Origin of the sequence: Streptosporangium sp. NPDC000396, assembly GCF_042898655.1 — a bacterium.
In the GTDB taxonomy this organism is placed as follows: Bacteria; Actinomycetota; Actinomycetes; order Streptosporangiales; family Streptosporangiaceae; genus Streptosporangium.
In genome coordinates this window covers 1-57671 of sequence record NZ_JBIAZA010000002.1, presented here as the reverse complement: position 1 = coordinate 57671, position 57671 = coordinate 1, and the positions used below count along the sequence as shown (strand labels likewise).

The 57671-nt window shown below is 70.3% G+C and carries 38 protein-coding genes and 1 pseudogene (1 of these 39 running past the window's edge); 22 read left to right on the top strand and 17 right to left on the bottom strand.

The window, feature by feature from the left end:
* The 4 genes and pseudogenes from ACFY2X_RS02650 to ACFY2X_RS02635 form a co-directional block, all read left to right on the top strand.
* Positions 1 to 271, top strand: partial view of a response regulator transcription factor gene (locus ACFY2X_RS02650; RefSeq protein ID WP_389931376.1) — the final stretch only. The gene continues 386 nt to the left of window position 1, outside the view; only the last 271 of its 657 coding nucleotides appear in the window; its start codon lies beyond the left edge, outside the window; its stop codon occupies positions 269 to 271.
* A gap of 49 nt (positions 272 to 320) precedes the next feature.
* Positions 321 to 1499 (top strand): sensor histidine kinase, encoded by a 1179-nt coding sequence (locus tag ACFY2X_RS02645; protein WP_389931374.1) that lies wholly within the window; start codon positions 321 to 323, stop codon positions 1497 to 1499.
* Between the two features lie 163 nt (positions 1500 to 1662).
* Positions 1663 to 1780 (top strand): annotated as a pseudogene (locus ACFY2X_RS02640) (response regulator transcription factor); the annotation flags it as partial.
* 13 nt (positions 1781 to 1793) lie between these two features.
* Positions 1794 to 3071: a sensor histidine kinase gene (locus ACFY2X_RS02635; protein WP_389931372.1), complete on the top strand. Its 1278-nt coding sequence runs from the start codon at positions 1794 to 1796 to the stop codon at positions 3069 to 3071.
* Positions 3072 to 3134: 63 nt separating this feature from the next.
* Here the strand turns inward: ACFY2X_RS02635 and ACFY2X_RS02630 are convergent, their stop codons facing one another.
* A complete protein-coding gene (locus ACFY2X_RS02630; RefSeq protein ID WP_389931370.1) occupies positions 3135 to 3296 on the bottom strand; it encodes a hypothetical protein in 162 nt (53 codons plus the stop codon).
* A gap of 492 nt (positions 3297 to 3788) precedes the next feature.
* Positions 3789 to 3977 (bottom strand): hypothetical protein, encoded by a 189-nt coding sequence (locus ACFY2X_RS02625; RefSeq protein ID WP_389931367.1) that lies wholly within the window; start codon positions 3975 to 3977, stop codon positions 3789 to 3791.
* A gap of 72 nt (positions 3978 to 4049) precedes the next feature.
* Between ACFY2X_RS02625 and ACFY2X_RS02620 the strand changes: the two genes are divergently transcribed.
* On the top strand, positions 4050 to 4754 hold the full coding sequence (locus tag ACFY2X_RS02620; protein ID WP_389931363.1) for a peptidoglycan-binding domain-containing protein: 705 nt from the start codon (positions 4050 to 4052) through the stop codon (positions 4752 to 4754).
* Between the two features lie 28 nt (positions 4755 to 4782).
* On the opposite strand, the gene thrS is transcribed toward ACFY2X_RS02620, so the two are convergent.
* Positions 4783 to 6114, bottom strand: coding sequence for a threonine--tRNA ligase (gene thrS, locus ACFY2X_RS02615; RefSeq protein ID WP_389931360.1), 1332 nt, complete (start codon positions 6112 to 6114; stop codon positions 4783 to 4785).
* 100 nt (positions 6115 to 6214) lie between these two features.
* Positions 6215 to 6622, bottom strand: a complete 408-nt coding sequence (locus ACFY2X_RS02610; protein WP_389931358.1) for a winged helix-turn-helix transcriptional regulator — start codon at positions 6620 to 6622, stop codon at positions 6215 to 6217.
* A gap of 160 nt (positions 6623 to 6782) precedes the next feature.
* Here ACFY2X_RS02610 and ACFY2X_RS02605 point away from each other — a divergent pair, with 160 nt between their 5' ends.
* The gene (locus ACFY2X_RS02605) at positions 6783 to 7268 is read left to right on the top strand and encodes a luciferase family protein (RefSeq protein WP_389931355.1); all 486 of its coding nucleotides are present in this window, start codon (positions 6783 to 6785) and stop codon (positions 7266 to 7268) included.
* Between the two features lie 6 nt (positions 7269 to 7274).
* Here ACFY2X_RS02605 and ACFY2X_RS02600 read toward each other — a convergent pair whose 3' ends face one another.
* The 3 genes from ACFY2X_RS02600 to ACFY2X_RS02590 are packed head-to-tail and all read right to left on the bottom strand — an operon-like array spanning position 7275 to position 9990.
* On the bottom strand, positions 7275 to 7919 hold the full coding sequence (locus tag ACFY2X_RS02600) for a LuxR C-terminal-related transcriptional regulator (RefSeq protein WP_389931353.1): 645 nt from the start codon (positions 7917 to 7919) through the stop codon (positions 7275 to 7277).
* Complete coding sequence (locus ACFY2X_RS02595; RefSeq protein ID WP_389931351.1) at positions 7883 to 9142, bottom strand: sensor histidine kinase; 1260 nt, start codon at positions 9140 to 9142, stop codon at positions 7883 to 7885. Before ACFY2X_RS02595 ends, ACFY2X_RS02600 begins: the two co-directional genes overlap by 37 nt.
* Before the next feature lie 14 nt (positions 9143 to 9156).
* Positions 9157 to 9990 carry a CPBP family intramembrane glutamic endopeptidase gene (locus ACFY2X_RS02590; RefSeq protein ID WP_389931348.1) on the bottom strand — a complete coding sequence of 278 codons (834 nt, stop codon included), beginning with the start codon at positions 9988 to 9990 and terminating at the stop codon, positions 9157 to 9159.
* A 637-nt stretch (positions 9991 to 10627) separates the two neighbouring features.
* Here ACFY2X_RS02590 and ACFY2X_RS02585 point away from each other — a divergent pair.
* Both ACFY2X_RS02585 and ACFY2X_RS02580 read left to right on the top strand, forming a co-directional pair.
* Positions 10628 to 12058: a hypothetical protein gene (locus tag ACFY2X_RS02585; RefSeq protein ID WP_389931345.1), complete on the top strand. Its 1431-nt coding sequence runs from the start codon at positions 10628 to 10630 to the stop codon at positions 12056 to 12058.
* A gap of 120 nt (positions 12059 to 12178) precedes the next feature.
* Positions 12179 to 12724 carry a plasmid pRiA4b ORF-3 family protein gene (locus ACFY2X_RS02580; RefSeq protein ID WP_389931343.1) on the top strand — a complete coding sequence of 182 codons (546 nt, stop codon included), beginning with the start codon at positions 12179 to 12181 and terminating at the stop codon, positions 12722 to 12724.
* On the opposite strand, the gene ACFY2X_RS02575 is transcribed toward ACFY2X_RS02580, so the two are convergent.
* The 3 genes from ACFY2X_RS02575 to ACFY2X_RS02565 all read right to left on the bottom strand — a co-directional run bounded on the left by ACFY2X_RS02575 (position 12715) and on the right by ACFY2X_RS02565 (position 14754).
* Positions 12715 to 13182: a peroxiredoxin family protein gene (locus ACFY2X_RS02575; RefSeq protein ID WP_389931339.1), complete on the bottom strand. Its 468-nt coding sequence runs from the start codon at positions 13180 to 13182 to the stop codon at positions 12715 to 12717. The genes ACFY2X_RS02580 and ACFY2X_RS02575 overlap by 10 nt on opposite strands.
* 49 nt (positions 13183 to 13231) lie before the next feature.
* Positions 13232 to 13804, bottom strand: a complete 573-nt coding sequence (locus ACFY2X_RS02570) for an RNA polymerase sigma factor (RefSeq protein WP_389931338.1) — start codon at positions 13802 to 13804, stop codon at positions 13232 to 13234.
* A gap of 284 nt (positions 13805 to 14088) precedes the next feature.
* The gene (locus ACFY2X_RS02565) at positions 14089 to 14754 is read right to left on the bottom strand and encodes a DUF4097 family beta strand repeat-containing protein (protein ID WP_389931336.1); all 666 of its coding nucleotides are present in this window, start codon (positions 14752 to 14754) and stop codon (positions 14089 to 14091) included.
* Positions 14755 to 15576: 822 nt separating this feature from the next.
* Here ACFY2X_RS02565 and ACFY2X_RS02560 point away from each other — a divergent pair.
* On the top strand, positions 15577 to 16515 hold the full coding sequence (locus ACFY2X_RS02560) for a hypothetical protein (protein ID WP_389931333.1): 939 nt from the start codon (positions 15577 to 15579) through the stop codon (positions 16513 to 16515).
* Positions 16516 to 16847: 332 nt separating this feature from the next.
* Here the strand turns inward: ACFY2X_RS02560 and ACFY2X_RS02555 are convergent, their stop codons facing one another.
* A complete protein-coding gene (locus ACFY2X_RS02555; RefSeq protein ID WP_389931331.1) occupies positions 16848 to 17237 on the bottom strand; it encodes a PPOX class F420-dependent oxidoreductase in 390 nt (129 codons plus the stop codon).
* A 451-nt stretch (positions 17238 to 17688) separates the two neighbouring features.
* Between ACFY2X_RS02555 and ACFY2X_RS02550 the strand changes: the two genes are divergently transcribed.
* Positions 17689 to 18612: a hypothetical protein gene (locus tag ACFY2X_RS02550; RefSeq protein WP_389931329.1), complete on the top strand. Its 924-nt coding sequence runs from the start codon at positions 17689 to 17691 to the stop codon at positions 18610 to 18612.
* Between the two features lie 436 nt (positions 18613 to 19048).
* Here ACFY2X_RS02550 and ACFY2X_RS02545 read toward each other — a convergent pair whose 3' ends face one another.
* The 5 genes from ACFY2X_RS02545 to ACFY2X_RS02525 form a co-directional block, all read right to left on the bottom strand.
* Positions 19049 to 20326, bottom strand: a complete 1278-nt coding sequence (locus ACFY2X_RS02545) for a glycosyltransferase family 4 protein (RefSeq protein ID WP_389931326.1) — start codon at positions 20324 to 20326, stop codon at positions 19049 to 19051.
* Between the two features lie 224 nt (positions 20327 to 20550).
* Entirely contained in the window at positions 20551 to 21489 is a 939-nt protein-coding gene (locus ACFY2X_RS02540) for a CDP-alcohol phosphatidyltransferase family protein (RefSeq protein ID WP_389931324.1), read from the bottom strand.
* Positions 21490 to 21648: 159 nt separating this feature from the next.
* Positions 21649 to 21843 carry a hypothetical protein gene (locus ACFY2X_RS02535; RefSeq protein WP_389931322.1) on the bottom strand — a complete coding sequence of 65 codons (195 nt, stop codon included), beginning with the start codon at positions 21841 to 21843 and terminating at the stop codon, positions 21649 to 21651.
* A 324-nt stretch (positions 21844 to 22167) separates the two neighbouring features.
* A complete protein-coding gene (locus ACFY2X_RS02530; RefSeq protein WP_389931320.1) occupies positions 22168 to 23661 on the bottom strand; it encodes a CU044_5270 family protein in 1494 nt (497 codons plus the stop codon).
* Complete coding sequence (locus tag ACFY2X_RS02525; protein ID WP_389931317.1) at positions 23654 to 24250, bottom strand: RNA polymerase sigma factor; 597 nt, start codon at positions 24248 to 24250, stop codon at positions 23654 to 23656. Before ACFY2X_RS02525 ends, ACFY2X_RS02530 begins: the two co-directional genes overlap by 8 nt.
* 319 nt (positions 24251 to 24569) lie before the next feature.
* Here ACFY2X_RS02525 and ACFY2X_RS02520 point away from each other — a divergent pair, with 319 nt between their 5' ends.
* On the top strand, positions 24570 to 25616 hold the full coding sequence (locus ACFY2X_RS02520; protein WP_389932313.1) for a magnesium transporter CorA family protein: 1047 nt from the start codon (positions 24570 to 24572) through the stop codon (positions 25614 to 25616).
* Positions 25617 to 25643: 27 nt separating this feature from the next.
* Here ACFY2X_RS02520 and ACFY2X_RS02515 read toward each other — a convergent pair whose 3' ends face one another.
* On the bottom strand, positions 25644 to 27413 hold the full coding sequence (locus ACFY2X_RS02515) for a BTAD domain-containing putative transcriptional regulator (protein ID WP_389931314.1): 1770 nt from the start codon (positions 27411 to 27413) through the stop codon (positions 25644 to 25646).
* Between the two features lie 305 nt (positions 27414 to 27718).
* On the opposite strand from ACFY2X_RS02515, the gene ACFY2X_RS02510 reads away from it, so the two are divergent.
* From ACFY2X_RS02510 to ACFY2X_RS02460, 11 genes are read left to right on the top strand one after another with little or no spacing between them, the layout of a single operon-like run.
* A complete protein-coding gene (locus ACFY2X_RS02510) occupies positions 27719 to 31213 on the top strand; it encodes an amino acid adenylation domain-containing protein (RefSeq protein ID WP_389931312.1) in 3495 nt (1164 codons plus the stop codon).
* Complete coding sequence (locus tag ACFY2X_RS02505) at positions 31210 to 31974, top strand: thioesterase II family protein (RefSeq protein WP_389931309.1); 765 nt, start codon at positions 31210 to 31212, stop codon at positions 31972 to 31974. The genes ACFY2X_RS02510 and ACFY2X_RS02505 overlap by 4 nt, the downstream gene beginning before the upstream one ends.
* On the top strand, positions 31971 to 34247 hold the full coding sequence (locus tag ACFY2X_RS02500; protein ID WP_389931307.1) for a lantibiotic dehydratase: 2277 nt from the start codon (positions 31971 to 31973) through the stop codon (positions 34245 to 34247). Before ACFY2X_RS02505 ends, ACFY2X_RS02500 begins: the two co-directional genes overlap by 4 nt.
* Positions 34244 to 36529 (top strand): lantibiotic dehydratase, encoded by a 2286-nt coding sequence (locus tag ACFY2X_RS02495; protein WP_389931306.1) that lies wholly within the window; start codon positions 34244 to 34246, stop codon positions 36527 to 36529. The genes ACFY2X_RS02500 and ACFY2X_RS02495 overlap by 4 nt, the downstream gene beginning before the upstream one ends.
* Positions 36526 to 38802, top strand: coding sequence for a lantibiotic dehydratase (locus ACFY2X_RS02490; protein WP_389931303.1), 2277 nt, complete (start codon positions 36526 to 36528; stop codon positions 38800 to 38802). Before ACFY2X_RS02495 ends, ACFY2X_RS02490 begins: the two co-directional genes overlap by 4 nt.
* Positions 38799 to 42311, top strand: a complete 3513-nt coding sequence (locus ACFY2X_RS02485) for an amino acid adenylation domain-containing protein (RefSeq protein ID WP_389931301.1) — start codon at positions 38799 to 38801, stop codon at positions 42309 to 42311. Before ACFY2X_RS02490 ends, ACFY2X_RS02485 begins: the two co-directional genes overlap by 4 nt.
* Positions 42301 to 47706, top strand: coding sequence for an SDR family NAD(P)-dependent oxidoreductase (locus ACFY2X_RS02480; RefSeq protein WP_389931298.1), 5406 nt, complete (start codon positions 42301 to 42303; stop codon positions 47704 to 47706). Before ACFY2X_RS02485 ends, ACFY2X_RS02480 begins: the two co-directional genes overlap by 11 nt.
* A gap of 14 nt (positions 47707 to 47720) precedes the next feature.
* Complete coding sequence (locus tag ACFY2X_RS02475; protein ID WP_389931295.1) at positions 47721 to 47906, top strand: MbtH family protein; 186 nt, start codon at positions 47721 to 47723, stop codon at positions 47904 to 47906.
* A 5-nt stretch (positions 47907 to 47911) separates the two neighbouring features.
* Entirely contained in the window at positions 47912 to 51046 is a 3135-nt protein-coding gene (locus ACFY2X_RS02470) for an amino acid adenylation domain-containing protein (RefSeq protein ID WP_389931292.1), read from the top strand.
* Entirely contained in the window at positions 51043 to 56568 is a 5526-nt protein-coding gene (locus ACFY2X_RS02465; RefSeq protein ID WP_389931290.1) for an amino acid adenylation domain-containing protein, read from the top strand. Before ACFY2X_RS02470 ends, ACFY2X_RS02465 begins: the two co-directional genes overlap by 4 nt.
* Complete coding sequence (locus ACFY2X_RS02460) at positions 56565 to 57539, top strand: TauD/TfdA family dioxygenase (RefSeq protein ID WP_389931288.1); 975 nt, start codon at positions 56565 to 56567, stop codon at positions 57537 to 57539. Before ACFY2X_RS02465 ends, ACFY2X_RS02460 begins: the two co-directional genes overlap by 4 nt.
* Positions 57540 to 57671 lie beyond the last annotated feature (132 nt).

Here is a 57671-nt window from a genome sequence, read left to right as displayed (position 1 = left end):
CTCCGGGATCCGGCTCGACCAGGCCCGCCGCGAGGTCTACCGCGACGGGCATTACGTCGCACTGGCCCGCAAGGAGTTCGCCGTGCTCGCCGAGCTGCTGAAGGCCGGCGGCGCCGTCGTCTCCGCCGAGGAACTGCTGGAGAAGGCCTGGGACGAGAACGCCGACCCCTTCACCAACACCGTGCGGGTGACGATGATGCGCCTGCGCCGCAAGCTGGGCGAGCCGCAGGTCATCGAGACCGTTCAGGGAGTGGGGTACCGGATCCCTTGACTTCCTTCCCACGGCTGAAGCCCGGGGTCTCCACGCTCAAGGAGTTTCGATGAAGCTGTCCATCCGCCTGCGGCTCACGCTGCTCTACGGCGGGGTCTTCTTCGTCGCAGGCCTGCTGCTGCTGGGCATCAGCTACGTGATCGTCCGCGGCATTCTGGACGACACCCGCCTCAGGATGCAGGCCGCCCCCGAGTTCGTGCCCAACCACGCCATCCTGGAGCCGAGCGGGAGGATGGTGCTGGTCAACGTCTCCATGCGGGACATGCTCAACGCCCAGCAGAACTACGAGCAGGCGACGATGACTCGCTTCCTCCTCCAGGCCGGGCTGGTCGTCGCCCTGCTGGGGGCGCTCGCCATGACCGCGGGCTGGGTGCTGAGCGGGCGCGTCCTCAAGCCCCTTTACCAGGTCACCGACACCGCGCGGCGGGTCGCCGGCGGCCACAACCTCAATGAGCGCATCGCCTACACCGGCTCCAACCACGATGTGAAGGACCTGGCCGACGCTTTCGACGTGATGCTCGCCCGTCTGGCCCACGCCTTCGACGTGCAGAAGCGGTTCGTCGCCAACGCCTCCCACGAGCTGCGCACACCCCTGACGATCAACCGGACGCTGGTGGACGTGGCCCTGCGCAGGTCCGACGCCACCCCTGACACCCAGCGGCTCGGCGAATCGCTGCTGGTCGTCAACACCCGGCACGAGCGTCTCATCGACGGCCTGCTCGCGCTGGCCGAGAGCGACAGACCCGTCCTGGACCGTCATCAGCCCGTGGACCTCGCCGAGGTCGCCTCCTACGTCGTCGACCACGCCGGGGAGGAGGCCGACGCCAAGACCGTCGTCCTGCACCAGGCGCTGGCGCCCGCGCCGACCAAGGGCGACCCCATCCTGCTGGAACGGCTGGCGCAGAACCTCGTGGAGAACGCCGTCAGGCACAACGTCCAGGGTGGAGAGGTCTGGGTGACCACCAGGCTCAGCGGCGGTGAAGCGGAGCTGTCCGTGGCCAACACCGGCCCGGTCGTGCCCACCTACGACATGGAAACGATCTTCGAGCCGTTCCGCCGCCTGCGAACCGACCGGGTGCGCTCCGATCGCGGCGCCGGGCTGGGCCTGTCCATCGTGCGCGCCACGGCCCGAGCACACGGAGGTACGGTGGTGGCCGAACCGCGCGAGGAAGGCGGGCTGACAGTGACCGTGCGCCTGCCCTCATCGGCCTCGTCGCCCCTGCTGTGACAGCCTTCGCCCGCGTGATCTCTGGTTGCGCGGAGGACCTCATCGCGCTGTGCGGTGGTTGCCTCGCAGCGGTGGTTGCCTCGCAACGGCGTGGCGCGCTTTACCGCCCTCTTATCCGGGCTCCGGCCACAATGAAGGCTCGGATTGAGGCGTTGCTGTGCGAGTGCTGAACAAGGCGTGGGATGAGAACATTGACCCGTTCACGACTGTTGTGCGAGTCGCGACGATGACGCTGTGGCAAGAAGGCCGGCGGATCCCGGGTGATCGAGACGGCGCCGGGCGGGGACACAAGTTTTGAGCGAGCCGCCCCCTCCGGTGATCGGTCCCCATTCGCAGCGGTCCCAGCCTCCGGCGCCGACCGGGGCGCCGGTCTGGGACGGGCCGCCGCCGTCGTATTCCGCGTCGCTCCAGCGTTCTCCCCTGAAACGGATCAAGGGGCTACCGGGCAAGCTGAGCATCCGCTGGCGTCTCACGCTGACCTACGGGACGATGTTCTTCGTCGCGGGTTCGCTGCTCCTCACGGTGATGTACCTGTTGCTGCGCTCGGTGCTGAGTGACGTGCGGTTCTCGCTGGAGGTGCCCGCGGGCACTCCCGACACCCTGGTGGAGATCTGGCAGCATCAGATAGAGATCCAGGTCACCAAGCTGGATGAGCAGATCCTCCGCCTCATGGTCCAGCAATCGGCCCTGGTCCTGCTGGGCGTCGGCATCTTCGCGCTCCTGTTCGGCTATCTGGTCGCCGAACGGGCGCTGCGACCCGTCGCCAAGATGACCACCACGGCACGCAAGCTGTCGGAAAGCACCCTGGCCCACCAGCGCATCGATCTGCAGGGCCCCGACGACGAGCTGAAGGAACTGGCCGACACGTTCGACTCGATGCTGACCCGCCTCAACCTCGGCTTCGACTCCCAGCGCAGGTTCGTCGCCAACGCCTCCCACGAGCTCCGTACACCTCTGACGATCAACCGGACGGTTCTCGAAATCGCCCTGTCCGATCCGGAGGCCTCGGCGGACCTGCAGGCCCTTGGCCGTACCCTTCTGGAGGTCAACGCCCGCAACGAGAAGCTCATCGAAGGCCTGCTGCTGCTCGCCAGGAGCGAGCGAGAGCTGGCCGTACGAAAGCCGGTCGACGTCAACGACGTGGCGAAGACGGCGGTGGAGCAGCTCACCCCCATGGCCGAGCGGCACGGTGTGACCATCGTCACCGACCTCGCCGGCGCTCCGGCGCAGGGCGACCCGGTTCTCCTTGAACGCTCGGTCAGCAACCTGGTCGAAAACGCCATTAAGTACAACCTTCCTGAAAGCGGAAAAGTCTGGATCAGGACGGGGATTTTGGAGAATTCCCTCATTGTTCAGGTAGCCAACACCGGGCAGCACGTCCCGGCGTACGAGGTGAACAGCCTGTTCGAGCCGTTCAGGAGGCTTCATGCGGATCGCGTGGATTCAGCCAACGGATCAGGTCTGGGGCTGTCCATTGTCCGTGCGGTGGTACGGGCCCACGGCGGGGACGTGACCGCGGTGCCGCGTGACGGCGGCGGGCTGGTGGTGACCATAAGGCTCCCCGAACGCTGAGCTGGGCGATCGTCCGTGGTGAGACACGGCGATTCGGCTGATGCCGGGGGTGCAGGACACTCGTCAGTGGAAGTAGGCGCCAGCCGCCGGGGTCATCAGCAGGATGATGACGAGGATCGATCCCAGGGTCGCGAGCGGGAAGCGCACCAGGACCAGCGGGCGCAGCCAGGAGGGGAAGCCTGAACTCGCGGCGGCGATCACGGCGCGTGCGTCGATTTTCCGCACGGTGATGTCGCCGGACTTCTCGAAGGCGGCCCGGGTGTATCGGGTGGCCCAGACACGCGCTGACCGGCCGTCACGGTGCCGGGTCGTGACGGCGGCCGGAGGTCGTCAGGGATCGGCCTTGATCGATTCCACGCGATCGGCAAGGCTGGTCGGTGATAACGAACGTCCGTAACTGCTCACCGCCGGTAGCTGTTCACGGCCGGTATCCGTTCGTGCCGCAGGCCTGCGGCCCCGTAAGGAAGGGCGCTTGTTGACTTTCTCCCCAGAGCTGAAGTCCGGGGTCTCCACGCTCAAGGAGTTTCGATGACAGGTGAGGACTCTTTTCCCGACCCCACGGGCACCGTGACCACCGAAGAGCTCCAAATCCAGCTGCGGCGGCTCAAAGCATGGTCGGAACTGTCCTTCCGGGAGCTTGAACGCCGAGCGCACGCCGCCGGTGACGTCCTGCCCTGCAGTACCAGCTGGGAGATGCTCAACTCGCACCGGAATCGGCTACCTCGTGCCGAACTCGTCGCCGCGTTCACCCGGGCATGCGGGTGCACACCGGACCAGGTGGCCGCCTGGGTCGCGGCCCGCCGCCGGATCGCGGCGGCGGGTGTCACCGGAGACGACCAGGGTGGGGCGGGTGTCACCGGAGACGACCAGGGTGAGAAGCCGGTCGACCCCGTGGTGACACAGCACCCGAGCCCATCCGCTGACGCGGCGGGTTCGCTCGTCCCGCCCCTGCCCCCGCCCCCGTCTCCGCCCGCGAAAGTGGAGCGGGAGCGTCTTGGCGCCGCAGGGAGGATCAGGCATGGCCGGCGCTGGCTTGTGGTCGCCGGGCTGGTCATGCTGCTGGCCGGTACGGACATCGCGGTGAGCGGAGTTCGTACCGGTGAAGCCGATGAACAGATGCTGTTGTCGGACCGGTGTCCCGATCTGATGATGATCGGCACCTATGGGATCTGTGCCCAGGAACTTCAGCGGCAGCTTCAGAGAAAAGGCCTCAACCTGCCGGACGACGCATGGTTCGGACCGTTCACCAAGCAGCGGGTCATGGCCTTCCAAGCCTTCGCGAGGCTCCCCACGATGGGGGTGGCCGATCGCCAGACCAAACGCGCTCTGCTCGGGGAAAAGCGGATCTCACCTTCGCAATGGACCGCCGCGCAGACCGAACGGCGATTGCGAGAGGTCTTCTCCGAGGATCCGGATCGAGCGGTCGAACTGACTCGATGCCTGTCCTTCCTCGATCCGTTGTGGGTCGTGGCAGATAATCGCGGCGTGCGGCGGTGGGGGCTTTTCCAGTTTTCCGACCTGGAGCTTCTGGAACTGCGCGCTGACCCGGTGACGGCTTTCAACCCTGAGTGGAACATCCAGACGGCCCACAGGATCTGGCGCCGTGCCAAGAACTTCCGCCACTGGTCGTGTCGTCTGCCCGCCGGTGAGGCCGCTTTGCGGGCCGCTCTCCCTGACCGGTGATTCCGAAGCCGCCCCCGAAGGCGATCTGTTACGGGCAGGCGGCGCCGTCCCACAGGTCGGTGCTGTGGGCGTCGACGAGAGCGCCGATGCGGGTGAGGGCGTCGCCGATGGGCTGCGGGTCGAGGCGGCGTCCGTCACGCAGGCGCAGGGCGACGTGATCGGCGGCGGCTTCCTTGGCGCCGATGACGGCCTGGTAGGGCACGAGACGGGCCTCCCGGATGCGGGCGCCCAGGCTGCCGTGCTCCAGCCCGGAGACCTCGGCCCGCAGTCCGAGGCGGGCGCATCGCCGGGCGAGCACCTCGGCGTTCGGCAGTTCGGCCTCGGAGACCGGGAGGATCACCAGCTGGGTGGGGGCGAGCCAGGCGGGGAAGGCGCCGCCGTGCTGCTCGATGAGGTGGGCGACGGCTCGCTCGACGCTGCCGATGATGCTGCGATGGACCATGACCGGCCGGTGTTTCGCGCCGTCCGCACCGATGTAGTGCAGGTCGAACTGCTCGGGCTGGTGGAAGTCGACCTGGACGGTGGACAGGGTGGACTCCCGGCCGGCGCTGTCGGTGACCTGGATATCGATCTTGGGACCGTAGAACGCGGCTTCCCCCTCGGCCGCCTCGTAAGGCAGGCCGGAGCGGTCGAGGACATCGGTCAGCAGGGCGGTGGACCGCCGCCACATCTCGGGGGCGGCGACGTACTTCCCGCCGGGGCCGGGCAGGGAGAGCCGGTAGCGGGCCGAGGTGATGCCGAGCGCCTCGTACGCCCGGCGGATCATCTCCAGGGCCGCGCGCACCTCGTCGCTGACCTGGTCCAGGGTGCAGAAGATGTGCGCGTCGTTGAGCTGGATGGCCCGGACGCGGGTCAACCCGCCGAGCACGCCCGACAGCTCGGAGCGGTACATGCCACCCAGCTCGGCCATGCGCAGAGGCAGCTCGCGGTAGCTGTGCGAGCGGGAACGGTAGATCAGCGCGTGGTGGGGACACAGGCTCGGCCGCAGAACGATCTGTTCCGCCCCCAGGTCCATCGGGGGGAACATGTCGTCGCTGTAGTGCGACCAGTGCCCGGAGATCTCGTACAGCTCCCGCTTGCCCAGCACCGGCGAGTACACATGCCGGTAACCCGCCCGCCGCTCGGCGGTGCGGATGTACTCCTCAAGGGCATGCCGTACGGCCGCGCCGTCGGGCAGCCAGTACGGCAGGCCCGCGCCGATCAGGGGGTCGGTGTCGAACAGGTTCAGCTCGCGGCCGAGCTTGCGATGGTCATGCATGGCGGTCTCCTCGTGAACATCGGGCGAGTGACCGCAAGACGAAGCCCCGGGGCACTCGCCCCGGGGCTTCGGACTAAGACATCTGTCAGCGCGCCGGGACACTCTCCGGCGTCGTCGTCATAGCGGCGCGCATCATGCGGGGAACGGTAGCAGAGATCCATCGATCTTGAGGGGCCGCGAGAGCGGGGCGGTCGGGAATGATTCACGCCTGCTCGGGCTCCTTGAGCCCGAACTGCTCCAAGCAGGGCTCCAGCCCGCTGTCGGCGTCGTATCGGTGCCTGGCGTCCTCCACCGCCGAGAGGTGGGTGTCCGACCAGCTCACCAGGGTCGCGAAGACCGTGCTGAGCGTGAGTCCCAGCTCGCTGATCTCGTACTCGACCCGAGGCGGGATCTCCGCGTGGTAGGTGCGGGTGAGCAACCCGTCACGCTCCAGCTGCCGCAGGCGCTGCGTGAGAACTTTGGAGGTGATCGGGGACAGCCGTCCTTGAAGCTCGTTGAAACGCTGGCGGCCGTGATGTCTCAGCACCCACAGGATCGGCGTGGTCCAGCGGCTGAAGACCAGATCCACCACCGGGCTGATCGGGCACGCCTCAACCGTCCGCTCGGACATCGCTCCCCTTTCCACCGTTCTTGATGCGTAAAAGAGAGTAACTATCCTCTAGGAACCTACTATACGAAGGAAGCTAGCTTTCTTTTACCGGGCCGATCGGGCGGCCACACCGGTCGCCGGCGATGTCGAACGTAGGGCCCGGCAGTGGAGGAGCACGGCCATGACCATGCCAGTACTTCCGATGCGTGAGGGAGACCGCCCCGAGACCGGTCCATCGGTCCCGCACGTTCAACTCACCCAGAACAGCCCGGATGAGATCAGAGAGGAGCTGAAGCATTGGATGGCGGCCGAGCTGCCCGGTACCGTCATCCGCCCCAGCGAGATTTCCGAGCCCGGATCGCTGGCCTTCTTCCTCGACGGCACCCTTCCGCCGAAGGGCGCGGTACTGCTGCCGCCCCGGCTGAACGCGGAGTTCGCCCACGTGCACGCCGACGGCAGCCTGCACCTGTCACTGTCGATCGAGGACCAGCGAGAACTGCTGGCCAAAGGGTGGGGAGAGCGGCACCCGCTGTACTCCGCCCAGATCAACGTGGTGATGCTCTACGGCCCGCGCACCGCCGGGGAACTCGACGTGGCACGGACCGTGATCGAGGCCTCGTACCGGTACGCGACCGGACGCGATCGAGTGGTCGCCCAGCCCCGGTGAGGCGCTCTAACGTTTGAGATAGGCCAGTACGGCGAGGACGCGGCGGTTGTCGTCCGCGGACGGGGCGATACGGAGCTTGGTGAAGATGCTCGCGGTGTGTTTGGCCACGGCGCTCTCGCTGATGTACAGGCCGCTCGCGATGGCGGCGTTCGATCTGCCTTCGGCCATCAGCTCAAGGACATCGCGTTCGCGCGGGGTCAGGCTGCCGATCATGCCTCGGGCGTCGCTGCGTGACAGCAGCTTTGCGATGACCTGCGGGTCCATCACCGTACCGCCGGCGGCGACCCGGCGGACCGCGTCGATGAACTGGTCGGTGTTGGTGACCCGGTCCTTGAGCAGGTAGCCGATGGCGCCGTCGCCGCCGGCCAGCAGCTCGTTGGCGTAGAGCTGCTCGACGTACTGGGACAGCACGAGGATGGGCAGGCCGGGCCGCTTGCGGCGGGCCTCCAGCGAGGCTTGCAGGCCCTCGTCGGTGAAGGTCGGCGGCAGCCGTACGTCGACCACCGCGACGTCCGGTTTCTCGTCGAGCAGCGCGCGTAACAGGGACGGGCCGTTGTCCACCGCGGCGACGACGTCGCAGCCGTGCTCCTGGAGCGTGCGGATCAGCCCTTCTCTCAGAAGGAAGAGGTCTTCGGCGAGGACAACGCGCACGGGATCTCCATCGTCACGGTGGTCGGGCCGCCCTGCGGGCTGTGCAGGGCGAGGGTGCCGTCGAAGGTACCCAACCGGCGCTGGACGCCGCGCAGTCCGGTTCCTCGGGAGATGTCCGCGCCGCCACGGCCGTTGTCGGTGGCGGTGATCCGCAGCAGCGTGCCCTCATGTTCCAGGACGACCCGGACATCGCTGGCGCCGGAGTGCTTCGCCGCGTTGGCCAGTGTCTCGCTGACCGCGAAGTAAGCGGCGGATTCGACCGGTGACGGAAGACGTCCGGGCAGCCGGGCCTCGACGTGAACGTCGAGGAAACTGTCGAGTGCCAGCGATCGGACGGCGTCGCCGAGGCCGCGGTCGGCGAGTATCGGAGGATGGATACCGCGGACCAGGTCACGCAGATCCTCAAGCGCTCGCGCGGATGTCTCGCGCACGTCCAGCAGCAGTTTGTGAGCGGAGGCCGGGTCGGTCTCCAGCAGGCGGAGGGCACTGTCCAAGGTCATGCCCAGGGCGACGAGCCGAGCCTGCGCGCCGTCGTGCAGGTCCCGCTCGATACGCCTCAGCTCGGCGGCCTGGGTGTCCAGCGCCTCGGCACGAGTGTCGGTGAGCCGTTCGATCCGCCGGACGAGCGTACGGCGCGGCGCGGACAGCAACAGCCGGCCCCATCGGGAATGCAGCCGGAGTGTCGCGGGCGCGATGAGCGCGCCGGTGACCATGAACACGAGGCCGAGCACCAGTGCGGCGAGCATCATTCCGGTGCTGTGCACCGAAATGAACGCGTACCAGTTGCCGTCGTCGATGAGCCGCCATATGAACGGCTGCACCAGCGCGCCGAACGCCCCGTACCCGACGAGGCAGAGGGGAACGGCGACCAGGAGCCCGCCGACCACCGGCTCCAGCCAGGCCCACGCCAGGTCGCGCCAGAACCCCTCGTCGGCGAGGATCGCGCTTGCCCTCCTGCGCCGGCTCAGGGTGCGGTCGACGACCAGGGGCTCCGGCCGGCTGATGTGCACTTCCGCCCACTGGGCGGACCACGAGCGAGACCGGTCCGACAACGCGCGCAGAGCCGTCGCGGCGGGCGGGAGAAGCCAGAAACCGATACCGATCGGCAGCAGCAGCAAGGCGAGCACCACCAGCGACCCGGCGGCGGACACCGCTATGGCGAACAGGCTCGCCAGCTGGCACCGTCCGACGGCGATCCAGGTGCGGGGAACAACCGATGCCATCGCCGCCTGTCATCTCATCGAACGTGGTCCGGGATCCTGTGGATCCTAGTCGGCGCCTTCCAGGCCCACAGCAGCGCCACCGCCAGGCACGCCGTCCCGAACAACGCCATCGGGAGAACCGCGCCGGACTCCTCGTCCATGAACAGCAGCAGGCCGAGATTGATCAGGGTGTGAAAGCCGCCGGAGAGCAGCAGCCGGGACGAACGAATCCGATCCAGGGCCAGTCCCATCACGACCGACATGGATACGGTTGCCAGCAGGAACGCACCCGCGTATGCCGGAGCCTGCGCGAAGACCGGAACATGCCAGACGCCCCACAGCACCCCTACTGCGATCGACGACGCGAGCGGACCGAAACGGGTGCGCAGCAGCGGTTGCAGGAAGCAGCGCCAGCCGATCTCCTCGCCGCACGCACCGATCAGCTGCGCCACCACGATCATCGCGAACGGGTTGTGCAGCGCACTCGGGTGGGTGAACCGGACGTCTCCGGTGAGGACGCCGTACGCGGTGACGCAGAGCGCGATGATCAGTGGTGCCGTGGCGGGCAGCAGCAGGCCGCGGCCACCGTGGCGGCCCCTGCCCCGGAAGGCTTCGGCGAGCGCCGGCCGTACCCGCGCGGGCCAGAGCAACGCGACCACACCTACCCCGAGGGCCGGTCCGAACTGAGTCAGCTGGATGACCTCAGCGGGGATCCCGGTCACCGGCTGCATCGCGCCCAGCGCTCCGGCCGCCACGAACGCGACCGCGAGGAACACGCCCGCCTTCGTCAGCACCTGACCGAGCGGGACGCCCGGCGCCCGGCCTCCGCCATCCGGTATCGCGATGATCTCGTCGCCGGCCTTCCACATGTCACCTGGCTCCCGTCGGGTCGGATGGGTTCGCCACCGACGATGCCGGACGGCGGGGCCGCGGTCATTGCACCTGGCAACCGAGCAGGGGTGTATCTAGTGCCCCCCTGTCCAGGCGTCCTCCTCCCGAACGTGTCCCCGGCCGCCGACTAGCGACGCGGTCCTAGTCTCGGAAGTGCCGAGCTGGGGTTTCGCCTCTCAGCCGTGCGTGTTCTCGGAAGTCGTGGTCGTCTCCGCTTCCGAAAACATGATCCTCTCGGAAGTCCCGTGACCTGCGCAGATCGGCTCACCTTGGGGCTGAGGACATGTTCGGGAAGAGGACGCCCTGCCGCCGGGGCTCGTCGTAGGGAGCGAGGGTTTTGATGGGAAGGGCGGGCGTTCATGGACGGTCAGTGACGCATGGCCTCGATGCGTGTCAAGACGCTGATGATATTGCCGGACCGCCCTGTTATGGCCGCCTTGAGTGATCTTGTCACGCTCCAACGCCGGGCGATTGGATCCAGAGATGAACTTCCGCGGCGCGTCACAGCCGGTTTTCGGATGCGCCACCCCTATCGCCGCCTGTCCTGCCCGGCCCGGTCCTCGTGCCGCGGGCGGGCCATCGGCCCGCGCCGTCCTCCAAAAAGGAGTCGTGACCATGACCATGCTGACCTACACCGTCCTCACCGACCCGGCGCCCCTGGAGGCGTCAGCGGCCGGGCGGCCGTCCACGGGAACGGTGTACCTGCTCGTCACCAACACCGGGCAGCAGGCGGCGTACTGGTCCACGACCACGGTGACGGTGCCCATCGGCAACGGCACCGGCGACCTCACCCTCACCTCGAACTTCAACAAGATCAAGACCAAGGGCGAGTACGTCCCGCGGCCGGGCACCCCGCCGGGCACCCGGCCATCGGTGAACGTCCAGCGGCAGGGCTCCAACGCCGTCCAGGCCACCGCCCCTGGCGGCCCAATACATTTCCGCCCCGGCGACTACATGGTGCTGACGCTGGAGAACGTCACCGTCGCCGCCAAACCCGGGCTGGCCGTGCTGACGGTGACCGAGAACGCCGGCAGAACCAAGCCCGAGCCCGGGAGCCTGCCCCCCAGCTCCATGGCGGCGGTGGCGCTGGTGAAGACCACGCCCAAGGAGCTCCCGACGCCGCGCGACTTCCGCCCGGACAAGGCCATGGTGGACGCCGGTGACAAGCTCACGCTGCACTGGGAGGAGATCGCCGGCTTCGGCTACGAGATCACCTACCCGGGCGCGCCGCAGCCCGTCCCCGTCTCCGGGGGCAGCTGGTCACCGCCCGCCCCGAAGCGGGCTACCACCTACATCCTCACCGCCACCGGCCCCAACAAGCAGCAGCACTTCCTCACCACGACCGTTCAGGTGCGCAATCCCGAACTCGAAACCCTCACCGCCACCACCGAGATCAAGACACCCCGGGTCCAGGGGACCGCGACCAACTGGGGCCTCACCATCACCGGCACAGGGGCGGAGATCTCCAACGGCTCCGGCGGGAAGGGGCCGTTGACGGCCGGCAGGGCCGTGTTCAACGGCGTGCTCACCGAGTATGTGGAGGGGCCCAATAGCGGCGAGGGAGTCATCACCTTCCCCCAGGGCGGGGTGAAGATCTGGCGCACAGGCGGCTCCGATGACCTGGGCACCCTGTACGCCGGCAAGGCCGACCTCACCGGCGTCAACACCGAATGGGTGCAGGGAAGAAGCACCGACGACGGATGGATCAGCTTCCCCAAGGAAGGGGTGAACGTCCGCCAGGGAAGCGGAGCATGGGGAACCGTGTTCGCCGGCAAGGCCGACCTCACCGGCGTCAACACCGAATGGGTGCAGGGAAGAAACAACGACGACGGATGGATCAGCTTCCCCAGGTATGGGGTGCAGGTATACCAGGGCGGGACGAACACCCATGGTGCTGTGTACGCCGACTCCATACGCGCGAAGGACGCCCCCTACGGGCAGGGTGGCGGGTGGATCAACCTCCACGACGAAGGGATAACCGTTTACCTGTCAAAGGACGGGAGTAATGGTCTTGGGAACGTGACGGCCCGCGCCTACAAGCAATGAACGAGTTGTAACGGGCGATCCGACCCCAACCCCACGATCACATCCGGGCTGCACCGGAACCGATCGGCCAGGAACGCCCCGGCGTCGCGCGACGCCGGGGCGATGTGCACGGTGCGCAGGGTGTCGATCAGGCCGGGGAAGCGGCCGTCGCGCCGGGCGCGGGCCAGGCGGGACGACAGGCGGCGGTACGCCGGCCCGGCGATCGGCTCAGTGGTCCCGAAACCGTCCCGTATCGGTGATCGGTGCCGCTACCGTGACGCCGTCGTCGTCAGGAGAGGCCGGGTCGCCGTGGGCGCCGTCCACCAGTTGAAGGTCACCCTGCGGGAGGCTCGCCCGCCGGTGTGGCGGCGGGTTCACGTGCCGTCGGAGGCGAGTCTGGCCGAGCTGCACGAGGTGATCCAGGTCGCGATGGGCTGGGAGCAGCACTACCTGCACCTGTTCGGCACAGGGGACCGCGAGTACGGCGACAACGCCCGGGGCGGGACGGCGGTGACGCCGGCCGGCCTGATCCCGCAGGCCGGGGAGTGGCTCGGCTACCGCTATGACCTCGGTGTCGTGATCCCGGCAGTCACCGAGGTGGAGGACGGTGCCGAAGGCCGGCCGGATAGACCGTCGGCCAGGACCACGCCCTGCCCCCGATGCGAGCCGTGTCTAGATCATGCGTGAGCGCGGAGACCCTGGACAGCGGCAATGATCCCTTTCTTGTCGTAGCCGCTGGTGGGCATGGTGGCGCCGTGAGCATGGCGGATGATGCCCTGGGAATCGATGAGGATGTCGCCCGACTGCTGCATCGAGCCGAAGACCTTTTTGCTCAGGCCGATCATCTCGTGCGGGGTGCAGTGGCGCCCTATGAGGACGGGGAACGGGATCTGGCGCTTGGTCTTCCACGCGGCCGCTTCTTGACGGTCCTCAGGAACCGCGACGAACACCTGGACGTTGTCAGCCGCGAGCTCGTCGCGGCACCGGATGAGGTCTTGGACGTGCCTGTTGCAGACCGGGCACGACGTCGACCGCATGAAATAGATCAGAACGGCATGACTGCCCCGGTGGTCGGACAGGCGGACGGTCTGGCCGTCGGTGTTTTCCAGCACTATGTCGGGTGCGGGCGATCCGGTTTCGAGCATGGCGGAACTTCCTCTTCGAACTCGGGTTGTGGAATGCGGTCGGCTCAGGTCAGGCGGTGGTTCCGGGGTCATGCGGGCCCTCGGTGGGGCCGGTCATGCCGCCCAGGCTGAGCCGGAGCCTGTTGCGGGCCCGGTGCAGCTGGGACTTCATCGCGGCGTTGCTCAAGCCGAGTGCCTCCGCGACCCTCCGACCCGGGTAGCCCAGCACATCCCGCATGATCAATACTCTGCGCTGAACATCTGGCAACTCCCTGATCGCCTGCGCGACGAACTCGGCTTCCAGGCGCCGGATGACCTCGTCCTCGGCTGACGTCACCAGACCGGCGCCGGCCTCCTCATTGCGGTCGAACAGCAGTCGCGTGCGGCGCAGGCACTCGTTCCGGACGATGCGGAACATCCACGATGCCAGCGCCCCGGTGGCGCGTAGCGTGCCGATCTTCCGGTAGAGGGTGATCAACGCTTCCTGTGCAGCGTCTTCGGCATCCTGCGGGGACGCACAAAGATGCTCGGCGAAGCGCCGCACGTGAGAATGAGCACCATAGATCACCGCAGTGATCGACTCGCGATCACCAGCCTGCGCGGCCTCAATGAGTTGCGCGCTCGCCCAAGAGCGGTCAGCCACGTCCACACCCCTGCTGCCGGAACAAGGTCGTGAAAAGTGCCCGCTGCACAGCCGGCATCACAACGCCACCCATACCCATCTCCCTCCCAGTGCGGCCATCACCCCATAAGAGGCCACCACACCGCAAAAGGATTCACTGTCATCAGAGCCAACTTCGCCCGCCCCCTGGACGGCCTGGTCGCTCGGGACGGACGGCCGGGTCCTCGGCGGAGATCGGCAGGATCTCGATCGCGGTGGGCCCGGCCGGATGGTCCTGGTCGTGTTCCTTTAGAGGTTTGGTCCGTTCAGAGGCTGCGGGCGGTGATGTCGCCGTTGGAGGTGGTGGCGCGGATGTCGAGTTCGGCGGTGCCGTCGTTCTTGAGGGCGTTGCTGACGCGGCCGTAGCTGGTGCCGGCGTCCAGGGCGGCCGAGACGCCGGCGGCGGCGGCGATCGAGATGTTGCCGGACTGGGTGCGGAGCACGACCGTGCCGCGCGCGGCCTCGGTGATCCGGATGTCGCCCCGTGCGGTGCTGATCTCCGCGGGGCCGTTGAGTCGGCCGACCTCGACGTCGCCGTCGGTCGCGGTGAGACGGACGCTCGCGGCCTCGTCGATCTTGATCTGGCGGTAGGCGCCTTCGAAGGCGACGTCACCCAGGCGTCCGACGGCCCGGAGTTCGGTGCTGGCGGTCTTGGCCTCGATGTGGGAGCCGGCGGGCAGCTGGATGGTGATCTCCAGGGATCCGGAGGGGCCGAGGAACTGGTTGCCGGGGGTCGGGGTGATGATGCGCAGGATGCCGTCGGTGTAGGCGACGGTGGTCTGCTCGGCGGCCTTGGTGTCGCGGCTCTTGGCGGGGTTGGCGGGCCGGATCTCGACGGTGGTGTCGGTGCGGTCGGCGGCGATGACCTGGACGCGTCCGGCGGGGATGTCCAGGACGGCGGTGATCGGGGCGGGGGTGGGGAAGGTCTGCATGGTGTTCTCCGGTGCTCGCTCGTTGTTTCTGATATCGGAAACGCTACGTTGCTTTCCAAATTACCGCAACACGCCCGTTGCTTAGAATCAGTGTTTATACAGGTAGATGCCAGGAAATTGTTGCAACGGTCTTGATGGTAACGCAACGACAGTCGCTCTGGTCATTGCAATGGATGAGAAGTGAACGCTATGGCGAGAGGATCAGGGACCACCATGAAGGACCACCGAGGAGACCACGATGCCGGGGCAGGCTCACCCGGTCCGAATGCCGGCAGATCGCGCTGGGACTGGCCTGGTCGTGGACGGCCGGGTCGCCGGCGGCGGACCTCCTCGCCTAACGTGCCTTAACGGCCATCAAGCAGCTGACCGGCTAGATCGCTTGACAAGCCTAGATAACCAGGGTTGAGGAACAACGGAACAGCCAACGGCGCGACCTCCCGGGGAGCGACGGCCGAGAACCAGTCGTGCCCAAGAGCCGGTCGTGCCTGAGAGCCGGTCGTGCCTGAGAGCCGGTCGTGCCTGAGAGCCGGTCGCGCCTGGGGCCGTCGATGAAGAGTCGGTTCTCGGGTCCTGAAGTGAGAGCCGTCCAAAGTCGCAGTCACCGTAGACCATCGACTGACGACAGGGGCTTACCGCTTCTTCCAAACTCACCACCGGCAGCGTTCTGCGGCTGGAACGACGTCGTGGAACTCCATCGTGACGGCAGCCAGCAGGTGAAGCAGAGGACCAGAAAGCGTGGGAATGGGTGTGCAACCCGATCTACCAACCGCCATCGGCCGCACTCAGCTCAGCACGGGTGACCGCCGACGTCGAGTGGCGCCGGTGCTGACGCTGTTTCTCATGGCTCCCCTGCTGGGGGAGGTGGTGGGCGCGGCCTTGCGCATGAGCAACTTCGTGGAACCCCTGCGCGTGACCTCGATCCTGTGCTTCTACGGCGCCGGTGTCGTCCTGATACGCGAGATCGCGCAACGCCTGCGGCTCAACGGGTGGGGGACAGTCCTGCTCGGTGTCGCCTACGCGCTGATCGAGGAGGGCCTCGCCCTGCAGACGATCTTCAATCCGGATTGGGCGGGCGGCGATACGATATACGGCCGCGCCGCCGGGGTGAACTGGTTCTGGGCCGTGCTCGTGTGCGGGTACCACGTCGTCTGGAGCGTGCTCATTCCCATAGGTGTGGTGCACATTCTGTTCCCCCGGGAGAGCCGGTCCCCGTGGTTGTCGCGACGGATGCTGCCGGTCTTCGGCGGGGTGTTCGCCCTCGGGGCGGCGCTCTTCGCGCTGATCTCCCTCTTGCGGTCGGATTTCCGCCTCTCCGTGGTCGAGATCGGCGCTGTGCTCGCGATCGTGGGATTGCTGACCTGGGCCGCGTCGCGCTGCCGGGTCCGAGGCACAGCGCGTGTATCGGAGCGGCCGCCCGGGACGATGCGCGCCGGGTGGACCGGGTTGGGCTTCGGACTGGTCTGGTTCGCCTTCCACCTGATGGCGTTCATCGGCAGCGGCATACCGTTCGTGTGGTGGGTGCTGGCAGCCGTGCTGGTCGCCGTCGCCGCCGCGGCGATCGTGGCACGCTGGATGCGGCGCGGCTGGACAGCGCGGCACCAGCTGGCGGCATCCTTCGGCGCGGTGCTCGCCGCTGGACTGTTCGGACTGCTGCTGGTCTCCCAGGGCGACCACCTGGTGGACGTGGTCTTCGAGGTGATTGTGATCGGCGGGATCGTCGCCGGCTACATCTGGACCCGTCGGCGAGCCATCCCGACCTGACGCGATCACAACATCGGCTGCACTGAGCGGCGGGCTGCTTTGGGTCGTGGCCGGCCCCAGCGTTGCCGACGTTCGCCAGCGGGTGCCGTAGGCGCGGTGGTAGGTGGCCGGCAACCGGTCCGGGTGCGCGTCGGGCCCAGCAGGTGCCGTGACTCACCTCACTCTCGACAGCGATCACATCCCTGTCGAGGGTGAGGCTCACCCAGCCCACACCCATGCACATTCCCCGGCGTGTCACCAGACCCGGCGAACGTTCGAGGTCAGCGCACGATCGCACCCGGAACGTTCGTGGCCCCCTACGAGACGACCCTCTTGTAAGGGATCACCCGCTTTCACACCTTGCGGCTCGCCCTGGGCCCGCCCAACCCCCAAGAAATGATCTGGCCGGGCGTGATCGTGATGATCTGCCGAGACAAGCCCGGCACCGGCGGCTCGTGATCCGTCAAAGCCACCGCCGAACCCCGGATCTCGATCCCGCGCGGCACCCACGGGTCCACCGAGGCGAGGTCGTCCACGACGAGCGACACGGTGCTGCCCTCTTGGACGTTCCTGAACTTCTTGGAGGCTCCCAGCGCGCCCCCGCCGATCGTGATCGTGCCGGCGGCGGCGTCCACAAAGAAATTCACGGGGTTGTTCTGCACCTGACCAGCCGGAGAAACGGTGGCCAGGCGACCGAGGCGCTGGCTGGTCAGATAGTCAAGTTCAGCCTGGGTGAAGAGCATGCGAGCCAGCATGCAACCGTGACACCAGCGCGGTCAAACGCACCGGGGCGGCTCACCGACCCGGTGCCTTGCATCCGGAACCGCTCGCTATCCGGCCCGGTGAACGTTCGTGGTCACCCCACTAGATATCTCCGAACCCCCGGCCCCCGCGCCGCTTCGGTGCGAGGGCCGAGTTCGTGAGCACCTCCGGCCAGGAGTTCCCGGGCAACAGGCCGGTAAGCCGGCCAAATGGCGCAAGCCAGGTTGCGTATCCCCGCCAAGGTCAACAGCGGGGCCATCGAGGTTCGGTGCGATGAAGGTCGCGACGGTGATCTGGGCAGAGCTGCTCGTTCGGAGCTCATGACACGTTTCTTGCTGGTACCCGTACATGTGGGTGGCAAGACGTCTATCTTCTTCTAGAAGAATGATCTTCATGGCGTGACTTCACCTCCCTGAAAAGGACAAAGACTCTATGAGGCGATGGGGTGCCCTGGCGGCCGCCGTACTGACCGTGTCCGTGCCGGCGGCCGCCGTTCCCGCTGCGGCGCAGGCCGGCCCGCCCGACCCGGTGCGGGTGCTCACGTCGCAGCTCCGGCCCGAACGCGGCGTTCAGATCTCCGAGGTCGCGCGTACGGTCTTCGACAAGACCCCGACCATGTTCCGGGCCAACGGCAGGCTGCAGCTCGGCCCCTCCGGTCCCGTGGCCTTCGACGCCACCTGGCAGCAGGTTCCCGACCCGAAAACCAGGAGGGAAGTGGAAAGCGGCGTCGACAGGTCGCTCGCCTCCCGCATGTACGACCCGTACGACATAACCGTCGTTCAGGGAAGTATCTACGTCTCCGGCAGCATCTATGACGGTGCGCTTCCCGAGGGGAAGACCTGGGTGCGCGCGGAACTACCGCGAGAATTCAAGGTCAACCCCGTGACCATCAGCCACTTGGCCAGCCGGCAGGCGATCAACGTGTTCGAGCCGACCGTCCTGAAGACCCTGCTGAAGGGTTCGACGGGCAAGCCGGTCTCCGGCGGGTTCCTCTACCAGGGCACCGTGAACTACGCAGAGCTGTACAAGGTGTACAAGAGCATCTACGCCGACGCGTTGCGCGGCCGGCGCGCCGACGGAAAGGAACTGGGCAAGAGAAAGATCGCATGGCGGCTCTGGACCGACGGCGAGGGCCGGCTCCAGCGTCTGGTGAGCACCGAGACCACGGGAAGGCGTGAGCTCTCGATGACCTCCAGCATCGACACCCGCTACACCGGCTGGGGGTCGCAGGTCGTCGTCGTCGCCCCGCCCGCCGACCAGGTCATCGACGAGAAGGACCTGCCCCGTGGCGTCTCCATGACGCCCGAGCCCAAGGAACTCGTCAACACGCTGTCCGCCCCCTCGCGTGACAACTGATCCGTCCCCGTTCATCGTCCGACGAGGGTGAGGCGCCACTGACGAGGCGTCCGTCTTTCCTGCGGACCGGAAGGCCGGGGATTCGGCTCCTCCCGGGCGCATGATCGTAGAGAGGTCCCTGAGCAGGCATCACGCCCTCAGGGGCCTTTCTTTTTACGGCGCTCGGCGCGGGCGGGGATGCTGATGGAGGACCGCTTCCGCGGGTGAGGCGCCCGGTTCGCCTGCGACGAGTTTCGTGGTGGTGAGGAGTCCTGTCACGGCTCTGATGCCGATTCGTTCGGCGAACACCCGAGCGGTTCCCCGGCCGCGAAATCCGGCGTCTCGGCGACAGCGGAGGCCAAGTTGCCTGGCGATGCCGCTATGACGAGTTCGGGCTTTTGTTGCATATCGATGAACCGCTGACAACACACTTGACTCACAGCTCATTAACCGTCCATTACGGCATATGACCAGGCGCCGCGTCCAGGGGGCGGGGCTCGCGTCCCATCAAATCGGACAGGAGCTTGTCCCACCTGGCCCCAATGGCATTGATGTGATATCGGGCGGCGGTCTCCAGGGCGCAGGCTCCGAATGTGCGGCGCAGTTCCTCGTCCTCGATGAGAGTGCAGATCGCGTCGGCCATCTCCCGGATCTTTTCGGGTGCGACCAGTAACCCGTCGAAGCCGTGGGTGATCAGCTCCGCCGGGCCGGTTCGGCAGTCGTAACTGATCACCGGCAGTCCCTTGCTCATCGCCTCCAGGATGACCATCGGCATGCCCTCGCGGCGGGAGCTGAGCACGAACATCGAGGCGGCGCCGAGTTCCCTGCCGACGTCCTTGACGGAGCCTCCGAGGAGCACGTGCCCGGTCAGCCCGTGCTCGTCGATCGCCGCCCGGAGCTTCTCCCGGCGGGAGCCGCCGCCGAAGATGCGCAGGGTCCAGTCCGGGTGCCTGGCGTGAACGTGGACCCAGGCGCGGATCAGCAGGTCATGGCCCTTGACGTGGGTGAGACGGCCCACGGTGACCGCGGTCTTGGCCGTGAGAGGGGAGATGTCGCCGTCCAGCCGGGTGACGGCGTTCGGGATCTGAGTCAGCACCCGTGGAGCGCTCTTGCCCGCCTGCTGGTACGCGCGCTCGTAGGCGAGGAGGTCGGTCCGGGTGAGCGTGACGAGGGCGTCGAGCCTGCCGTACCGGCGAAGGATCTGCCTGCGGACCGCCGGCCGGTGGCCGGAGAGGTTCCCGTGTTCCTGGGCGACCGTGATGATCTCGGGTGGGGCGAAGCGGGCGGCGATCAGGTTCAGGCCTGGCCGGGTGCCGATGAGGACGCCCCGGCGGAGGGAGCGGATATAGCGGACGAGCTTGAGGTCGGTCCGGAGGGTGAACCGGTGGTAGGCGGTCTCGTCCTTGGGCACCAGCCTGCTGGGCGATCGTGACAGCAGGCCCTTGCGCTTGGGCAGCCGGTCGTCGAGGTAACGGACACGGACGCCGGCGGGTACGGGGAAGAAGGGCTGCTCGCGCTCCCTGAACACGCTCACGATCTCGACGTCGTGCGTCCGAGAGAGGTGTTCGGCGAGGTTGAAGACGGTCCTGATCGTGCCGCCCATGCCGTTGGCGTGGAGCAGCAGGATGCGCACCTCGTGGTCGTCGGGGGGAGGCGCCGATCGGGCGCGCTGCCGGTCGCGTGCCTCCAGCGCCCGGAGAAGCATCTTCGCGACGAGACGGCGGAAGAAAGACAAACCACGTTCCATTCGTGTCGGTGTCGGTGTCGGTGTCCTTGCCCGGACGTGGAGGGCGGCAGCCGTGACGGTGCGATCGGGTCACGGCCGGCGAGCCGCGATGCCCGCCGGATGAGCCGCCATGTCGTCGTGCGCCTGGCCGGGGTTTCTTCCGGCCGGGAGGCCCCGGCGGGTCCTGGCCGAACCGGAGTTCCGTACTCCGCTCGGCCAGATGGGGAAGGAGCTCAGCTCCCGGCGGCGGACCGCGTCCACTGGATGGTCCGCTGGGTGCCGGTGAGAGCGCGGGTGAAGTCGCGGGACGACAGCCAGAGCTTGTACATGATCGCGGCCTCGAAGACGAGCAGAAGTACCGCCGCGCCTATGGTGACCGGGATGATCTGGCCGGTCAGCGGGCCGACGATGAACACCGCCATCTGGAACTCGATGCCGCTGACCAGGTGCGTGCGGACACGGTGGTCGCGCAGCCAGTCGCGGATGCGGATGTACCAGGCGAAGCGCGCACGGAACTCCTGCTGCAGATCCACGTCCCGCGAATCCACAGCTTGTGGATCCACAGCCTCGGCCGTGCGGATCCTGATCTCGTCGGAGTCGAGATCGGGGTCCTCGGGCAGCAGATCCTCGGAGAAGCCCGGCGAATCCGCGGCGGCCGACTCCTCGACCGCCTTCTTCAGGCTGCGGCGCATCTGGCGCCGGACCTTCGCCACCTGAAGGGCGTCGACATAGCGGAGCATGTCGAGGAAGACGACCACGACGCCAAGGACCAGGTAGAGCTCCTGCCCGGTCGCCCGGTACTGCCCCCAGGTCAGGGCAAGGGTGCAGGTGAGTACGCGAATCCGGTCGAAGACGTAGTCGAGCCAGCCGCCCAGGACGGTTCCCGTGCCCTTGAGACGGGCGATCTTGCCGTCCATGCAGTCCAGCACGAAACTCAGGTGGTAGAGAACGGCTCCGGCGACCAGCCATGTCCAGTCGGCCATCAGGAAGCAGCCGGCCGAGCCGAGGCCGAGCAGGAAGGCGCCCCAGGTGATCTGGTTCGGGGTGACGGAAGTGTGGTTCGCGGTCCCGACCACCAGCCGGCCCGCCAGCGGATCGACGAGAAACACCGTCCACCAGGCGTCCCGGGCCTTGTAGGTGCGGGACCGCACCTCTTCCAGTGTGAATTTCATGCGGCAAGCCCTCTTGGGGAGATTTCCCGCCCGGAACCGTTCCGGCCCCGGTGGTCCCCGGCGTGCGACGGGGGACATGCGGCGGAGTCTCTCTTGCCGAAGCGGTGAGACGCTCGTCGAATTAAACAGTTTCCCTCTTTGTGGGGTTGACTGAAATTGTCAAAACTCATCATCTATATCCTCTTTCTCGTCAATTTCCTCATCCCCGTCGAGCGCATGTGCGTCATCTCCGAGATGTAATTCGTCGTAGGCTCCGAAAAGTTCTGCTAATTGTTTGAAAATGGCCTTCGGCATCTGTCCCGCTCTCCGGAGTGCGTGTTCGTCGGACTTTTCGTCGTTCACCTGGTCCCTCACGTGGTCTCTCCGTACGGCGTTCCTCTGGCCCGCCCCGCGTCCCGATGAGCGGATGATCCGATCACCGGATGCCGCGTGAGCGATGCCGCCACGACAGCGAGATGACACGGGTGGTCGGAGCGCCCACGGGCGAACCCGCTGCCAGGGGCCTTCGCCCTCCTCGTGAGCTCTCCTCGTGACGGCCGGGTTCAGCCGGGTTTCCTCGCGACGGACCGGGCGGATACGACCTGTCAGGCAGCCGTGGCCGTCCGGCGCGGGCCGCCGATCGAGGAGAGGCCGCCTCGGCGCGCTCGCGCGGTTTCCCGCCTGAGCGGTTCCGGCCGGTCAGTCATGCTGGACGGGCACGCTGGACTCCTCCGCACTGGACTCCTCCGAGCGGGACTCCTCCGAGCGGGACCCCTCCGAGCGGGACTCCTCCGAGCGGGACCCCTCCGCGCCGGACTCTTCCGCGCCGGGCTTCGCCGAGCCGGACTCCTCCAGGTCGGGCTTCTTGTCCGTCCAGCCGATCTCCTCGTACGCGGTGAACGAGCCGACCTCCACGGCTCGGCCGTCCGCGAGCTTGCCGACGCTCTTCGTCTCGTTGGCGAGGGGCAGCCCGCTCTCCGGGTCGATCACGAAGCGCACGTCGCCGGTCCTTCCCTGACGCCCTCCACGGCCGCCCATCTCGTAGCTGAGCGCCTGGCCGGTACGGCCGAGTGGGTCGGTGACCTCGCCCTCGGCCCTCATGCCGGGCAGCGAGGCCAGGATCTGGTAGGCGGAGGCCCGCACCTCGGGCGAGACCGGCATGCCGGAGAGGATCTCCATGCAGCTTCCCTGGAGCCGTGACTCCATCTCCCGCTCCAGGTTCACCTCGGGATACCGCTCCATCACCTTGGTGATGCGCGACTCCAGGTAGGCCCGGAGTTCCTCCGGGTCTCCCGGCATCGCGCGCAGTTCGGCCCAGCTGACCGGTTCCTTCGAGAGGTTCCCGCCCGATCCCGTCCACCTGCCGCGCAGCCGGGACACCACCGGCTTCCGGGGGGAGCTCTCTACTTCCTCCATCACATATCGCCAGCTGCCGGGTGAGCCCGCAGCACGCCAGGCCGCCTCGTCCTGGGGGGTCGCGGGCTTCGCACCGAGATATTGCTGGACCCACCAGCTCTGGTCGCCGGGTCGCTGCGCCAGCCACGTCTCGCGGGAGGAGCCGCGCTGGATGACGTAGCGGCGGCCGGGCTCGACGGTCCGTTGCCCGGTGACCGTCCGGGTGTGCCAGTAGGCGCCTTCGGCGGGGGTCTTGGCCACGGCGGTCGCGGCGGCGAGCAGGATCTGCCGGGCGGTCGACCGCGTGCTCGGCACCGAGGAAGCGGACGCGCCCGGATCGGGGGAGATGATGATCAAACCGTCCGACGGGACCATCGTGGTGACGATCAGGATCGCGGCGGCCGCCGTTCCGGCCAGCCCGCCGCCCACGATCGCCCAACGCCCAGGTCCCCGTCCCCGGCCCTCCCGGCGGCTCCACCCGCCGGGCCGCCGGTCGCCGCGTCCCGGCACGGTCCGCTGACCGGGGCCGGTTCCACCGTGACGCGTGTCCTCCGCGGGTCTTCCGGTCCCCGGGTCTCGTCCGATGGGGCGAGTGTCCTCCGCGCGCCTTCCTGCCCCCGGGTCTTGCCCGGTGGCCGGATCCGGATCCTCAGGTTCGGACAGCGCAGCCAGGAGCCGGGCCCGGCCCGCCGCGACCACGTCGGGCGAGGGACCCGGTGCGGAGAAAAGGTCGCGCACCGCGATCAGGTCGCTCTGGTCCGCCGGATGGATGGCATCCGCGCCGTTCAGCTCATCCATCGGATCCTCCGATCATGGGGTTGATGCCGCCCAGGGCGGCGCGGAGCTTCCTTCGCACCCGGTTGAGCCGGGAGCCGACGGTGCCGAAGGGAATGTCGAGGGTCTGGGCGACCTCCTCGTAACTGAGGTCGGCGAGCGCGACGAGGAGCAGCACGTCACGGTCGCCGTCCGGGAGGTGTTCGAGCGCCGCCGCGAGCCGCCCCTGTGCGCTCGCGGCGGCGACCCGCGCCGTCACGCTTTCCTCGTGCCCGCCGTCCGTCACGTCGTCCGTGGGCGACCGCTGGAACGCCTCCAGCCTGCGCGTCTCGCTCCTTCGATGCTGTGCGAGAAGGTTGGTGGCGATCCCGTAGAGCCAGGGCCGCACGGCGCCGCGGGTGGGGTCGAAGCTCCGTCGTTTGCGGAACGCCACAAGGAAGGTCTCGGCCGCGAGATCGTCGGCGATCTGCGTGCCGAGCCGTCCGGTGACGTAGCGGTGGATCTCGCCGAAGTAGCGGTCGTAGAGCACCGCGAACACGTCCGGGCGGTGCCACGACTGCTCGATGAGCGTGGCGTCATCGAGCCTCGCCGACACGTCCGGGGGAGCGGCCATTCGCATGGTGTCCCTTCTGTGGGTTACACCTCTATTCCGTCGGAAGGCCGATTTGCCTTCACGTTTTTTTCGGGAGATGTGGTGAAAGCTCCCGCGGAGCCCGCGAGGCGCGTCGGCTCCCGCCGTACGGCCCGCTTCGACCGGGGTACGGCCGGTCGCGAAACGGGACCGGAGCGTCCGGCCTGACCTGCTGGTTTGAAATCCTGGTCATGGGTGGGAGCGCGGCCCCCGGCACGATCGAACCGAAGGGATCGCGCTCACAGCCCACGGCGCCGGACTGGCCCGCCTGCGGCAGGGTCGCTTGAGGGGCGTGAGACGAATGGACGTTCTCCTGATCAAGGATGAGAAGGTCGAGGAGCACCCCGCTGGAGAACTGGCGGCACTGCTCGGCCGCGAGGACGGCCTGATCTGGGTGGACATTCCCAGCTGTGACGTAGAGGCGCTGCATGCGTTGTCGGAGGTGTTCGGCTTCCATCCGATGGCGATCAGGGATTGCAAGGAGCGCAACCGCGTGCCCAAGGTGCACGCCTACCCAGACCACGTGTTCGTCGTCCTGCACACTCCCGAGCGAGGCAAGCGCGGCCACGTGCACTACATCGAGCTGGACCAGTTCATCGGCCGGAACTATCTGGTGACCGTCCACGGGCCGATCAACCCGGCGGTCGACCCGGAGGTCGCGCTGCGGGAGACCCGCGCGGTGCTCGCGCGGATCCAGACGGGGCGCCTGCGCCCCACCACGCCGTTCGAACTGTCGTACGCGATCGTCTCCACCCTGATCCGTCAACAGGAGGCCTACGTGGAGACGGTGACCAGCGACGTGTGGCGGCTGGAACAGCGGGTCACGGGCGGAGACGTGGGCGACCCCGAGGAGTTCCTCAACGAGCTGTTCCGTGCCCGCCACGGGCTGCTCGCCGTACGCACCATGGGCGCGCTGGGCGGTGCGATCTACGGGAGGATGGCCAACCTCGCTCGCGTCTCGCCCGAAGGACGACGGCTGGTGGTCGACATCGCGGACCAGTTCGACCGGATCCGCAGCCTCGCCGACGGTGAGAGGGAGTATCTCCAAGGGGTGATGGAGTTCTACCAGACCTTCCTCACCATCAAGGCCGCGCTGGTCGGCCAGGCGCAGAACGCCGAGGTCAAGCGCCTGACCGAGGCCAGCTACACCCAGAACGAGGAGATCAAGAAGATCTCCGCGTGGGCGGCGATCTTCTTCGCTCCCACGTTCGTCGGCACCGTGTACGGCATGAACTTCGACCACATGCCGGAGCTGCACTGGGTCGTCGGCTACCCGTTGGCCCTGGCCCTGATGGTGCTGTCGTCCACCGTGCTCTACCGGGTGTTCAAGCGGCGGGGATGGCTGTGACCCGCGACCGGCGCCCCGGCCGGTGCCCTACCGCTGCCTCGGGGGCTGGGCCGCGTCCGGGTAGAGGACGAACAGCCGGGCCAGGGCGTCGAGGCGGTAGCGGATCTCCCCGGCCAGGCCGGCGTCGGCCACCAGGGCGAACCGGGTTTCGATCAGGGCGTCCAGGTGGTCCCCGGCAACGGTGTGGTCCAGGCCGCAGACGGCGGCGACGGTGCCGATCGAGAAATCGACCGGTCCCAGCCTGGTCAGCCGTGCCAGCGTCTGCCGGGCAGGCTCCTTTATCCGTGCGTAGCTCTGCCGCAGACCGTCGCGTACGGCCAGGTCCGCGATGCTCAACTCGTCCAGGCGGCGGTGTTCGTCACGGAGCAGGGCGACCAGGCTCGCGATCGGCCAGTGGGGGCGGGCGACCAGCCGAGCGCCGCAGATGCGCACCGCCAAGGGCAGCCTGCCGCACAACTGGACCAGCTCGGCGGCGGCGTCGGGTTCGGTGGTCACCCGCTCGTGCCCGGCGATGGTCGCCAGAAGCTGGACGGCGTGATCGAGGTTGAACCGGTCGATGTCCACGATTCTCGCGCCGTGGACACCCACCAGCCGGGGTCGGCTGGTGATGAGGACCGAGCACGTCGACGAGCCGGGGAGCAGCGGCCTCACCTGTGCTTCCCCCATGGCGTCGTCCAGCACGACGAGGATGCGGCGGCCGTTCATGAGACTGCGGTACAGGGCCGTGCGCTCGGCCAGGTCGTCCGGGACGGCGGCCTTGCCGACTCCGAGCGCCCGCAGGAACCGTCCGAGCACGCGAGCCGGGGATTCGGGGACGGTCGCGGTGCCGCGCAGGTCCGCGTAGAGCTGGCCGTCGGTGTACGCCGGTGTCAGCCGGTGCGCGACGTGCACGGCCAAGGCGGTCTTGCCCGCTCCGGCGGGACCGGTGATGTTCGCGACCAGCGCGGCCGGCCGCGTCGGATCGTCCAGCAACCCGCCCAGGTGGTCGAGGAGCATGGTGGTCGCCTTGTCGCGCCCCGTGAAGTCGGCGATGTCGGCGGGGATCTGGTGGGGCACGACCGGACTTCTCCATCCCACGCCATGCGACCGCTCGACCCCGCCGATCGGCTGGTGGGGGTCCTGGGAGAGCACGGCGAGGTAGGCGCGCTGCGCGTCCGCGCTGGGCGCGACGCCCAGCTCGTCGGCCAGCCGGGACCTCAGCTGCTCATACTCCATGAGTGCCTCGGCGGGCCGTCCGCAGGCGGCGTACAGCTCGATCAGGCGCGCGTGCAGCGGCTCGTCGAACGGCCGGGCCCGGGCCAAGGCGCGGGTCCTCTGCAGCAGCAGGTCGGGAGCCTGGAGCGAGATGGCGAGGGCGGCCAGCCGCTGCAGGCACATGGCGTGGTCGTCCTCCAGGGCTCGTACCGCGGAGTCCTCCCGCACCTCGCCGGGGGCGCCGTCCAGCACGGGGCCTCGCCACTGCTCAAGCGCGTTCATCAGGGCGGCCATGCGCTGGTGGGGGTCGAGGTCGGCGGTGTCGGAATTGGCGACCAGTGCGGCGCGGAACCGGGCGGCGTCGATGAACCGGTCCGACAGTCGTAGCCGGTAGCCACCGTCGACGTGCTCGATGCCGGCGATCCCGTCGGCCTTGTCGCGTAACCAGGACCGCAACCGTGACACGGCGGTACGCAGGGCGATCGTGCTGCCGACGCCGTGGCCCCAGACCTGCTCCAGCAGCCGTCCTTCGGGGATGACCTCGCCGTTGTGGAGCAGCAGGACGGACAGGAGCATGCGGGGATGGCGTGCCGGTAAGGCCACCGTAACTCCATCGACGCAGAAGCGGAGCGGTCCAAGGATCTGAAAGTCGTAATCAGGAACAGTCCTATCAATAGTCATGCCTGTTCCCCTGTTTAGGCCCTCGTGAGTTCGTCACGAAAAGGTCACGTCTAGACAGATATAGCCGCGATTGCGAGCAGTGCAATCTTACGGCTAATGCGCAGAAATGTCCGGCCCCTAACGTTCCCTGTGTCAGCGAGCCGCGAGTCGCGCCACACCGAGTAAGACGAGATGGCGCGAAGTAACGGCGGATCCAGATGGTGAGCAAGATGCGGGAATTCCGGTAAATGCAACACATTGTAGTCAACCGATTCCTCGATGTTGTAAATGACAATTCCGACCGCTTCGCGGTGTATACGGATGATTCATCGGTCACTTACGCGGAGCTGGCTCTCGCCGCAGGGGGGATCCAAGAGCTCGTCACCGCGGCGGGGGGCCGCGCGGGAGCCCGTGTCGGTCTGCTGACCGGCCACAACGTGTCGATCATCGCCGCGGTCATGGGGACCCTGTTCTCCGGTTGCGTCTATGTCCCGCTGGACCCGTCGTATCCGGTGCCGCGGCTGGCCTACATGCTCGACGACGCCGATGTGGCCGTGCTGGTCACCACCCGCAGGCACGAGACGCTCGCCCGGACCCTCCTCGGGGACCGGTCCTGCGAGCTCGTCTTCGTCGAGGACGCGACCCCGACGACGCCGGTGGCCGCCGGGTCGATCGAGCCGGACAACCTGGCCTACCTGCGCTACACCTCTGGATCCACCGGCGTACCCAAGGGGGTGGCCCAGAGTCACCGCAACCTGATGCACTGCGTCGGCAACCAGATCGAAAGCCTGTCGATCACCTCCGAGGACCGGCTCAGCCTGCTCGCCTCGGTCAGCTTCGACGCCTCCATACCGGACATCTACCCCGCGCTGCTGACCGGCGCGGCCGTGGTGCCGATCGACGTCCGCTCTCTCGGACCGGGCGAGCTGGTGCGTCGCCTGGCCGACCTGGGGGTGACCGTCTACCACTCCACCCCGACGCTCTACCGGTACGTGCTCGACGCGCTGGGGCCGGACGGACGGCTGCCCTCGGTGCGCACCGTGCTGCTGGGCGGCGAGCGGGTGACCAGGTCCGACGTGGTCGCGGGCCGGGGACGCTTCGCCGATGCCTGCCGGTTCGTGAACGGGTACGGAGCCACCGAGGCCACCTTCGTGGCCCACTACAAAACCTCCTTCGACGAGCCGGACGCTGGCCCGCTGGTGCCGATCGGCCGTGCGCTGCCGGGCTACGAGGTGGTGCTGCTGAACGCCGGCGCCGGTGAAGGTGAGATCGCCATCCGCAGCCCGCATCTGGCGCTGGGGTACTGGCGGGATCCGGAGCGCACCGCCGAACGGTTCACCACCGACGGCGACGGCAGGCGGGTCTACCGCACCGGAGACCTCGGACGTGAGCTGCCCGACGGCACGCTGGTCTGCCTGGGCAGGCTGGACCGGCAGATCAAGGTGCGCGGGTTCCGCGTCGAGCCGGCCGAGGTGGAGGCGCACCTGACGAGCCAGCCGGGAGTGGCCAGGGCCGTGGTCACCCTCGCGGGTGACAGGCTCGTCGCCCACGTCCAGCCTTCCGGAGAGGCCGTCCTGGATCCGGCCGCGATGCGGCGGACCGCGGCCGAGACCCTCCCGGACTATCTGGTGCCCGCGGCGATCGTGGTGCTCGACGTGATGCCGCTCACCCCGACCGGCAAGGTGGACGTCCGGGCCCTGCCCGCGCCGGGTCCGTCCCGCGCCGGTGAACGGCCGGTCACGCCCGCCGAGATCACGGTGCACGACGCGTGGTGCGACGTGCTCGGCGTGGACCAGATCGGCGTGACCGAACCGTTCTTCGACGCGGGCGGCCACTCCCTGCTCCTCGGACGGCTCCAGCAGCGGCTGGCCGACGCGTTCGGGACGCCGGTGCCGATGATGACGCTGTTCGAGCACACCACGGTGCGGGCCCAGGCCCGAGCCCTGTCCGCTCCGGCCGGCACGGGGTCCCTCGGTGCGGGCGCCACGTCGGCCTCCGGCACGCCGTCTGTCCGGCCGGTGGCCGCGGCAGCCCCCGGCACCGGCGAGTTCGACGACCTCGACGACCTCGACCGTCACATCGCGGTGGTCGGCCTGGCGTGCCGGTTCCCCGGCGCACCCGACCCGGCCGCGTTCTGGTCCGTGCTGTCCGACGGGGTGGACGCCATCCGGGACTACTCGGACGCGGAGCTTCGCGAGCTGGGCATCGGGGAGGCGCTGCTCGCCGACCCCGCACATGTGAAAGCCGGCGGGAAGCTGGACGCGGTGGAGGACTTCGACGCGGAGTTCTTCGGATTCACCGCCGAGGAGGCGGCCCGCACCGACCCGCAGCACCGGCTGTTCCTGGAGACGGCCTGGGAGGCGCTGGAGGACGCCGGGTGTGACCCGGAACGGTTCGACGGCCAGATCGGCGTGTTCACCTCCACCTCGGCCAACCGGTACTTCCTGTTCCACCTGTTCGGCAACCCCGCCGCCGGCACGCCGGACGACCCCGACGACTGGGAGGGGCGGATCCTGCCCCACCAGCGCTCCGACCACCTGCCGGGACAGGTCGCCTACCGGCTCGGCCTGACAGGCCCGGCGCTCGCAGTGCAGACCGCCTGCTCCAGCTCCCTGGTCGCGGTGTGCCTGGCCGCCCAGAATCTCGCCGACCACCGCTGCGACCTCGCACTCGCCGGCGGTGTCACCGTCACCTGGCCTCGTCACCGGCACACCCCCGGAGGAATGGTCTCCCCAGACGGCCGATGCCGCGCGTTCGACGCCGCGGCCAACGGCTCGGGGTTCTCAAGCGGGAGCGGCGTGGTGGCGCTGAAGCGGCTCGCCGACGCCGTGGCCGACGGCGACCACGTGTACGCCGTGATTCCCGGATGGGCGATCGGCAACGACGGCGCCGCCCGAGCCGGCTTCGCCGTACCGGGCCTGGCCGGGCAGGTGGCCACGGTGACCGAGGCCCTCGGCGACGCGGGGATCTCTCCCGACGAGATCGGCATGGTGGAGGCACACGGCAGCGGAACGCCGCTGGGAGACGCCATCGAGGTGGAGGCGCTGACCCGGGCCTTCCGGGCGGCCGGTGCGCGGAGCACCGGATACTGCGCGCTGGGCGCGGTCAAGACCAACATCGGCCACACGGACGCCGCCGCCGGAATCGCGGGGTTCATCAAGGCGGTCCTGTCGGTACGGCACGGGCAGATCCCCGGCAACCTGCACCTCGACTCGCCCAACCCGCAGCTCGGCCTGGACAGCGGGCCGTTCTACCTGCCCGCCAAGACGGCGCACTGGCCGGACGGCCGCCGGCGCGTGGCCGGGGTCAGCGCGATCGGCATCGGCGGCACGGGCGCCCACGTCCTGGTGGCCGAGGCGCCGCAGCCGCGGGCCACGGCACCCGCCGCCGAGGGCCGGTACCTGTTCCCCGTCTCCGCCCGCTCCCCCCAGGCCCTCCGCGCCGCGATCGTACGGCTGCGCGACCACCTCGCCGCCAACCCGCATCTGTCGCCGGCCGACGTGGCGCACACCCTGACGGCCGGACGCCGTTCCTTCGCCCACCGGGTCGTCGTGGAGTGCGGCAGCCTCGCCGAGGCGATCGCGGCGCTCGACCCCGACCGGCTGGTACCCCAGGCCGGCACGCCGGAGACGCCGGAGCCGCTGCCTTCCGGCGCCGCCGCCCCAGGGCGGCGGGTGCCGCTGCCGACCTATCCCTTCCAACGGCAGCGTTACTGGATCGACCCGCCGGGAGGCACCCGATGACCACCTTGACAGCCCGCTGGTTCCGGTGCCCGCGACCGCTGCCACACGCGGAGCTCCGGCTGTTCTGCCTGCCGTACGCCGGTGCGGGCGCGGGTGTGTTCCATCCCTGGCCGGCCGCCCTCGCGCCGGACGTGGAGGTGCTGGGCGTCCAGTTGCCGGGCAGGGAGAACCGGATCGTGGAACCGGCCGAGATCGACCTGGTCGAGCTGGCCGCCGCGATCGCCGACGCCGCGGTGGCCGACGGCCGCCCCTACGCGCTGTACGGGCACTCGCTGGGCGCGCGGCTCGCGTTCGAGGCCGTACGGCAGCTGCGCCGTACCGGCGCGCCCCTGCCCGCGCGGCTGTACGTGGGCGCCGCCCGCGCGCCGCACCTGCACGGGTCCGGCGCGTTCGACGGGCTCTCCCGCGTCTCCGACGACGAGCTGGTGGCCCGGGTCGTGGCCGGGGGCGGCGTGCCCGAGGCGGTCGCCGACGAACCGGAGCTGCTGGAGCTGCTGATACCGACGCTGCGGGCGGACTTCACCTGGCTGGACGACTACGTGCACCAGCCCGAGCCGCCGCTGCCGGTGCCGATCGTGGCCTTCGCCGGCTCGCTCGACCATGCCGTTCCGGTGGAGCAGGTGGCCGACTGGGAGCGGCACACCACCGCCGGCTTCGTCCTGCACCGCCTCGACGGCGGCCATTTCTTCCTCCAGGATCGTCTGGCGGATCTGACCGCCCTCCTGAAAGCGGATCTCGTGACCGCGGGCGGTACGCGGTGACCAAAGTGAAGCTGGGCGAGACCGGCTGGTCGGTGTGGTCGGACGCGTTGCTGCGCACCGCCGGCTTCCCCGCCGACGGGCTGGAGGCGTTCGCCGCGCCCTCGGCCGCGAGCGCCGCCGACGACCTTCTCGCCGGTCGAGGGCCGGCCGAGGTGTTCGACAAGGCATTGGCCGACGCGGTCGCCGCCGGGGCCGGGAAGATCTGCGAGATCGCCGCCGACCCGCTTTTCCGTGAGGCCGTCACCTGGCAGAACCCCGGGGTGCTCGTCACCCTCGACAGCCTGCTCAAGAGCGGACCCGGCGCGAGCCGCGACTCGCGCCGCCGGGGACGCGAGCGGGCGGTGATCCGTTACTGGCAGCGGTACTGCGCCAAGAACGAGACCATCGGCTTCTTCGGACCCGCCTGCTGGATCGTTCTCGATCCGGACACCGAGCGGGCGGTGGACGTCCGGGTCGGGTCCGGTCTGCTGCGCGAGCGCCGGGTGTTCCTCGAGGGCTGGGCGATGGCCGCCTACGCCGATCATCTGGCCGCCGACCAGCAGATCCGGCGCTGGTGGCCGCCGTCGTTGCTGCCGCATCTCACCGTGCGGGAACGGCAGCTGCTGCGCCCGATGCAGCCGCCCCTGGCCCTGTCCCCGATCGAGGCCGAGGTGCTGGCCCGTTGTGACGGGCGCACTCCGGCTATGGATGTGGTGGCCGGGCTGGCCCGTCCCGAGGACGGTTACCTCCTGCTCGAGCGGCTGGTGGAGCGCGAGCTCATCACCTGGGACGCCGCCCTGCCCGTCGATCTCACCGCCGAGGAAGCACTCCGCGCCCGCATCGCCGCGATCGGTGACGCCGGTCTCCGGGAGCAGGCTCTGGCGGGGCTGGACCGGTTGTGCGTGGCCCGTGACGCCGTCTCGGCCGCGGCGGGTGACCCCGGGGCGTTGAAGAGCGCCCTGGCCGGGCTGGATGCGGAGTTCACCGCGCTGACCGGTGCCGCACCGCGGCGTCGCGACGGGCAGATGTATGCCGGCCGTACCCTCTGCTACGAGGACACCGCCCGCGACCTCGACGTCACCATCGGCGCGGCCCTCGTGAACGATCTGACGGCGCCGCTGGGCATCATCCTCACCACCGCCCGCTGGCTGACCGCCGAACTCGCCGGCGCCTACGCGACGGCGTTGCGCGAGCTGTACGACGACCTGCGGGAGGACACCGGCGCCCCGGTGAGCCTGGCCGACCTGATGTCGCTGGCCCAGGGATTGTTCTGGAGCGAAGGGCGGCGTCCCGCGGACGACGTCGCCGAGGAGTTCACGCGGCGCTGGGAGAGCCTGTTCGGCCTGGAAGAAGGCGGCACCCGTGTCCAGTTGTCCGCCGCGGACCTGGCCGAAGCGGTCGCCCGGCTCTTCCCCGCCGGGCGGCCCGGCTGGTCCACCGCCCGGTTGCACAGCCCTGACCTGCAGATCTGCGCCACTGACGTCGAGGCGATCAACCGCGGCGACTACCAGGTGGTCCTCGGCGAGTTGCACGCGGCCTGGCCGACGTTCGACTGCAACGTCTTCACGATCTGGCATCCCGAGGCCGACCGGCTGCGGGACGAGCTGTCCGCCGATCTCGGCGAGCACCGGGTCCGGCTGCTCTTCCCCGCCACCTGGCCCCGGAGAGGAGGACGGGGAGGAGAGGCGCTGATCGGCACTACCGATCGGCTGCTGGGGTTCGCCGCGGCACCGTGCGCCGACCCCGGCCGGCTGCTGCCCGCCACCTCGGTCACCGTCTCGGACGAGAACGGCGACCTGGTCGCCACGGCACTCGACGGGCACCGGTGGCCGCTGATCGAGATGTTCGCCGGGATGCTCAACGTGCTCGCCGTCGACGCGTTCAAGCTCACCACCCCCGCCGCGCACGCTCCCCGCATCACCATCGACCGGCTGGTCATCACCCGGGAGACCTGGCGCACCACCGTGGCCGAGACGGGACTGGCCACCGTCATGAAGGAACGCGAGCGCTATCTCGCCACCCGTGCCTGGCGCGGCCGTCTCAACCTGCCCGACCAGGTCTTCATCAAGATCGGCACCGAAGTGAAGCCCTGCTATTTCGACCTGACCAGCCCTCACTACACCGATGCCCTGTGCACCATGCTCCGCGCCGCGGGACCTGGCACGTCCGTGACGATCAGTGAGGCCCTGCCCACCCCCGACCAGGCCTGGGTCCCCGACCACGACGGCAACCGCTACTTCAGCGAGCTCCGTCTGCAGATCATCGACCCCAACACCGCAGGCGGTGCGCGATGACGAAAGTGAAGCTGGGCGAGACCGGCTGGTCGGTGTGGTCGGACGCGCTGCTGCGCACCACCGGCTTCCCCGCCGACGGGCTGGGGGCCTTCGCCGCGCCCTCGGCCGCGAGCGCCGCCGACGATCTTCTCGCCGGTCGAGGTCAGACCGAGGTGTTCGACAAGGCGCTGGCCGACGCGATCGCCGCCGGAGCCGAGCAGGTCCACCGGATCGCCGCCGACCCGCTTTTCCGCGAGGCCGTCACCTGGCAGAACCCCGGCGTTCTCGTCGCCCTGGACGGGATCGTCGCCGGTGGCCCCGACGCCCCTCGCAACGTGCGCCGCCGGGACCGTGAGCGGGCCGTGGTCCGTTACTGGCAGCGGTACTGCGCCAAGAACGAGACCATCGGTTTCTTCGGGCCCATCTGCTGGATGAACGTCGGCCCGGACACCGAGCGGGCGGTGGACGTCCGGGTCGGGTCCGGTCTGCTGCGCGAGCGCCGGGTGTTCTTCGAGGGCTGGGTGATCACCGCCTACGCCGATCATCTGGCCACTGACCAGCAGATTCGGCGCTGGTGGCCGCCGGTGCTGCTGCCGCATCTCACCGTGCGGGAGCGGCAGTTGCTGCGCCCGTTGCAGCCGCCGCTGACCCTGTCCCCGATCGAGGCCGAGGTGCTGGCCCGTTGTGACGGGCGCACTCCGGCTATGGATGTGGTGGCCGGGCTGGCCCGTCCCGAGGACGGTTACCTCCTGCTCGAGCGGCTGGTGGAGCGTGAGCTTCTCACCTGGGACGCCGCCCTGCCCGTCGGCCACGACGCCGAACGGGTTCTGCGTGCCCGCATCGCCGCGATCGGTGACGCCGGTCTCCGGGAGCAGGCTCTGGCGGGGCTGGACCGGTTGTGCGCGGCGCGTGACGCCGTCTCGGCCGCGGCGGGTGATCCCGGGGCGTTGAAGAGTGCCCTGGCCGGGTTGGATGAGGAGTTCACCGCGTTGACCGGCGCCGCGCCGCGGCGTCGCGACGGGCAGATGTATGCCGGCCGTACCCTCTGCTACGAGGACACCGCCCGCGACCTCGACGTCACCATCGGCGCGGCCCTCCTGGACACCGTCGCGGCGCCGCTGGACATCATCCTCACCACCGCCCGCTGGCTGACCGCCGAACTCGCCGGCGCGGGCGAGACGATCCTGCGCGAGCTGTACGACGAGCTGCGGGAGGACGGCGACGGCCCGGTCCGCCTGGCCGACCTGTGGTACCTCGCCCAGGGACTGCTGTTCACCCCGGGTGCGGGCCCGTTCCGCGCGGTGTCGGAGGATTTCACCCGGCGCTGGGCCGAACTGATCGGTGTACGGCCCGCGGCTGAGGGCGGTGCCCGTGTCCAGTTGTCCGCCGCGGACCTGGCCGAAGCGGTCGCCCGGCTCTTCCCCGCCGGGCGGCCCGGCTGGTCCACCGCCCGGTTGCACAGTCCCGACCTGCAGATCTGCGCCACCGATGTCGAGGCGATCAACCGCGGCGACTACCAGGCGGTCCTCGGCGAGCTGCACCCGGCGTGGACGCCGTTCGACAGCGCGCTGTTCAGCCCGTTCCACCCGGACCCCGATCGGCTGCGCGCCCACTACGACCTCGATCTGGGACCGGACCGGATCCGGATCCTGTATCCGGAGGACTACCCCCGCAACACCAGCCGCGCCGGTTATGGCCTGGCCGGCCCCGGTGACCGGCAGCTGGGCGTCGACAGGGCCCGGGGCGCCGACCCCGACCGGCTGCTGCCCGCCACCTCGGTCACCGTCTCCGACGAGGACGGCACGCTGGTCGCCACGGCGCCCGACGGGCACCGGTGGCCGCTGATCGAGATGTTCGCCGGGATGCTCAGCACACAGCTGATGGACGCGTTCAAGCTCGCTCTGCCCGTCCCGCACGCGCCCCGGATCACCATCGACCGGCTGGTCATCGCCCGGGAGACCTGGCGCACCACCGTCGCCGAGACGGGACTGGCCGCCATCACCAACGAGCGCGAGCGCTACCTCGCCACCCGCGCCTGGCGCGGCCGTCTCAACCTGCCCGACCAGGTCTTCATCAAGATCGGCACCGAAGTGAAACCCTGCTACTTCGACCTGACCAGCCCCCACTACGTCGGCGTCCTGTGCACCATGCTCCGCACCGCCGGAGACGACGTGTCCGTCGTCATCGGCGAGGCCCTGCCCACCCCCGACCAGGCCTGGGTCCCCGACCACGACGGCAACCGCTACTTCAGCGAGTTCCGTCTGCAGCTCACCGACTCCGTGGCCGCGGGCGGTGCGCGGTGACGAAAGTGAAGCTGGGCGAGACCGGCTGGTCGGTGTGGTCGGACGCGTTGCTGCGCACCACCGGCTTCCCCGCCGACGGGCTGGAGGCGTTCGCCGCGCCCTCGGCCGCGAGCGCCGCCGACGATCTTCTCGCCGGTCGAGGCCCGGCCGAGGTGTTCGACAAGGCGCTGGCCGACGCGATCGCCGCCGGAGCCGGGAAGATCTGCGAGATCGCCGCCGACCCGCTTTTCCGCGAGGCCGTCACCTGGCAGAACCCCGGCGTTCTCATCGCGCTCGACGGCCTGCTCAACGGAGGCCCCGACGCCCCTCGCAACGTGCGCCGCCGGGACCGTGAGCGGGCCGTGGTCCGCTACTGGCAGCGGTACTGCGCCAAGAACGAGACCATCGGCTTCTTCGGACCCGTCTGCTGGATCAACGTCGGCCCGGACACCGAGCAGGCGATGGAGGTTCGCGTCGGCTCCGGGTTGCTCCGTGAACGCCGGGTGTTCCTCGAGGGCTGGGCGATGGCCGCCTATGCCGATCATCTGGCCGCCGACCAGCAGATTCGGCGCTGGTGGCCGCCGTCGTTGCCGCCGCATCTCACCGTGCGGGAGCGACAGTTGCTGCGCCCGATGCAGCCGCCGCTGACCCTGTCCCCGGCCGAAGCCGAGGTGCTGGCCCGTTGCGACGGCCGCACCCCCGCCATCCAGGTCGTCGCCGGGCTGGCTCGCCCCGAGGACGGCTACCTGCTGCTCGAGCGGCTGGTGGAGCGTGAGCTTCTCACCTGGGACGCGGCCCTGCCCATCGGCCGTGACGCCGAGGAGGTTCTGCGCGCCCGCATCGCCGCGATCGACGATCTCGGCCTTCGGCAGGAGGCTCTGGCGGGGCTGGACCGGTTGTGCGCGGCGCGTGACGCCGTCTCGGCCGCGGCGGGTGATCCCGGGGCGTTGAAGAGTGCCCTGGCCGGGTTGGATGAGGAGTTCACCGCGTTGACCGGCGCCGCGCCGCGGCGTCGCGACGGGCAGATGTATGCCGGCCGTACCCTCTGCTACGAGGACACCGCCCGCGACCTCGACGTCACCATCGGCAAGGCCCTCGTGAACGACCTCGCGGCGCCTCTCGCCATCACGCTGACCGCCGCCCGCTGGCTGACCGCGGCGCTGGCCGGCGCCTATGGAACGGCGTTGCGCGAGCTGTACGACGACCTGCGGGAGGACACCGGCGCCCCGGTGAGCCTGGCCGACCTGATGTTGCTGGCCCAGGGGGTGTTCTGGGGCGAAGGGCGGCGTCCCGCGGACGACGTCGCCGAGGAGTTCACGCGGCGCTGGGAGAGCCTGTTCGGGCTGGAGGAGAACAGCGCCCGTGTCCAGTTGTCCGCCGCGGACCTGGCCGAAGCGGTGGCCCGGCTCTTTCCCGCCGAACGGCCCGGCTGGTCCATCGCCCGGTTGCACAGCCCTGACCTGCAGATCTGCGCCACCGATGTCGAGGCGATCAACCGCGGCGACTACCAGGTGGTCCTCGGCGAATTGCACGCGGCCTGGCCGACGTTCGACTCTGACATCTTCACCGCCTGGCATCCCGAGGTCGACCGGCTGAGGGACGAGCTGTCCGCCGACGTCGGCGAGCACCGGGTCCGGCTGCTGCACCCCGCCACCTGGCCCCGGCACACGGGACGGGGCGCGGCGTCCCTGATCGGTGTCACCGACCGGCTGCTGGGGTTCGCCGCGGCACCGGGCGCCGACCCCGGCCGGCTGCTGCCCGCCACCTCGGTCACCGTCTCCGAGGAGGACGGCGACCTGATCGCCACCGCGTCCGACGGACGCCGGTGGCCGCTGATCGAGATGTTCGCCGGGATGCTCAACGGGCTCGCCGTCGACGCGTTCAAGCTCACCACGCCCGCGCCCCATGTCCCCCGGATCACCATCGACCGGCTGGTCATCGCCCGGGAGACCTGGCGCACCACCGTCGCCGAGACGGGACTGGCCGCCATCACCAACGAGCGCGAGCGCTACCTCGCCACCCGCGCCTGGCGCGGCCGTCTCAACCTGCCCGACCAGGTCTTCATCAAGATCGGCACCGAAGTGAAACCCTGCTACTTCGACCTGACCAGCCCCCACTACGTCGGCGTCCTGTGCACCATGCTCCGCACCGCCGGAGACGACGTGTCCGTCGTCATCGGGGAGGCCCTGCCCACCCCCGACCAGGCCTGGGTCCCCGACCACGACGGCAACCGCTACTTCAGCGAGCTCCGTCTGCAGATCACCGACCCCAACACCGTAGGCGGTGCGCGATGAACGACCACCTGCCCCCTCCCGAGGCGACCGTCGCCGACCTCATCATGGCGCGGGCCCGTGCCGTGCCGGACGCGATCGCGGTCGCCCAGTGGGACGAGAAGATCACATATCGCGAGCTGGTCGGCCGTGCCGCGGCGCTCTCCGCCCAGCTCGGCGCGCTCGGCGTCGGGCCGGAGACCCGGGTCGGGATCTGCATGGAGCGGCGGCCCGCCGTGGTGGTCGCGATCCTCGGCGTGCTGCTGTCCGGCGGCTGCTACGTGCCGCTGGACCCGGCCGGTCCGCGACTGCGGCTGCGGGACATGGCCGCCGACGCCGGTCTGGAGATCGTGGTGGCGGACCAGGCGGGAGCGGAAGCGGCCGGCGAGGTGGGTCTGCGGTGCGTCGCCGTACCCGACCTGACCGAACCCGCCGACCTGTCCGCCGTGCCCGCCTGCCCGGCCACACCGGACAACCTCGCCTACGTGCTGTACACCTCCGGCTCCACCGGCCGGCCCAAGGGTGTGCTCGTCACCCACCGCAACCTGGTCGGTTACGTCATCACGTGCGCCACGACCACCGGGGCCGACCAGACCACCCGCGCGTTGGGGGTCTCGTCCCTCGGGTTCGACGCCTCGATCATCGACTTGTTCGTGCCGCTGGCCGTCGGCGGGGCACTGCAGCTGGCCGGCGACGCCGACCGCGCCGACCCGGCCAGGCTGCAGCGTTTCGTCGCCGAGCACCGGGTCACCTGGGGGGTCATCACCCCGGCCGTGCTGTCCCTGCTCGACCCCGTCACACTGCCCGAATGGCGCCTGGTGATGTGCGGTGGCGACGTGGTGCCGCCCGCGCTGGTCAACCGGTGGGCGACACCGGGCCGCCGGTTCATCGACATCTACGGGCCCACCGAGACCACGGTGGTGACCGTCACCAGTGAGCCGACCGCGCCGCAGACCACGCCGGTGCCGATCGGCCGCCCGACACCCGGTCACCGCTGCTACGTCGTCGACGACCAGTTCAACCTGGTCGAGCCCGGGGCCGAAGGCGAGCTGCTGATCGGCGGTCCCGGTGTGACCCGCGGTTACCTGAACAGGCCCGCGCTGACCGCCGGATCGTTCGTGCCCGACCCGTTCTCCGGAGAGGCGGGCGCGCGGCTCTACCGGACCGGGGACATCGTGCGGTACGCCGACGACGGGCAGCTCCTCTACCTGGGCCGCCGCGACGGGCAGATCAAGATCCGCGGTCAGCGGGTCGAGCTCGGCGAGATCGCGTCCGTCCTGGAGGAGCACCCGGCGGTGGTGCAGGCGGCCGTGGCAGCGGTGCCACGGCCCGGCGGCGGCCTGGAACTGGTCGCGTTCCTCACGCCGGAAACCGCCCCCGCCGACCTGGGGTACGCGGTCTCACGGCTCACTGCCGCGATGCTGCCGGGGCGTGTGCTGCGCCTGCCCGAGCTGCCGCTCAACGCCTCCGGCAAGGTGGACAGGGCCAGGCTGCGGGAGCTGGCCGCGGAGGAACGCCCGGCCGACGACTCACCGGAAGGGGAGACGCCCACCGAACGGGCGCTCGCGGCGATGTGGCGGCGCCTCGGCGTCGGCGCCGACTTCTTCGCGAGCGGAGGCGATTCGATCACCGCGATGCGGCTGGTCGCCGCCGCCCGCGACGAACTGGGCCTGGACGTGTCGGTGGAGGACGTGTTCGCCGGCCGTACCCTGCCGGAGATCGCCGAACGGTTCGACAAGGCCGCCCGGCTGCCGGGGCCGGAACTCACCCTCGGCAACCCGCCGACCCTGGCTCCGCCGCAGCGCCGCCTGTGGTTCCTGGACCAGCTGGCGCCCGAGGCCGCGCCGTACAACATCGCTCTCGCCGAGAGGCTGCGCGGGCCCCTGGAGGTGCCGGCGTTGCGCACGGCGTTGCGGGCCGTCGCCGAGCGGCACGCGGTCCTGCGCTGGCGGATCCGGCAGGAGTCCGGTGTGCCGTACGCCGTCTGCGAGCCGCCGCCCGACGTGGACCTGACCGTGGTGGACCTGAGCGGGTACGGCCAGGCGCAGCAGGACGCGCAGCTGCGCACCCGGCTGGCGGCCGGTGCGTCCGCGCCGTTCGACCTGGCGAACGGCTCCCCCTGGAGGGCGTGGCTGTACGTGCTGGGTCCCGGCGAGCACGTGCTGGCGCTGACCCTGCACCACGCGGTGTTCGACGGCTGGTCTCGGGACACGCTCTACACCGATCTCTCCGCCGCCTACGCGAGCGCCGTCACCGGCCGGCCGACGGACCTCCCGCCGCTGCGGGCGTCGTACGCCGACTACGCGGTCTGGCGGGCCGAGCGGGACCGCCGCGACGGCGACGCGGATCTGGCCTGGTGGGCCGAGCACCTGGGCGGGGCGCCCACCGTGCTGGACCTGCCCCGTGACCGGCCCCGCCCGGCCGTGCAGACCTACCACGGCGCCGAGGCCCGCGTGCTCCTGTCACCGGCCGCCGACGCCGCGGTCCGCGCGCTCGCCGCCGACCTCGGGGTGACTCCGGCGGGGGTGCTGCTGGCCGGCCTCGGCCAGCTGCTCCACAGGCTCACCGGCACGGCCGACCAGGTGATCGGCGCGGTCATCGCCGACCGGCGGGTGGCCGCCTTCGACGACCTGGTCGGGTTCTTCATCGATATGGTCCCGCTGCGGCTGCGGACGGACCGCCACGCCGACTTCGCCACCCACGTACGGCGATGCGCCCGCGAGCTGCTGAACATCGCCGCGCACCCGGCGGCGCCGCTGGAGCGTGTGGTCGAGGAGCTCGGCATCCGCAGGGACCCCTCCCGCGCCCCGCTGGTGCAGGTCATGTTCAACGTGTTGAACCTCGCCGAGCCCCGGCTGGACCTGCCCGGGCTGAGCAGCGAGACGATCGAGGTCGACAAGCCGGGGTCGCCGTTCGACCTGACCGTGTACGTGGCGGAACGGGACGGCAGATTCTCCGTCGAGGTCGTCTACAACCCCGACCTGTTCGACGCCACCAGGGTCGACGCGATGCTCACCGACTACGTGAACGCGGTCGGCGCGCTGGTCGCCGACCCGGCCACCCCGGTGGACGCGGTCGCCCTGCCCGAACGGGTCTCACCGGACAGCGCGCCCGGTGCCATGCGGGTCGCCGACCCGGTGGCGGCGCCGTCCGAGAGCCAGGGCACCGGGTCGGCCGCCACCGAGAAGCTGATCGCCGCCATCTGGTGTGAGGTCCTGGAACGGGACGGCGTCGGCCCCGACGACAACTTCTTCGACATCGGCGGTCACTCGCTGGCCCTCGCCGCCGTGCACGCCCGCCTGCGTGCCCGGCTCGGCCGCGAACTGCGGATGGTGGACCTGTTCCGCTATCCGAACATCCGCTCCCTCGCCGCCTACCTCGACGCTCAGGCAAGCGGCACCGCGGACAACTCCCAAGACGGCAATTCAGAACTCGCCCGCGCGATCTCACGAGCCGAGGCGCGGCGCAACCGCACCCGACGCACACGACGCGTCCACAGCACCATCGGACAGGAGAACGACCATGACCAGTGACGTCACCGACGAGGGCGTCGAGCCGATCGCCATCGTGGGGATGGCCGCCCGGGTTCCGGGCGCCGCCGACATCAACGAGTTCTGGCGCAACCTGGTCGACGGCGTCGAGTCGATCAGCACCTTCACCCGCGAGGAGCAGATAGCGAGGGGCGTGTCCGAAGAGGACGTGGACGACCCGAGCTGGGTGTCGAAGGCGCCCTACGTGGAGGGTTACGACCAGTTCGACGCCGGGCTGTTCGGCCTGACCGCGCGGGAGGCGGAGATCCTCAACCCGCAGCACCGGCTGTTCCTGGAGTCGTGCTACACCGCGCTGAACGACGCCGGAACCGACCCGGCGCGCTACGACGGCGCCATCGGCGTCTACGCGGGCACCGGAGGCAACCAGTACCTCTGGGAGAACCTCGTCCGCAACAAGCGGGTGTGGGAGACCCGCCACGGCATCGGGCTCGCCACCGCCAACTCGCCGAACTACGTGGCCACCACCGTGTCGTACCGGCTGAACCTGCGCGGGCCCAGCCTGACCCTCCACACCGCCTGCTCCACCTCGCTGGTCGCGCTTCACCTGGCCTGCGAGGCGCTGCGCAATGGTGAGTGCGACATGGCCCTGGCGGGCGGGGTGAACGTGGAACACCCGCCGGCCACCGGATACATCGGGGTGGAGGGGTTCACCTCTCCCGACGGCCACTGCCGGCCGTTCGACGCCGACGCGAACGGCACCGTCTGGGGCAGCGGCGTCGGCGTCGCCGTACTCAAGCGGCTTGAGGACGCCATCGCCGACGGCGACCACATCCGCGCGGTGGTGCGGGGCAACGCGATCAACAACGACGGCGCCGGAAAGGTCGGCTTCTCAGCCCCCAGCGTCGACGGGCAGGCCGCCGCGGTCGCGCAGGCGCTCGGGCTCGCCGCGATCGACCCGCGCACGATCGGCTACGTCGAGGCGCACGGCACCGGCACCGCGCTGGGCGACCCGATCGAGGTCACCGCGCTGTCCACGGTGTACACGCAGAACACGCAGGACCGCGGCTGGTGCGGCATCGGCTCCGTGAAGTCCAACATCGGCCACCTCAGCCAGGCCGCGGGCATCATCAGCCTGATCAAGGCGGTGATGGCCCTGGAGCACGGGCTGATCCCGCCGACGATCAACTATGAGCGCCCCAACCCGGCGATCGACTTCGACGACACCCCGTTCTACGTGGCGTCCACGCTCAGCAAGTGGGAGGCGGACGGCGGTCCCCGGCGCGCCGCGGTGAGCTCCTTCGGCATCGGCGGAACCAACGCGCACGTGGTCCTGGAGGAGGCGCCCCGCGCCGAGGCGGACTCCCTTCCCTCGCGGCCCGCGCACCTGCTGCAGGTGTCCGCCAAGACCGCGACCGCGCTGGACACGGCGGTGGAGCGGCTCGCCGAGCACCTGGCGGCCAACGACGGCCTCGACCTCGCCGACGTGGCCCACACGCTGCGGGTGGGCCGGTTGGAGTACCCGCACCGGGCCGCGGTGGTGGCCACCGACCGGGCCGACGCGGTCGCCGCGCTGCGGGACCGCAAGCGCCGCCGTAAGGGAGAGGCCGGTGCCGCCTCCCCGGCGGTGGCCTTCCTGTTCTCCGGACAGGGCGCGCAGTACGCCGGCATGGGCGCGGAGCTGTACCGGACGGAGCCGGTGTTCGCCGCCGCCGTCGACGAGTGCGCGAGCCTGCTCACCGAGCATCTCGGCCTCGACCTGCGCGAGCTGATGTTCGGCACCGCGCCCGACGCCGAGGAGACGCTCCGGCAGACGCGCTACACCCAGCCGGCGCTGTTCACGGTGGAGTACGCGCTGGCTCAGCTGTGGCAGAGCTGGGGAGTACGGCCGGCCGAGATGATCGGCCACTCCATCGGCGAGTACGTCGCCGCGACCGTCGCCGGGGTCTTCACCCTGGCCGACGCGGTGCGGCTGGTAGCCGCCCGCGGCGCGCTGATGCAGTCCATGCCGCCGGGCGCGATGCTCGCCGTCCAGCAGGACGAGTCGGCGTTGGCCGGCCGGCTGCCGGACGGGGTGTCGGTGGCGACCGTCAACGGCCCCGGCACCTGCGTGGTGGCCGGCCCCACGGACGCGATCGAGGCGTTCGCCGAGACGCTGAAGGCCGAGAAGGTGGGCTGCAAGGCCCTGCGCACGTCGCACGCGTTCCACTCGCCGATGATGGAGCCGATCCTCGCGGAGTTCACCGCGCTGGTCGCCTCGGTGCCGCGCCAGGCCCCGCGCCTGCCGTTCTGGTCCAACGTCACCGGTCAGCCCATCACCGCCGAGCAGGCGACGGACCCGGCGTACTGGGCCGGCCACCTGCGGCAGCCGGTCAGGTTCGGCGCCTGCGTCGCCGGGCTGTTCGCCGCGCACGGCGACACGCCGCCGCTGCTGGTGGAGTGCGGTCCCGGACGGCAGCTGGCCGGCCTGGCCAGGATGCAACTGCCCAAGGGAGCGCCCGCGCCGCTGCCCAGCCTCCCCGGACCCGGGGAGAGGGCCGGGGACGTCGTCACGATCTACGACGCGGCGGGCACGCTGTGGGCCGCCGGAGCGCCGCTGGCCACGAGCTTCGGCGTGGCGGGTCACCGGGTGCCGCTGCCGGCCTACCCGTTCGAGCGCCGACGCTACTGGATCGACGCCGATCCGGTCGACCAGGCCGCCGTCACCCCGGTCCGGCGCAGCGGCCCGCTGCCGCTGGCCGACTGGTTCGCGGTGCCCACCTGGCGCCAGGCCGCCCCGGACACCCGGCGGACCGGCCTCGGCGACTGCCTGGTGCTGGCCGACGGGCCTCGCGGGGACGAGCTCGTCGCGGAACTGCGCGCCCAGGGCGCCACCGTGCGGGTGGCCGGCATCGGCGACTACGAGTCGCTGCTCGCCGACGGCGTCCCCGCCAGGATCGTGCACGCCCTGGCGCTGGACGGCCTGCCCGCGGACGGCGAGATCGCCGCCACCTGGGACGCGCAGGAGCGGGGCTTCTTCAGCCTGCTGAGCCTGGTCCAGGCCCTGGCCGGCGCGGGAGTGACCGACGGGGTCCACCTCGACGTGGTGTCGTCGGGCACCACGGACGCCCAGGGCGACCTGATCCGTCCCGAGCACGCCACCCTCGCCGGCATCGTCAGGGTGGTCCCGCTGGAACTGCCCGGCCTGACCGTCCGCCACATCGACGCCGACCCGAAGACGGGCGCCGCGCAGACGGCCGACCTCGTCGACGAGCTGCTGCGGCCCGCCGACGAGGCGGAGGTGACGCTGCGCGGCGGCCGCCGCTGGGTCACCGACTACACCCAGGTGCCCCTGAAGGAGGAGCCCGAGGGCCGTCCGGTGGTCCGCGAGGAGGGCCGGTACCTGATCACCGGTGGAATCGGCGGAATCGGCATCACCCTCGCCGAGGATTTCGCGCGCCGCGCCCGCGCCCGGCTGGCGCTGCTCAGCCGTGGCGGCCTGCCGCCGCGTGAGGAGTGGGACACCCACCTGGCGGTGCACGGCGGCACCGACAGGACGGGCCGGGCCATCCTCGCGATCCGGCGGATGGAGCAGGCCGGGGCCCAGGTGCTCGTGCTGGCCGCGGACGTCACCGACCCGGCCGAGCTGACCGCGGTGCGCAAGCAGATCGACGCCGAGTTCGGCGGGCTGGACGGCATCGTGCACGCCGCCGGTCTGCCCGGTGGCGGCATGGCCGAGGTGAAGGACCGCGCCGCGGCCACCGCCGTACTGGCACCCAAGATCGCGGGAACCCTCGCCCTGACGCAGGCCTTCGGCGACCTCCCGCTCGACTGGGTGGCGCTCTGCTCCTCGGTGACCTCGGTGGTCGGCGGCTTCGGGCAGGTCGACTACTGCGCGGCCAACAACTTCCTCGACGCCTACGCCCGCGGCGCCCACGGGTGGCGCGCGCCGGTCGTCTCGCAGAACTGGGGTGGCTGGACCGAGGTCGGCATGGCCGTCGAGGTGTCCGCGCCCGACGGGTTCCGCGCCGCCCGAGGCGGGGTGGCCGAAGCGGTGGACCACCCGGTCCTCTCCACCCGGGTGACCGGCCAGAACGGGGAAGCCGAGTGCCACGGGCTGGTGTCCGCCACCACGCACTGGCTGCTCGACGAGCACCGCATCGGCGAGGTGCCGGTGGTGCCCGGAACCGGCCACCTGGAGTCGGCCCGGGCCGCCGTGGCCGCGTGCCTGCCCGCCCCGGACGCCGACCACGTCGTGGAACTGCGGGACGTGGCGTTCCTGGAGCCGTTCTCCGTCCCGGACGGGAGCACCGCGCAGTACCGGGTGGAGCTGACCACCACGCCGGACGGTGTCGACTTCCAGGTGGTGAGCCGTACGGCGGGCCGCTCCGCCACGCACGTGCGCGGCTCGGCCGCGTGGGTCCGCCCCGAGCCGGCCGCGGAGGTGGACGCCCAGCCGATCGTGGCCCGCTGCCGGCCGAGCTCCGCGCATGAGGCCGCGCGCGAGGCCGAACGCGAGACCGGCCGCACCAGCATGCTCACCTTCGGCCCCCGCTGGGACGCGCTGGGCGAGCACCACGTGAGCCCGGACGAGGAACTCGCCAGGATCGTCGCGCCCGAGGCCGCCATGGCCGACCTGGACCGCTGGGTGCTGCACCCGGCGCTGCTCGACGTGGCGACCGCGTTCGGCGAGGGGCGCGGGGAGGGCAGCTACCTGCCGCTCTCCTACGGCAGGGTGCTGGTCCGCGGGGCGTTGCCCGCGCGGTTCTGGAGCCACCTGCGCTACGCCGACGGCGGTGACGACGTGGTCTCGGCTGACCTGACGCTGTTCGACGAGGACGGCCGGGTGCTGGTGGAGATCGGCGACTTCGTGCTGCGCCGGGTGAACCGCGACGCGGTCGCCGGTGACCTCGCCGCCGCCCCCTCCGCCGCGACCGGGGAGGCCGCCGCGGCGACCGCGCCGGTCGCGGGCGGGATCGCCCCCGTGGACGGTGCCGAGGCGTTCCGCCGGGTGCTGGCCGCGCGCCTCGGCCCCCAGGTCGTGATCAACCCGCTGCCGGTGGCCGAACTCGCCGAACGGGCCAGGGCCAGGACCACCGACACCATCGCGGGGGACACCGAGGCGGAGGAGCGCCTCGGGTCCGATGCGGCGGGAGACGACCACGCCGTGCCTCGCAACGAGCTGGAGGCGACCATCGCGCGGGTGTGGAGCGACGGCCTCGGCGTGTCGCGGGTCGGCATCGACGACGACTTCTTCGAGCTCGGCGGTAACTCCCTGATCGCGGTGCAGCTCATCGCCGCCCTGCGCAAGGCCGTCGGCGTGAAGCTGCCGATGCGCAGCCTGTTCGAGTCTCCGACCGTGGCCGAGCTCGCGGTCGTCGTGGAACGGCTGCGGGCCGCCGACGGCGACGCCGAGCAGTCCCGTCCGGCCACCACCATTCCCAAGCTGGACCGTAAATGAACGAGGCAGGAACCATGACCGACCACCCTTACTTGGTCGTGCGCAACGACGAGGAGCAGTACTCGATCTGGGCCGAGGGCCGGACCCTCCCCGCCGGTTGGTACGACGCCGGTTTCAGCGGAACCCGGCAGGAGTGCCTGGACCACATCGAGACGGTATGGACTGACATGCGCCCGCTCAGCCTGCGCCAGGGCGGGTGACGGGAGTGACCGCCAAGGAATGGGAGGCTCCCGCCTCGTTCGGCCAGGAACGGATCTGGCTGGCCGACCAGATGGACCCCGGCTCGCCGGTGTTCAACCTGCAGTGCGCGCTCACGGTCCCGTACGCGATCGAGGCCGATGAGATCGTCGCGGCGCTGAAGACCGTCGCCGAACGGCACGAAGTGCTCCGCACGTCCTTCAGGGTCGTCGACGGCACGCTCCGCCAGGTGGTGCACGCCGAGGTCGACCTTGACGTGCGGGTGCACGACCTGCGGGCGCTCCCGGACGACGAGCGCAGGACCCAGGCGTACGGCCACGCCCTGGCCGCCACCAAGGCCGCGATCCCCACCGACCGTGCCCCGCTGTGGCGGGCCACGGTGGTCAGGACCGAGGACGCGCGCTGGCTGGTGAACCTCGTGATCCACCACGCCGTCTTCGACGCCGCCTCGTCCGTCATCCTCTCGGGGGAGATGGCCGAGCTGTGCGCGGCCGCGGCGGCCGGACGGCCGGCCGAGCTGCCCGAACTGCCCATCCAGTACGCCGACTACGCCGCCTGGCAGCGCGGCCAGCTCACCGGCCAGGCGCTGACCGAGCAGACGGACTACTGGCGGGCGCGGCTGGCGGGGCTGCCCGCCGTGCACACGCTCCCCACCGACCGGCCACGGCCCGCCCAGCTCGGCTACGCCGGTGACGAGGTCCGTTTCACGATGCCGGAGGGGCTGCAGGAGCTGGTCACCGCAGCGGGACGCCGCTCGGCCGCGACGCCCTTCATGGTGTATCTGACGGCGTACGTCGCGCTGCTGTCCCGGCTGTCCCGCGACGACGACACCGTGATCGGGGTGACCATGAGCGGCCGGGACCTGCCGGAGGTCGCCGGGCTGGTCGGCATGTTCATCAACCAGATGGTGGTGCGGGCGGACACCTCGGACGACCCGACCTTCGCCGGGCTGCTCGGCCAGGTCCGCACGACCATGCTCGACGCCATGGAGAACGGTCAGATCCCGTTCCAGGCGGTCGTGGAGGCGATCGCGCCGCAGCGGGATCCGGGGGTGCAGCCGCTCTACCAGATCGGCTTCAACTACATCCCCGACTCCGGCATCGAGCCGATCCCCTACGTCACCTCGAAGGACGACCTGGCGTTCGACCTGACCGCCGGGGTCAGCCGGCTGCTGTACCGCACCGACCTGTTCGACCGGGGAACCGCGGAGACGTTCGTCGAACGCTACCTGCGCGTCCTGGCCGCCGGTGTGGCCGATCCGGAGACCCGGATCGGCGACCTGCCGCTGATGGACGAGGCCGAGCGCGCGTCCCTGCTGGAAGCGGGGACGCAGGAGCCGCCGCGCGAGCACGCCACGGCCCTCCAGATGGTGGAGGCGCAGGTCGCGCGCACTCCGGACGCGACCGCCGTGATCGTCGGCGACCGGCGGCTGACCTACGCGGAGCTGGACGAGGCCGCCGGCCGGGTGGCGGACCGGTTGCGCCGGTCGGGCGCCGGCCCCGAGTCACTGGTCGCGGTGTACGCCGAGCCGTGCCTGGAGCTGCTGCCCGCCCTGCTGGGGGTGTGGAAGGCCGGAGCGGGCTACGTGCCGGTGGATCCGGCCTATCCGGCCGACCGGGTGGCGTACATGCTCGCGGACTCCGCCGCAGCGGTGGTGCTCACCCAGCGGCACCTGGCGGACGCCCTGCCTGCCGGCGGCGCGACCGTGCTCGCCGTCGACGACGCCGGCGAGTGGGCCGAGCGGCCGGACGCCGGCTCTCCGCAGGCGGCCGGACCGGGGAACGTCGCGTATGTCATCTACACCTCGGGTTCGACCGGCACCCCCAAGGGAGTCGTGGTCGAGCAGGGTTCGGTGGCCGCCTATCTGGCGTGGGCCGGCACCGCCTACCCCGGCCTGGCCGGGCAGGCGCTGCTGCACTCCCCGATCTCGTTCGACCTGACCGTGACCGGCCTGTTCGGGCCGCTGACCGTCGGGGGAGCGGTACGGCTCGCCGCCCTCGACGAGGGTGCCGCGGCCGGTGACCGGCCGACGTTCCTCAAGGCGACCCCCAGCCACCTGGCGCTGCTGGCGGCGCTGCCCGACCAGGTGGCCCCCAGCGCCGACCTGGTGCTGGGGGGTGAGGCGCTGTCCGCCGATGCGGTCACCGCCTGGCGGGAACGGCACCCGGGCGCCACCGTCGTCAACGAGTACGGTCCCACCGAGGCCACCGTCGGCTGCGTCGTGGCCGGCGTGGCACCGGGTGAGGAACTGCCGGTCGACCAGGCGGGTTCGGTCGGGATCGGCCGTCCGGCTCCCGGTAACGCCGCCTACGTGCTGGACGGCGGGCTGCGGCCGACACCCGTCGGTGTCGTCGGCGAGCTCTACGTCTCCGGCCCCCAGGTCACCCGCGGCTACCTGAACCGGCCGGGTGCCACCGCCGCCGCCTACATCCCGTGCCCCTACGGGCCTCCCGGCCGCCGGATGTACCGCACCGGCGACCTGGCGCGCCGGCGGGCCGACGGGAGCCTGGAGTTCGTCGGCCGCGCGGACGACCAGATCAAGCTCCACGGCTACCGCATCGAACCCGGCGAGATCGAGACGGCTCTGCGCGCGCAGCCCGGCGTCCGCGACGCCGCCGTAAGCGTCCGCGAGGACACCTCCGACGGCAGGCGGCTCGTCGCCTACCTGGTCGGCGAGGCGGACGTCACGGCGGTGGACGACGCGCTCGCCGCCACCCTGCCGGCGCACATGATCCCATCCGGCTACGTCCTCCTGGACGCCCTGCCCCTGACCGCCAACGGCAAGCTCGACCACGCCGCGCTCCCCGCTCCGACGATGGCCCCGGAGCGCAGGTACATCGCGCCCCGCACCGCCGCGGAGGAGCTGGTGGCGGAGGTGTTCGCCGAGCTGCTGGGGGTGGAGAAGGTCGGCGCCGAGGACGACTTCTTCGAGCTCGGCGGCAACTCCCTGCTGGCGATCCGGGCCATCGCCAGGATCCGCGGCCAGATCGAGGTCGACATCCCGGTTCGCGGGCTGTTCTCCTACGCCACCGTCGCCGATCTCGCGGCCGAGATCGAACGGCGGCTCACCGAAGACCTCGACCAGCTCAGTGACGAGGCTGTCGAGCGGCTACTCGCAGCGGAAGGTGACGGTCGAGCATGACGACCACCCCGGAGACCCCTCCACCGCCCCAGTTACCGACTCCTTCGCGGCCCTCCTCCGCCGAGGCCCGACGGGCGCTGCTGGAGCAGCGGCTGCGCAGGCGCGCCGCCACCACCGTGGCGCCCCGCCCCGAGGGAACCGCCCCGCCCCTGTCCTACCAGCAGGAGCGGGTCTGGTTCATGGAGCAGTTCGCGCCGGGCACGAGCCAGTACAACATCCCGGTCCCGATGCGTCTCACCGGAGAGCTCGACCTCGAACTGCTGGACCGGGCCCTGCAGACGCTCCCGGCCCGGCACGAGGCGCTGCGGATGCGGTTCCCCGCCGACGCGGAGGGCCGGCCCACCGTCCACGTCGAGTCCTCCGTCGCGGTGCCGCTGCGCGTGGTGACGGCGGACGGCGAGGCCGCGGCCCAGGCGCTGATCGACGAGGCCGCCACCGAGCCCTTCGACCTGGCCGAGGGGCCGCTGCTCCGCGCCCTGCTGGTCAGGCTGGCCGACGACGACCACCGGCTGCTGGTCAGCACCCACCACATCGTCGGCGACGGATGGTCGGTGGACCTGCTGCTGCGCGACCTCGCCGCGGCCTACCACGTGCAGCGCGCCGATTCGCAGGCCACGCTCCCCGACCTGCCGATCACCTACGGCGACTTCGCGCACTGGCAGCGGCAGACCCAGACCGGTCCCGAGCTGGACCGCCAGCTGAGTTTCTGGAGCGACCGGCTCGCCGGCGTGCCGGCCCTGGAGCTGCCCGCCGACCGGCCGCGCCCCGCCACCCAGGTCTTCGACGGCGACTGGCACATCGTCGACGTCGACGCCGAGCTGACCGGCGCGGTCAACCGGCTCTCCAGGGAGCGCGGCGCGACCCTGTTCATGACGCTGCTCGCCGCCTACCAGGTTCTGCTGGCGCGGCACTCCGGCCAGGACGACTTCGCGGTCGGCTCCTCGTCGGCGGGCCGGTCGCTGGCGGAGCTGGAGAACGTGGTCGGCATGTTCGTCAACATGCTGCCGATGCGCGCGCGTCTCGACGACGACCCCACCTTCGACGAGCTGCTCGAACGCACCCGGGTCAGCGTGCTCGACGCCTTCGACCACGCGGAGGTGCCGTTCGAGCAGCTGGTCAACGCGCTCGGCGTGCCCCGCGACGTCAGCCGGTCACCGGTGTTCCAGGCGATGTTCGCGCTGCAGAACTACCAGATGGGCAGGATCGCGGACGCGGGAAGCTCGGACCTGCGCATCGCGTGGCTGCCGATGGACCTGCGGGCCACCCGGTTCGACATCGAGCTGCACGTCATCGAGGTGCCGGACGGGCTGATCGTCAAGTTCGTCTACAACACGGCGCTGTTCGACGAGGCGACCGTGGCGAGGATGGCGACCCGCTTCGTCACCCTCCTGCGGGCGATCGTCGCCGCCCCCGCCACCCGGATGTCCGAGCTGCCGATCCTGGACGCCGGCGAGCAGACGCTGCTGGTGGACGTGTGGAACGACACCGGTGCCGAGCTGGACGGGGAGGCGACGCTGCACGGCCTGATCGAGGATCAGGCCGCCCGGACCCCCGACGCGGTCGCGGTGACCTTCGAGGGCCGCCACCTGACCTACGCCGAGCTGAGCGAGCGGGCCAACCGGGTGGCGCACCGGCTGCGCCAGATGGGAGTGGGACCGGAGACGCTGGTCGGCGTCTACGCCGAACGCTCGGCCGAGCTGGTGGTGGCGCTGCTGGGCGTGCTCAAGGCGGGAGCGGCCTACCTGCCGCTCGATCCGGAGTATCCGGCCGACCGGCTGGCGTTCATGATCGACGACGCCGCCGCCCCCGTGGTGCTCACCCAGGGGCACCTGAGGGCGACCGTCCCGGCCACCGACGCGACCATCCTGGACCTGGACGAGCCCGGCGAGTGGGCGGACCAGCCCACCGACAATCCCCGGCCGCCGGTCACCTCCGGCAACGCCGCCTATGTCATCTACACCTCGGGGTCCACCGGCCGGCCCAAGGGCGTGCCCAACACCCACCGCGGCATCGTGAACCGGTTGCAGTGGATGCAGCGGACCTACCAGCTGGGCGACGACGACGTCGTGCTGCAGAAGACCCCCGCCGGGTTCGACGTGTCGGTGTGGGAGTTCTTCTGGCCGCTGCTCACCGGGGCGCGGCTCGTGCTCGCCAAGCCGGGCGGGCACAAGGACGCGGCCTACCTGCGCGAGCTGCTGATCGCGGAAAACGTGACCACCGCCCACTTCGTCCCCTCGATGCTGGCGGTGTTCCTCGCCGACGACGAGAAGGCCGCGGCGGACTGCACGGGGCTGCGCCGCGTGATCTGCAGCGGCGAGGAGCTCCCCGTGGCCACGGCGGCCACGTTCACGACGGCGCTTCCGAACTGCGAGCTGCACAACCTGTACGGTCCCACCGAGGCCGCCATCGACGTCACCTCCTGGCACTGCACCCCCGAGGCCGTCGCCGAAGCGGTCACCCTGCCGATCGGCGCCCCGATCGCGAACATGCGGCTCTACGTCCTCGACAAGCATGGGAACCCCACCCCGATCGGCGTGCCCGGCGAGCTGCACATCGGCGGGGTCGGGGTGGCCAGGGGCTACCACCGCCGCCCGGCGCTCACCGCCGAACGGTTCGTCCCCGACCCGTTCGGCACCGACCTGGGCGCCCGGCTGTACCGCACCGGCGACCTGGCGCGCTGGCGCCGCGACGGGAACCTGGAGTTCCTCGGCCGCATCGACCACCAGGTGAAGCTGCGCGGCCTGCGCATCGAGCTCGGCGAGATCGAGACGGCGCTGCGGGACAGCGAGGGCGTCGCCGACGCGGTGGTGATCGTCCGCGAGGACACCCCGGGGGACAAGCGGCTGGTCGCCTACCTGACGACCTCCGGCGAGGCGGAGATCGACGTCGCCGAGCTGCGGGTCGCGCTGAAGCAGGGCCTGCCCGACTACATGGTGCCGACGGCGTTCGTCACCCTGGACGCGTTCCCGCTGTCCCCCAACGGCAAGCTGGACCGCAAGGCGCTGCCGGCTCCGCAGGCGACGCGGGACGCCACCGCCGAGCTGGTCGAGCCGGAGACCGCCACGGAGCGGATGCTGGCCGAGATCTGGACCGAGGTCCTCGGCGTGGAGCAGATCGGCGTCCACGACGACTTCTTCGACTCGGGCGGCCACTCCCTGCTCGCCACCCAGGTGGTGGCCAGGATCCGCAAGGCGTCCGACGGCTCGGGACGCCCGGTCGGCGTGATGGACCTCTTCCAGAACCGCACCATCCGCGAGCTGGCCACCTTCATCGACGCGGGCGCCGACGCGGCGGCCGGACCGCAGCAGCTGCTGTACGAGCTGACCCCGAAGGGCGCCAAGCGCACCCTGTCCTACGTCTGCGTCCCGTACGGCGGCGGCAGCGCGATCGTCTACCAGCCGCTCGCCGACGCCCTCCCCGCCGGGCACGCGCTCTATTCGGTGGCCATCCCCGGCCACGACGTGGGCCTGAACGAGGAGGCGCTGCCCTTCCACGAGCTGGTGGACCGGATCGCGGCGGAGGTCCGGGAACGGGTGGACGGCCCGCTGGTCCTCTACGGGCACTGCGGCGTCGGCAGCGCCATCGCGGTCGGTGTGGCACGGAAGCTGACCGAGGCCGACCGGGACGTGGACGCGGTCTACATCGGCGCCATGTTCCCGTTCGCCCGGATCAAGGGGGCCGTCGGCAGGCTGCGGACCCGGCTGGAGAAGCTGCGCAGTAACCGCCAGTACGCCAACTGGCTGAAGGGCATGGGCGTCGACACCGACGAGCTCGACCCGGAGCAGGCCGACCGGATCATCGGCAACATGCGCGCCGACTCCCGGGCCGCCGAGGAGTATTTCACCGAGCTGCTCGACCAGCACCCGGAACCGCTGCGGGCTCCGATCATCTCGGTGGTCGGCTCCGAGGACCCGGTCACCGACTACTACACCGAGCGGTACCGGGAGTGGGAGTTCCTCACCCGTACCACCGGGCTGGTGGTGCTCGACCGGGCCGGCCACTTCTTCCTGAAGCACCGGGCGGAGGAGCTGGCCGAGATCGTCACGAGCATCCACCCGGCGATGGCCCGGCGGGAGACCGCCGAGTACGGCGCCGCCGGACGGGGCTCCGACGCCGCCTGGGCGCTGCAGGACACGCACTACCCCGCCGAGCCCGGCCAGGCCGCCGGAACGCGCGCGGTGGAGCCGAGCGGCCGCAGGTTCCTCAGCGTCGCGATCGGGCAGCTGGTGTCGGCGACCGGGTCGGCGCTGACCGGCTTCGCCGTACCGGTGTGGCTGTTCGACCGGACGGGGTCGGTGGCCGACCTCGGCCTGCTGTGGGCGCTGACGCTGATCTCCGGGGTGGCGATGCTGCCCATCGCCGGACCGCTCATCGACCGGTTCGACCGGCGGCGCGTCATGCTCGCGGCCAGCAGCATCTCGGGCGTGATCCAGCTCTGCATCACGCTGTTGCTGGTGGCCGGTCAGCTGGACCTGTGGACCATCTACCTGCTGCTGCCGCTCAACTCGATGGCCGGCACCTACCAGCGGCTGGCCTTCCAGACCGCGGTGCCGCAGCTGGTGCCCAAGCGCTACCTGGGCCATGCGGTGGGTCTCACACAGCTCACCAACGGGTTCGCGATGCTGTTCGCCCCCCTGATGGGCGCCGGGCTGTACGTCGCGATCGACCTGTCCGGCATCCTGGCCATCGACGTGGCGAGCTACCTGTTCGCCATCGTGGTGCTGCTGGTCGTCCGCTTCCCCGACACGCTTGGCTTCCGCCGCAAGGAGACGCTGGTCACCTCGATCAAGGAAGGCCTGCGGTTCTCCTGGAACCTCCGCGGGTTCCGCTCCATGATCGTCTACTTCGCCGTCGCCAACGTCTTCCTGGGGCCCGCCCTGGTGCTGACCGTTCCGCTGACGCTCTCCTTCGGCACGGTCGACCAGGTCGCCCAGGTGGCGGTGGCCGAGGCTCTGGGCGCGGTGGCCGGCGGAATCGTGATGGCGCTCTGGGGCGGTCCCCGGAAGCGCCGGATGGTCGGCGTGTTCCTGGGCAACCTGGGGATGGCCGCCGGATGCCTGGTGATGGGCCTGCGGCCGTCCCTGATCGTGGTCGCCTTCGGCGTCTTCTTCATGGCGATGGCGATGACCATCTCCCAGGGCATCTATGTGACGCTGGTCCAGGTCAAGGTGCCGCAGCGGTTCCACGGCCGGGTGCTCGCGCTCAACCAGGCCATCTCGTGGTCCACGCTGCCGCTCGGGTTCGCCGTGCTGGCGCCCCTGGCCACTTCCCTGTTCAACCCCATGCTGCAGCCGGACGGCGCGCTCGCCGGCTCGGTCGGCGCGATCATCGGCACCGGGGACGGGCGAGGCGTCGGCCTCACCTACATCGTCTTCGCGCTGATGATGGCCACGGTCACGGTCTGCGCGTCGACCGTCCGGTTGCTGCGCCGCTTCGACACCGAGGTGCCCGACTCGCTTCCCGACGACCTCATCGGCATGCAGGAACGGCAACGTCGCCTGAAAGGAACCACCACATCATGACGGATGTCATTCCCGCGGAGCTGGCCCAGCTCGGGCCCGTGACCGGACATCTGGACGGCAACGACCACACCACCATCGCGGTGTACGGTCTCGGACCGGACATGACCGACCATCTCGGCTGGGTGAAGACCCACCGTGAGGGGCTCCGGGCGGGCCTGGCCACGTACGGCGCGGTGCTGCTCCGCGACCTGCCGGCTGACCTCGACCTGTTCGACCAGATCGTCCGGGCCGTCGGCGGTGACCCGCTGCGCTACACCGAACGCTCCACCCCGCGCACGTCGGTCACCGAGTCCATCTACACCTCCACCGAGTATCCGGCCGACCAGCCGCTCCCGATGCACAACGAGAACTCCTACTCGGACACCTGGCCGGGTCACCTGTTCTTCTACTGTGACGTCGCCGCGGCCACGGGCGGGGCCACGCCGATCGCCAACAGCCGCGCGGTGCTCCGCATGATCCCCGAGGAGGTGCGGAACCGGTTCGCCGACGGCGTCGTGTACGCCAGGGCGTTCCGGGAAGGGCTCGGCCTGTCCTGGCAGGAGTCGTTCCAGACCGACGATCCCGCGAAGGTCGAGGAGTACTGCGAGCAGCACGGGCAGACGTTCGAGTGGACCGAGGACGGCCTGCGCACCAGGCACCACCGGCCCTCCTGGCAGACCGAACCGCTCACGGGGGAGCAGGTCTGGTTCAACCAGGCCAACCTCTTCCACGTCACCAGCCTGGACGAGGAGGTCCGCGAGGCCCTGCTGTCGCTGTACGACGAGGCCGACCTGCCCCGGAACGCCTATCTGGCCGACGGCACCGCGATCGACCCGGCCGACCTCGCCGCGGTCAAGGCCGCCTATGACGAGGTCTCCTTCGGGTTCCCCTGGCGCCGGGGCGACCTCATGATCATCAACAACATGCTGTGCGCGCACGGCCGGGACCCGTTCACCGGCCCCCGCCGGATCCTGGTCGCCATGACGGCCTGATCACCGGCCCCGGAGGACGCTGCCGGGGGGGGGGGGCCCCCCCCCCCCCCCGGGCCCCCCCCCGGGGGCACCCCCCACACCCCCCCCCCCCCGCCCCCCCCCCCCCCCCCCCCCGCCCCCCCCCCCCCCCCC

Excerpts from the sequence above, each read along its gene's own strand:
- ACFY2X_RS02645 (WP_389931374.1), top strand. The coding sequence starts at position 321 with ATGAAGCTGTCCATCCGCCTGCGGCTCACGCTGCTCTACGGCGGGGTC.
- ACFY2X_RS02610 (WP_389931358.1), bottom strand. The coding sequence starts at position 6,622 with ATGTCCGAGCGGACGGTTGAGGCGTGCCCGATCAGCCCGGTGGTGGAT.
- ACFY2X_RS02605 (WP_389931355.1), top strand. The coding sequence starts at position 6,783 with ATGACCATGCCAGTACTTCCGATGCGTGAGGGAGACCGCCCCGAGACC.
- ACFY2X_RS02595 (WP_389931351.1), bottom strand. The coding sequence starts at position 9,142 with ATGGCATCGGTTGTTCCCCGCACCTGGATCGCCGTCGGACGGTGCCAG.
- ACFY2X_RS02590 (WP_389931348.1), bottom strand. The coding sequence starts at position 9,990 with ATGTGGAAGGCCGGCGACGAGATCATCGCGATACCGGATGGCGGAGGC.
- ACFY2X_RS02585 (WP_389931345.1), top strand. The coding sequence starts at position 10,628 with ATGACCATGCTGACCTACACCGTCCTCACCGACCCGGCGCCCCTGGAG.
- ACFY2X_RS02575 (WP_389931339.1), bottom strand. The coding sequence starts at position 13,182 with ATGCTCGAAACCGGATCGCCCGCACCCGACATAGTGCTGGAAAACACC.
- ACFY2X_RS02565 (WP_389931336.1), bottom strand. The coding sequence starts at position 14,754 with ATGCAGACCTTCCCCACCCCCGCCCCGATCACCGCCGTCCTGGACATC.
- ACFY2X_RS02555 (WP_389931331.1), bottom strand. The coding sequence starts at position 17,237 with ATGCTCTTCACCCAGGCTGAACTTGACTATCTGACCAGCCAGCGCCTC.
- ACFY2X_RS02550 (WP_389931329.1), top strand. The coding sequence starts at position 17,689 with ATGAGGCGATGGGGTGCCCTGGCGGCCGCCGTACTGACCGTGTCCGTG.
- ACFY2X_RS02540 (WP_389931324.1), bottom strand. The coding sequence starts at position 21,489 with ATGAAATTCACACTGGAAGAGGTGCGGTCCCGCACCTACAAGGCCCGG.
- ACFY2X_RS02530 (WP_389931320.1), bottom strand. The coding sequence starts at position 23,661 with ATGGATGAGCTGAACGGCGCGGATGCCATCCATCCGGCGGACCAGAGC.
- ACFY2X_RS02525 (WP_389931317.1), bottom strand. The coding sequence starts at position 24,250 with ATGGCCGCTCCCCCGGACGTGTCGGCGAGGCTCGATGACGCCACGCTC.
- ACFY2X_RS02520 (WP_389932313.1), top strand. The coding sequence starts at position 24,570 with ATGGACGTTCTCCTGATCAAGGATGAGAAGGTCGAGGAGCACCCCGCT.
- ACFY2X_RS02510 (WP_389931312.1), top strand. The coding sequence starts at position 27,719 with ATGCAACACATTGTAGTCAACCGATTCCTCGATGTTGTAAATGACAAT.
- ACFY2X_RS02505 (WP_389931309.1), top strand. The coding sequence starts at position 31,210 with ATGACCACCTTGACAGCCCGCTGGTTCCGGTGCCCGCGACCGCTGCCA.
- ACFY2X_RS02495 (WP_389931306.1), top strand. The coding sequence starts at position 34,244 with ATGACGAAAGTGAAGCTGGGCGAGACCGGCTGGTCGGTGTGGTCGGAC.
- ACFY2X_RS02485 (WP_389931301.1), top strand. The coding sequence starts at position 38,799 with ATGAACGACCACCTGCCCCCTCCCGAGGCGACCGTCGCCGACCTCATC.
- ACFY2X_RS02480 (WP_389931298.1), top strand. The coding sequence starts at position 42,301 with ATGACCAGTGACGTCACCGACGAGGGCGTCGAGCCGATCGCCATCGTG.
- ACFY2X_RS02475 (WP_389931295.1), top strand. The coding sequence starts at position 47,721 with ATGACCGACCACCCTTACTTGGTCGTGCGCAACGACGAGGAGCAGTAC.
- ACFY2X_RS02465 (WP_389931290.1), top strand. The coding sequence starts at position 51,043 with ATGACGACCACCCCGGAGACCCCTCCACCGCCCCAGTTACCGACTCCT.
- ACFY2X_RS02460 (WP_389931288.1), top strand. The coding sequence starts at position 56,565 with ATGACGGATGTCATTCCCGCGGAGCTGGCCCAGCTCGGGCCCGTGACC.